This window comes from Shewanella abyssi, assembly GCF_023284025.1.
GTDB classification, from domain to species: Bacteria; Pseudomonadota; Gammaproteobacteria; order Enterobacterales; family Shewanellaceae; genus Shewanella; species Shewanella abyssi.
In genome coordinates this window covers 57672-115342 of record NZ_JAKIKR010000009.1, presented here as the reverse complement: position 1 = coordinate 115342, position 57671 = coordinate 57672, and the positions used below count along the sequence as shown (strand labels likewise).

The window sequence follows — 57671 nt, the reverse complement described above, 5'->3', positions numbered from 1 at the left end:
AGAAGATACTTTAACTTTGTCATAAAACTCATTTCCGTCCATTCAAACAGTAGTGCACCTAACGGAATAATTGAAAACCAAACAGTTCCCGTCCAAAATAGCACTCCTCCCAATTTATATATGTCACTATTAGATGGTTCAACCATAAATGGCAAAGTAGTCATCACCATTAACATCGACAGCCAAAAATAAAGAGAACACTTCCAAACCTTCATCATAAAAATAATCCCTTTACCATATTTTATTAAGATCAATTTCCAATTCTACTTGCACAGCAATGAAATCTCTACCAACTTTAACTTTATTCGAGTTACTGAAATCCTGAAATTAGTAATAGCCAGCCATTTATAATCAATAACATAACCAGTTTAAAAACCAATATCAACGATTGACGTCTACCAAACGTGTACTTGAATTACTTTCAACAAATAATTGACGAAAAGTTCTAATAAATTGCGGAGTTTGCTTGAATGTCTGAGTTTAAAAGCGCGGCTGATTAACTCAGCATTAACTATGGCTGGCACTATTTGTTACGAACAGCTGGCAATAAGCTGCTGGTACTGGCTAGCGCAATCGAGGTAGTTACTTGCCTGCTCACCAGAGGAAAGCTGTTGGCTGTTGTTGCCAGAGCTGCCAGAGTTGCCAGAGTTGCCAGTTAGCGCAATATTATCAAACGCCATTTGTAGCGCCCAACAGACGGCAAAAACCCAATAGAGATCGACGGCGGCAGGCACGGCATGAACTGCGTGACGGTTCAAATTACGTTGCTGCCGTATATAGTTTGCTATCAACCAGTGCCGTTGTTTTGATGACAACGAATGGCTGGCAATGACTGATGCGAGATCGCACAAAGGATGGGAGCTACAAGCGTATTCAAAATCAATACAGTTGAGCTTATCTTGTACGACTAAAATGTTATAGGGGTTTAGATCTCGATGGCTAAACTGCAGATTGACTAAGCACTTATCGAGAGAGTCGAGCATTACCGCTATTGCGCCTGTTTGGGCGAAAAGGTTATCAAACTGCTGTAACCAAGCCGCAATACTTGGGTGGCTATCGCTTGGTTGACTCAGTAGCTTCTGCTGCATTTGGATTAAACGTGCGTTATAGATCTGCCACTGTTTCTCCACCCCAATGACATTTTTAGGGGTGGGTAGCTGTTTTAAGCCATTGAGTAATTGCAGTAGCTGTTGCTCAGCCCCCGGCCAACACTCTTGGGTGTTGGTCATTGGATGAGCGCCATTGGCACTAATAAGCTCGTTCCAACTATGGTCGTTTTCTTGAGCGATAAATTCACTTAAATAAAATTGCTTATCGGCACTGACATAAACCATCCTTGGCGCGAGGCTGGCATCACTTGCTGAGCGCCAAGCATCTACCTCACTATCTCGATCACAGATCTGAGAACTTGCCCAACTGTTAACTCTGAGCACCCATTCAGACTCTTCAGCTTTACTCCCATGTAAGCCGCGTACATAGTAGTTTTGATTGCTTAGCCCTTGGGTCAGCGGGGCAATAACACTCACGCTACTCAAGCCTGACTGGGTTAAATAGCCCGCTAATTGTTGTTTAAGTGAGTCACTCACTTAAACCGCTCCTGCCGCGACAGCTATGCTGTCATTTGGCTGCTGTGCTTGCATTTTATTGCGCCACATAACGTAGCCAAACACCACCATGACCACATAGAATACAAACAGCACTGAAGTTAACATCAGGCCCTTACTGACATATAAGTAGATCGAGACAGCATCGATAACAAACCAATAGATCCAGTTTTCCAACACTTTTTTAGCGACTAAGAAGGTCGTCATCACTGCAAAACAGGTCGTTGCGGCGTCCAAGTAGGGAAATGAAGCTTGAGTCTGTGTCGCCATAAAATGGCCAATAATTAACGCCAATAATGTGGTGATAGCAATCAACTTAAGGTGAGTCGATAGCCGCCATGAGACAATGTTAACGCCATCATGTGCTTTGCCACCTTTGGTCCACAACCAATAGCCATATACGGCCATTGCCATATAGTAAACGTTAAGCACCGACTCCATCAGTAACGACACGTTCCAAAACAACACCGTATAGATCGCTGTGCTGGTTAATGCTGCGGGCCAGCACCACACACTCCCTTTCATCGCTAATATCAAATAGGCTAACGCTAGCAATACTGCTACCGCTTCCCAGGCTGTTAAGGCTTGTGCCTCTCCAAACGCTGAAGTAATACTATCCATTAAAGCTAACCAAAAATCTGCCATGAAACTCAATCTCTTTATTGACGCTAACAATCATCAGAAGTTAAAAGCAAATAGCCACAAAGTATCGATAATACTCCGCGGCTACTTGTCATTACAGCGGTAGATATCCGCAGTGACTTTAACTATATACAGTGACTATAGACAGTTACTCACTGTGGCTTAAGTCGAGTTCACCACCGATAAATTTAACAACAAATACCGCCTTGCCCCACTTCTCGTGCGCCGCTTCCATTTCGGTTGCCAACATTGCCATCACCTCAGCATATTCACCGCACACCTGTGTTGCCATGGCGTTAGTCACCCTCTGGATATTGTCATAACTATCGACTCGACCGATAAACCATCTAATGGGATCTAAATAGTTGTCTTGTAGTGGGTAGCAACTAATTTCTGCAGTTAACTTCATTTTCTGACCTCAAGCATTTATTGCTGATAACAATATTAAAATTAATAAGTCTTTTTTAACTATGATTTACATAAACTTAACGTTTAAAGTAAGTCCTAATTGGCGTGGGTCACCATAACGTACATATTGCTTATCTGCCCAGCCTAAATCAGGCTCATTGCCGAAATAGAAACCTCGAACGCCGTATTGTTCGTCAAACAGATTGCGTCCCCACAGGTATGCAGACCACATATCAGCTTCGTAACCTATCTTGGCATTAAAAATCTGGTAAGCATCAGATTTAGATTCATTACTGTCAGAGTAATAGAAGTCACTCTTACCGCTGGCGTTCACGTTCGCAAACCAGCCTGAATCGCTACGATAAGTGGCACCGACGCTAAAGGTAAAGTTCGGTGAGTGGGCGAGTTCGCGACCAGAAAGATCAACAATCCCACCATATTTATCTTCATACTGGTAATCACCGTATTCGGTTTCTAACCAACCTAGACTGGTGTAAAGCTTAAGATTGTCAGTGGCATACCAGTTGCCGTCTAGCTCTGCACCGTAGTTTTGAGAACTGCCCGCATTTTCGGTAAACAGAATGAAGTTACCCTCTTCGCCAGGCACTGTTGATTGTTGTGAAGCAGCGACTTGTTGATCTTGTCTGTCCATAAAGAACACTGATAGATTAGTGCTGGCTTGGCCATCAAACCAAACCGACTTTAAGCCCACTTCATAGTTATAAAGAATTTCGGTGTCGTACTCTTTTTTATCGGCAAGCTCTACTGGCAGTGACATATTAAAGCCACCCGCTTTATAGCCTCTGGCGACACGGATATACGACTCATGGTTTTCGCTAAGCGCTTTGCTTAAAGCAATATGGCCGCCCCACATAGTTTCACTTGGCTCAAACTCATCGCCAGCGGAATCGCTGTATTCGCTATCGCGGCGCTCAACACGCAGACCAACCGATAAAGCATAGTTAGCGCCTAGATCTGAGTCCAATTGGCCAAAGAGTGCATAGTTTTGCGCTTCGTACTCAGCGGCAAGCTGGTTATATGTATCGACGGTCTCATTGTCTTCTTGAAGATCCATCGCATACACGCCAACAAGCCAATCTGTACTCCCTGCAAAGATACGGCCAGATTCTGTTGAAGCTAATCTAAACTCTTGGGTTATGGTTTGCCTATCGCCTTTCTTGTCCCAGTTATACTCATATTCACATGGGCTGCCGTCGCAATCTCGACTTTCCCAATAGTCAGGATTGGCCCAGTCACCGTCGTAATTATGACGAGTATTTGAATTTGCAAGCGAGGTTAAGGACGTTAGTTCAACGTTTTCAGCACCAGTGTAGGTAAACTTCAGCGCGGTACCGTTGGTGGTTTGCTTATCAACACCTGGGGCGTCAGTTAACGTATCGAAGCCGTTATTATCTAATGTCCAAGCATCATAACCATTATCGTAGTCTGCAAATAAGAAGGTCAGATCTATCTCTAAGTCTTCAGTAGCGTACCAACGCAGTTTTGCGCGACCGGTAAATTCGTCACGGTTATTGGTGTCGCTCTCGCCAAGATAGAGATTATCTCGATAGCCATCTTGTTGATGCTGCTGCAGTGACACACGGTAAAGCAAGTTTCCAGAGTCGGTAAGTGGACCAGAGCTAAAACCACTGAAGGTCTGCAGGTTATCATCACCTAAGGACACCTCGGCGCCATGTTCAAATACATCGGTTGGGTCGTTACTCTTAAGATAGATAAGACCGGCTAATGCATTAGCACCGTAGCGGGTGCCTTGTGGTCCGCGCAAAACTTCAACTTGTTGTAGGTCGTACATGCTGGAAGCCATGCCTAAACCTGATAAATCAATATCATCAACAATAAAACCGACAGAGGAGTTAGGTGCGCCCTGATACTCCTCTTGTTCGCCAACACCACGAATTTGAAAGTATTTAGGTCTTGAGCTACCGCCAGACCAGTTGAAGTTTGCAATTGAGTTTAAGATATCTTCAAAGTGCTGCGCACCTTGATCTTCAATTTGCTGTTGATCAATGACAGTGACACTCGACGGTATCTTTTCTAACGATGAACCGCGAAAATCAGACGTCACAACCATGACTTCCATCTCATCAACAGGCGTCTCAGAATCTGTATTAGCAAAGGTTGGCGATGAAACTAGCGCTGCCATGACGGCAACCGCAACAGGGGAATAAACTTTTAGATTTAACATAGGACCTCAAATTATAATTTTGAGATCCGGCAACATAAAGAAGCGATCGGGAAATGAATTGTGGCCCATTCCTACGCCGGTATAAGCCGGATCAGGTTCAAAGGGTTTGTTTTTCAACATCTCAGTTAAAGTCTAAAATATCCAACTTTCGGTTTATAGACTTTAACACCCCTTGGCGCGGCCGATTATACATGAGTTTTACAAAACGATGACACTCTTCTTAATATTTATACCAATCCTTTTAAATATCTAATCAGTTCAGAACTGCTCAGGCTTTTTTTAAGGCACATTGATGAAGAAATCGACTTTCCCTTTTTAGGCAAGTGAAAGTCATGAGAAGCTCACTACGTGCGGCTGATGTTTAAGGCATAGGGAAATCACTTTATACAGCGCATGTGGTTTTCGATATAGAATAACTATTAGCTACAACCCACTTGCTTGCCTAAAGTGATTTAAATTCCCGCTGAATGACCACATATTTAATGAGATTGGTATGACTTAACGTAATGCATAAAAAAACGCCAACATTGCTGACGTTTTAATAACAAATACTGGATCTCACCCTCTACGGCTTAATTTGAAAACGCTTTTCTTACGTATAGCTCAAAACGCGTTGCATTTACATTAGGCGCTACGGCTGAGACTTGCAGTTGCTGCTTACCATGCAATTTTACTGACTTCCAGCTGACGCCTTCATCATCAATGGTCATCCCGCTGGGATCAAACCAAGTAAATTTATACTGTAAGCGCAAGTCAGTCGATACCTTACTGATAATCGTGCCCGTGCCCTGTAAAAAACCACCTTCAGGGCGTGCCATTACACGTTGAACCTCGACCTCTTTAGCAAAGCTATTGTTATCGATACGCACTTCACCTTTTGACCCCGTCATTAGGCCGGCGGTGTGTGGTGCACAAGCCGCTAAAATAAGCGCCGTAAATAAACCTAAAATCAATTTTTTCATTTTGTTCCCTAGAATAGAATCATTCAGTGTTACTACAAGGATAATCCAAATTAGTCGATTAAGAAATGAGCTCTGGCCGTGGCAATCAAGTGTTTACGATTAGTCTGCCAGCAATTAATGCTCACATTTGCCACTCGTCGACCTTGGCGGGTTATCTTACATTCTGCAAAGCTGTCTTTATGGTAGCCAGCTCTGAGGTAATCAATTGAGAAATCAACGATTTTTGGCACTTTAGTCGCCTGCATGAACACCATTAACTGCACAATGGCTGACATTTCCATAAAGCCAGCGATGACACCACCATGCAGCGCAGGCAGCACTGGATTACCGATATTGTCATCTTTTGCTGGTAATTTAAACACCAGTTCGTCACCAAAACGTTCGACACCCATGCCAATAAATTTGGCGTAAGGGACATGTTCTAGTAAGTGACCAAAATCATTAAGTTCCGTTGCTTTTCGAACAATACTTTTTACATCTAGCTTTTCAGCATCACACTCTAAAGGATTAGGGCTAGTCATGGCGCGGCTCTCCCATCAATGCTTGTCTAAACTCTTCACCCACCATCTCCGGACTAATTCGCATAAATGAGCCAACCGCATGGGCGATGGGATCGTCAATTGAATCTTGGTAGGCAATAGCGCGAGTAAACGCTACGCTTGATGACAACTTATAGCACTGAGCAAAACCATAAACAGGTTTAAAGGGTTCAGCGGGTTTCATATAATCAACACGCAAATCAAGTGTTGGTGAGAGTTCTAAAGCTTGAAACTTATCAAAAATAGAACATACCACCGCACAGCCACTGGCCGTATCCATTAATGTCGTTATGACGCCCCCATGAATGACACCGGTGTCTGGATAACCAACAAGTTGACTATCGTAAGGCAGTTCCATGAGAACGTGTTTAGCACTGCCCTCTAACACCTTTAGCTTTAGCCTTTGGCATTGAGTAAGTTGCGCAACAAATCGACTTGCCATTTCCGTTAATGGGAAAACATCGGCAGTTTTATTCATCGTTTTTGACTCAACATAGGACCTAAAGCATGGCCTCCCAGTAAATGCATATGAATATGAAACACCTCTTGGCCTGCATCTTCATTGCAGTTCATGATAAGACGATAGCCGCCTTCAGCTACCCCCTCTTCCTGAGCCAATTTGGCCGCAACAGACATCATTCTTCCCAATGCTTTCTCATCAGAGGCCTTAATATCGTTTACTGTCGGGATAAGATGATTGGGGATGATCAATATATGAGTCGGCGCTTTAGCACTGATATCTCTAAACGCGGTGACTAGCTCATCTTGAAATAAGATCTCAGCTGGAATTTCACGTCGAATAATTTTACTGAATATGGTTTCTTCGGCCATTCTATTGCCCTCATCATAATAAGTTAAGCCTAGTATACTCGAAAAACAGCATCAGGCGATTGGCGTTTTTATCAACCAAACACTGTCATTACCATGATTAGATTACAGATTGAACAGCTGTATACACAATGTGGTTGACTTTCGCTCCATATCCATTTTTAATAACTAAAAAATATTAGGACATATCATGCTCACCGTTAAAGAAACCGCACTGCTTAATGCTGCCGCCGAGCTTATACAGGAAAAAGGCATGATTGCGCTAAATATGTCTGATGTTCACAAGAGAGCAGGTTACTCTCGCGCAGCTCAATATCAGTCTTTTAGTGACAAAAATTCATTGCTCGCCGCACTTAGCATGCGCGAACTGGTATTAAATACCCACGCGCTGGAGGAGAAGCGATACTCAGATCTCAACGGAGATTTTTCGGTCGTTTTAAGGCCTGTGGTGTATCGCTACCTCAAATTATCAGACAGGCTTATGATAGATTCAGCCTTTAACAATATGCTTAAAGAGATCAGGCTACTGCCCGATGAGGAGCAATTTATATTTTGGAAAAGAGGCTTTGAGTTTTTAAACAGTGAGCGAGAACAAGACAAGTAATACTAACGTTAGCTTAATATGGCCAAAACAACACAGCTTCCCCCGTTGATTTGGCTTATCCGCAGTGCAGGAAATAGTATTAAAGCTCGATGCTAGTAATATCCCGCTTTAAACAACGCTTCTTTCGAAATGATTATTTAACATTCAATGCCGTAGGTGTTGACGGCTCTCTTACTTTTAGAAATATTTGATAGCAAGCGGTGCACACATGACGTCCAAGCAAAGTATTCTTAGTTTCATATTCGTTACAAAAAGTACACAATCCAAAACTACTCACTTTTCCTAAGCTCAGAGGCTTTATTTCAGCAGCGGTAACTTGTTGCTGGTTATCCAGTATGCTTAAAGTGCTATGGCTTAACCCGACGATAAGCAGCTTGACAATATACAGCGCTAACGCAAAAAAAAGAGTGACCACCATAGTTAAAATACTGGTTTCTGAGCCCTGGGATTTAATCATAAACATCAACCCAGAAAAACACATAAGCACTACGACCAACACCAAGGTATGATCTAGAAATTTTAACTGTTGTCTAAACTCGTCAACTTTGTTCATTTATAGAAGCTCTATTATCCCAGCAGAATTTAACTAACACCGGGTTAGCTTTATTCTTTAATAAGGTAAACAACACCATCCTTTTCATAAACGTTTTTAACCTCATTACCTTCCCCAAGTACCACCACTTTAGTGCCTTTGTTGGTGACCGCGTTGCCAGCAGCATCTAGCACAATCGCCAAACCTAATGCCGAAAGCAATGGTGATTGATACGCGTGATAATGATGATGACTCTTAGGAATGACAATGACTTTTGCGCGCTTGTAGGACTGATTCACTTTCTGGCATTTTATTCCACCCGCTCTTTCACATCCGATGGTAGCCGCTTGCACAGAAAATGTCGCCGATAATATAGTAATAGCCAATAGCATAACTTTAGTCATATGTACCTCTTTCGATTTCATAGTATAAACTGCAGCGATCATACCAAAGAGATACACAACAGTATAGTCATGAGTGTAAATTATTTAGCAGGCACAAAAAAGGCGCTACATGTAGCGCCTGAAGTCGGTTTATCTAGCTTAGTACCTCTACTGATCCTGTCTGGCTAATTATTGAATAACTTCATGCATATTCATTTGCGCCCACGCGATTGCTTGACCACGGCTAGAGACACCAATTTTTCTAAAAGCACGGTAGAGATGGGTTTTAATGGTACTTTCACTGACAAAAAGTTCATTGGCTATATCTATATTGGTACTCCCAGAACGCAGTACTTGCAGAACTTCGCGTTCTCGGATAGTTAAGCTATCAGGCTCCTCGTTCGTAGCAACGTTGTGCAAATACTGCTGATTAAACTCGTCAGGAATCGATGTTAGCCCCTTAACTATTTTGTCCATACCGCTACCGATAGTATCTAATGAAGCACCGGAATAGAAAACGCCGGCAGTGATATTACTTTGTACTAAAAAACCAGCATCTACCTGCTTGGGATAATGCAAAAAAACAACTCGGGCCCCACTACGCTCTTTCTCCAACTTTTTTTGTATTTGATAGGCTTTCTGAATATCCACACTCGAGAGATCGATAAGGACAAGATTGACTCTGTTTTCAGTAAAATTATCGATAATATTATCGGGTGTTACATTGTGAATTTTGACTAAAAACTGTTGTGGCCATCGAGTATTGAGCAAATCGACTAATATTTGCGAGCGGGTGACCATAACCCAATGCATAACTTTAAACATCTGACTCTCCATGTTTACCGTGTAATCTTCCCTGTATGTATCAGTGTAATACATATTTAAGATAATAAACTAACGAAAGTAATTCAATATTGAGAAATTCTAATGTTCATGAGATTTATTATTTGTAGACACTAATTACACTTAGATTACAGCGTTATAGATTGCCATCTAATACACTGTCGCTGCTGTTATACATAATTACTATAACTAATAACGAGTTTATTGATTAACGCTTCAACACACTCAACAAGCAAGCAAGAAGTCATTCAGTTTAGCCTAATGCTAATAACGCCAAGTTTGTCATTTAGACCAAACTAGCGTGATCTTAACCAAGCAAGTTTTGCTTGGTAACGCTGTTTATTTACCGGTTCTGCTGCATAGTCAAGCGCCTTTAGCAACGCACTCTTTGCTTGCTCAGTCTCGCCTAACTTAGTGTGAACTTTGGCGAGGTCAAAGTATGCTTTATGAAAATAATGCGTGTTATCAATGAATTTACTGAGATATATTTTTGCACTCTGGTAATCTTCTTTTGCTATAGAGTCCTTGGCGACCAAATACCATTTATAGGGACTACTGTCATCCAACTCTAGCAGTTGTTTCTTTACCATTAACGCATCAACGGTGCGGCCTTGACGCACTAGTAAGTAGTGATAATTACTCAGTAGCGTTACTTTATCGTCAGAGACTTCAAGTCCATATAGGTACAAGCGTTCTGCATCTTTGTCAAAACCTAATCGCCTCAACACTACTGCCATCATGTTAATCGACGGCGCATAGTATTGACTATAATCAAAGCTCTTCTTTAATAACAGATACGCTAACGGCAAGTTATTATTTATCAATTCATCCGCGGCCAAGTTTCGATAAAACATGGCAATAAACTCATCTTTACCGATGACTTTACCGCCTCTATCATATCGTTCTGGAAAATAATCAACTGTAATTCTTTTTTTACCAGAAAAAAATGTCCTTTCATTCCCTAAAGAAGGCTCATAGAGGAATGTTCTCACATGGTCAGAAGTCACAGCATAACGGTCTGTAACATCTAATAACATGGGCATAGTGTGCATAACTTGAAAGTTAACATCTACTTTAAGCTGTTCAGCAATAGCATAAGTTAATAATGCGAGCGACATACAATTGCCACGATTAAGTGTAAGCGCCGTGCTTGCGCTGTAATTCTGGCCTTCATAATTAAAGTTAACCAAGCGCTGTCCCACAAATCTGCCAACCTGATCATTAGCTGACAATGTGCTTATGTCACTTTGCTGTATAAAATGCTCAATTTTTTCAATCTGCGTGGCGGTCAAAGTCAACAAATCTTCGGGCTCTGGGATCTCGTATGCAGTAACATCAACTTGATAATCAGGAGTTGGCATTTTCGGTGCTTCAACCCGCTGCTTTTGTGTACTTTGGCAACCACTAACAATTAAACATACAACCAACAATAAGTACTGCATATATCTCCGTCCTTTGAGATCTCTATTTACTCAACAATATAATAACCTTGCCTCAACCACAACTCCTACTCCCCTCCTTAAAATAGCGCAAGCAGTAACGCCACTAGTGCAAAAAACACACTCACACATTGCCAAAAAAGCAGTGGTTGAGTATCAATTAGAGGGGCTTTAACCGCAGATTGTTGCCAAGATTTTAGCGGTTGTGTCATCTCAAATAGCCATTCACTGCTATCTGCTTGGCGCTGCTCAGGTGCCGTACTCAGCGCCTTTTTAAGGGCTTTATCCATCCAGATGGGTACCAGCGGGTTAATCTCATAACTGGGAATATATTGCAGCTTTAAAAAATCCCGCTTTGTTTTGCAGTGTTGCTGCTTTCCGCCAAAGGGAAGTTGTCCTGTTAGCATCTCAAACGCAATAACCGCAATCGAGTACAGATCCGCTTTTTGTGTCACTTGGTAGCCCAATATGCTCTCTGGCGCCGAATATTCAGCCGTACCCAATATTTTGTCCCGCTGCAAAGGCGTTGTTATTTCGGCAATACCCTTGATGTAACAAGATCCAAAATCGATGATCTTTAGCCTGCCATCATTAGTTATGATTAAATTGTCTGGCTTTAAGTCTTGGTGCAGTGTTTCTTTGCGATGAAATGCGCGTACTCCAGCCTCTAGCTGTTTTAATAGCCCTAAAACCTGTTGTACATCGGGGGTTGGATTGTGTTTTATCCACTGACTAATTGAATGTCCTGGAAGATATTCTGTTAAATAATAGAGTGCCGACTTTTCTCTGTCACGCTCGAGTATCGACACCACATAGGGGCTATTAATACGCCTGCCTATCCAGCTTTCTAACAAGAAACGTTCAATGTAGGCTGCATCATCTAGATAATTAACCGAAGGTGTTTTCATACACATCAAACTATCTTGTTCATTTTTGACTAAATAGACTTGGCTTCTCTGGCTTTGGTGTAACGTATCGACCACCTGGTATCCATCTAGCATCATGCCAGTATTGAGCGGTGGCGGAAATGGCAGGTTTGACAGGCTTTGATATACCTCATCAATATTCTTATGCGGCAGCGCCTCGATATGTAATAGCTGACAACTGGCGTTATCTTGGGAGCCACGCACCAGCGCCTGCTCTACCATTGCGGTACAAAACGCGTCGCACTCTTTGTCGGAAAAGCCATTGCTCGTTGTCTCGTAAGCATGATGTTGACAGAGTTGCTGCAACCTCGCCCTAATCTCCAGGTCGGTGATGACATCATGCACACCATCGGTGCTGAGAAAATACAGATCGCCCTTGGCAACCGCTAACATTCTGTAATCCACGTCGACATTGACATCTAGCCCCATAGCTCGAGCAAGGTATTGCTGGTTTTGCCCCACTAGGCTAGTGTGATCATGGCTAAGCTTATCCAGCATACCATTACGATAACGGTATACTCTTGAATCCCCAACATGAAACATGTGCAGATGGCAGGACTTAAAAACCAAGGCGCTAAAGGTACACACATAACCCCGCCTAGCATCGCGGTAGTCTTGTCCTAAGCCATAAAGCCATCGATTAAGGGCGGTTAATACTTGAGTGCTCGACTTCTCTACCGACCAAAGATCCGGCGTAGAGTAATAATCCGCTAGAAAATTACTCACACTAATCGCCGACGCTGCGGCGCCACTTTCGGCGCTACTCACGCCATCACTAATAGCTGCAACAGCGCCTTTGGTCGTTAGCATAAGTCCGCTTGGTATACGGATCCCAATGGCATCCTCGTTAGCCGTTTTAACGCCTTTATCGGAATGCTGACCCGCAGCAATCATTAACCCATTCACTGGTTTTAAAGACGCAATAGCGTCATCTATTGAACAGCCACCATTAGAAGTGCCGTCAGTTGAAAGCTTCAAGGGATTGTTGGGGTCAGTGTTAACTGCAACCGATTCAGCCATATTCGGTAAACTCCGTTAATTTACGCTGATCAAAGTAACTTCACCTTTCTCGTTCACTTCAGCCATATGCCCTTTGGGCTCCGTCATCAAGAACACGGTAAAAAAGCCAAACAGTGCACTTATCGCAATAACGTAAAAGAAAGTTTGCGTCGACACCATGGAGTAAACAGTTAAAAAGAACACTGCACCGACGTTACCGTAAGCCCCCGTCATACCCGCTATTTGTCCCGTTAAACGGCGTTTAATTAAGGGTACTGCGGCAAATACAGCCCCCTCACCACCTTGAACAAAAAACGAACACGCCATCACCACAACGATGGCTAAAGGTAATGCCCAAGTGCCATCAATTTGCGCGACAGCAAAGTAGCCAATCGCCAGCCCAGCGGTCAAAATCAATAATGTTGATTTACGGCCGAAACGATCACTGAGCCAGCCTCCTCCGGGACGAGACATTAAGTTCATAAAGGCATATGACGATGCAACCAGTCCCGCCTGCGCAAGGCCTAACTCAAATGTCTCAGCAAAGAACAATGGCAACATAGACACCACCGCCAATTCAGATCCAAACGTTGAAAAGTACAATACGTTGAGCACGGCAACTTGCTTAAACTCATAACGTTCAAACTGAGGAATTGTGCCAGTAAAGACCTGCTTATTGACTTGATAGGTCTGATACACGTCGATGATAAAGATGGCAATCAGTAATAAGTAAATGCCATTAACAACTTGTTCGGTAAACATCGACACACCCGCTGGTGACAGCTTCCATGCCAGCAATGCTAATGTGGCATACATAGGCACTTTCATAATAAGCAATAACGCAAAATCGCCTTTACTGGTGACTTCAAGGGCGCCCGCTTTTTTGGGCTTAAAATAGGTTGAACCTTTGGGCGTATCAGTCACATTGAAGTAGTAGATAAACGAAAAGCCGAAGCTCAATAGGCCTGTGAGGCCGATGGCATAACGCCATCCATCGGCACCACCAAATGCTAACGCAACTGCAGGCAACGTGAAGGCGGCGGCCGCGGAACCAAAATTACCCCAACCGCCGTATATGCCTTCAGCGGTGCCCAGCTCTTTTGCTGGAAACCATTCACTGACGATACGAATACCAACCACGAAACCAGCGCCAATAAACCCCAGCAGAAAACGCGCCAATGCCAGTTGCTCGAAGGTGGTTCCCAGGGCAAACATAAAGCAAGGGATTGAACAAAAACCAAGTAGCAAGGAGTAAACTAATCTTGGGCCATATTTATCGGTCACCATCCCTATCAATACCCGCGCTGGGATCGTTAATGCGACATTGAGAATCAGCAGTGTCTTAATTTGCGAATTCGTTAGCCCAATGCTCTCGGCAATCACGCTGAGCAAAGGCGCCGCATTAAACCACACCATAAAGGTAATAAAAAATGCCATCCAACTGAGGTGCATCACTTTCATTTTGCCTGAAAATGAAAATAGATTAAAACGATCCTGACTCATACTTTTATTATCCATCATCGAAGCACTCCTCCTTGAGCCAATGCACGAGCCAGAACCTTGCCTGACTGACATTTGACTTCAAAAACATCAACACTAAGCGATTCATTTTCCAAGCACTTCCCCGTCGTTAAGCTGTAGTGCTGTTTATGGATGGGTGATGCAACGTACAGCTCATTATTGAGTTCACACAATAATCCTCGAGAAAGCACGCTAACCCCAGTCGCGGGATCAATATTATCAATCGCGAATATTCCGGCCTCTCCTAAGTTAAATACCGCCACGGCCCTGCCAGCGACCCATGCTGCAACACCTCTTCTTGCTGGCAACAGCGATTCCTCACAAATATTGACCCAACTCATACCAACACCTCCTCTTCATCCAGCAGGGTGATAGCGATATCCCCGGCGCCTGATCCACTGCGATTTATCTCGGTAAACGTTTGCACATCAGACGCTATTGGAAACTTCTGTTCACGTTGATATTGATACTGTTTTTTAGTGCTAGCGGGGGCATTTTCTGGATTCACAAACTCACTAAAACGCTGTAGAAAGACCTTATCTTCTAAGCTGGTTTTCCATTCACACTGATAATTGGCGACGACTTTATCCATCTGCAGCTCTAACGCATGATTCACGCCTAATGCGTCATCAATAATCACCGACTGTAAATACTCAAGCCCACCCGCGAGTGACTCCATCCACACCGACGTTCGTTGTAAACGCGCTGCGGTTTTGCTGTAGAACATTAAGATACGGTCGATGTACAGGACTAACTGTTCTGTGGACAGATCTGTGGCAAATAGATCGCCATGCCTTGGGCGCATGCCGCCATTACCGCCCACAAACAGATTCCAGCCTTTTTCGGTCGCAATGACTCCTATATCTTTGCTTTGCGCTTCGGCGCACTCTCTGGTGCAACCCGACACAGCAAACTTGATCTTGTGCGGAGAACGCAGACCCTTATATCTATGCTCCAACGCAATCGCTAACCCCATAGAGTCTTGAACGCCATAGCGACACCACGTATTGCCGACACATGATTTGACCGTACGCAGCGACTTTCCATAGGCATGCCCAGTCTCAAAACCATGTGCTATCAGCTCTGACCAAATAGCCGGAAGATCTGCAAGCTGTGCACCAAACATATCGATGCGCTGACCTCCGGTTATCTTGGTATAAAGATCATATCGTTTGGCAACTTGCCCCATGGCAATTAACTTATCAGGGGTGATCTCTCCGGCGGCGATCCTTGGCACCACCGAATAACTACCATCTTTTTGTAGATTACCGAGGTAGGCGTCGTTACTGTCTTGCAGGGCGACATGCTTTTCATTAAGCACGTATTGGTTTTCTAGCGTGGCAAAAATAGACGCAGCAACGGGTTTGCAGATATCGCATCCTAGCCCCAGTGGCGAGGCATTCGCTTTGGCATGTTGCTGATATAAGTGTTCAAAATCATGTATATTTTCAACCTGACACAGGTGGAATAATGCCTGGCGATCATGCTCAAAGTGACAACAGATCCCAGATTCTGTGTCTAAGCCTTGGGCCTGCATGGTGTCATCGATGATCTGTTGTACAAGTGCCGAACACCCGCCACAACCTGAAGCCGCTTTGGTACAACTCTTTATCTCAGCAAGTTGATGATTACCGGCGATCACCTGCTCAACAATATCGGCTTTGGTCACCTGATGGCAGGAACACACTATGGCGTTATCTTTTAGTGTTAAAGGTGCTGACTCATCGGTCAGCAATAGGGTTACCGCTGGCTCCTCAAGCGCATCGCCTGACAAGTACTGACTCAATAAATGGCTGTACTCATCAACATTACCCACAAGGACGGCGCCGCGAAGATAAAGCCCTGTTTCATCAAGCCATAACTTTTTGTAAACCCCTGCCTGCAGGTCGCTCAACTCAACGTATTGTGCGCCTGCAAAACCTCGGCTCTCACCGATAGAGGCGACATCGACCCCAAGTAATTTTAACTTAGTGCTCATGTCTGCCCCGGTAAATGTCAAAGGAGCCTGCACTCGCTCTGGCATCTGCTGCGCAATTTGTGACAAGGCCACTTTTGCCATTTGGTATCCCGGCGCAACTAAGCCGAATATCTTTTGCTGCCATAAGGCACATTCGCCTATCGCATACACATCTTTGGCAGATGTCTGGCAGTTATCGTCAATCACGATCCCACCTCGCTCACCAACACTGATATCACTGCTTCTTGCCAATGTATCTTGCGGACGAATACCCGCCGAAAACACAATCATGTCAGTTTCTAAAAAGCTGCCATCACTGAAGTTAAGCCGATGCTGGGCACTCTCCCCATCGACGATCTCTTCAGTGGCTTTACTTAAATGCACACCCAGCCCTAGCGCCTGTATTTTTTGTTTTAGTAGCTCACCGCCTTTGTCATTTAGCTGCACGGACATCAGCTGCGGCGCAAATTCAACCACATGAGTCTCAAGACCTAAGGCACTCAATGCATTTGCCGCCTCAAGCCCGAGTAATCCTCCGCCTATCACCACCCCAGAGCTGGCATTGAGCGCTGCTTGCTCAATCGCCTCTAGATCCTCAATGGTGCGGTAGACCATACAGTCACGACGATCATTGCCTTTTATGGGCGGTACAAACGGATAGGAGCCGGTGGCCAGTACGAGTTTGTCATACTGGGTTTGCTGGCCATTAACCGTTAGCCGCTTATTAGCAGTATCAATATGGGAAACCTGCTGACCCAAATGCAGTTCGACACCTTTAGCTTCATAATCTGCTTGTGTGGTTAACATCAGTTCTTCAGCACTGCCGCTAGCAAAGTATTTCGACAGCTGCACTCTGTCGTATGCCGCTATTTTTTCGGCACCATAGACCGCTACATCATAGTGTTGGCTCAGCTGCTGTTCACATAACTGCTCTACAAAATGGTGGCCAACCATGCCGTTTCCCACAATGACCAACTTGGGTTTACTTGTTTTCATACATCGCCCCTCTCGCTATCCACACTGGCTTTTTGCCAACAAAAAGGCGCCAATCTCCTTTGCAGGAGATGGCGCCTTTGCCAAAAAATTCAAATTGTTAGCTATCTAAACTGATTGTTCTATTCTCTTCACTTCTCTTTCTATATTGCAGAGAGTATGCCAATTTACATTGAATCAAATATATCCAATAAGCCACTGTTAATAAACAATAAAGTCATTCGCAGCAAAACAATAAAAGCGAAATAAAAATAGCTTGAACGGTGCAATTGCACCAATGTGGTTAGCGGGTGGTTATTTGGGTGCAATGTGGCGAACTCATCTACTATGACAAAGATTGGCCGCAATGCTGGCCAAGCTCCTGCCACTGCTCATCGCTTGTTGTTGCAGCGCTGTATGTGCATCGCTTTCTGATAATCCCGATTGTTGCAGCTGCTGCTTGGCGACATTAACTAACTTTTGCTCATCAATACTTTGCTCAAGTTCCGTCAGTTTATTGAGCAGTTGAGTTGCCGTGGTAAACCGGATGCATGCCAGCTGTATAATCTTATCGAGACGTTCAAAATCAAATTGTTGCGGTATATAGGTCACTCGTCCACAGTGTAAAAGCGCAGCAATGTCTGAGAGTTCTGCACTCTTTGAGGTAATGATGAGTGGTAGCGGCGCAAACCGCATTAATCGCTCGATGAATTTGACGTGGGTTGCGGTAATAGACTCCACGCATAGCAGCACAATATCACTGTCTGTTTTTAGCGAAAAACGTTCAAACGCCGATAGTGAGTCAAGCTTTATGAGCTCAATATTGGACTTAGCAACGCGGTTTAATAACGGCTCTCGGTCAGTAAATTCAAACAGGGTCAATATGCGCATTGCTCACCTCCACATGAGTAACAAAACATGGATGCTGTAGTGTAGAATCAACAGCCTTCGCGTCGCTGAGAAAATGAGTGTCTTGACTTACAGAATAGGTTCTTCGGCTCATCCAATATTCAGCCGCCAACATCTTAGCGCGATCAATACTGAGGGAAGAGTCTGTTAACATCAGTAGTACCGCAGTATTGGTGAGTACAGCGCTGTATGCTCTAAGTGATTCCGTTGAGTGACCAGTACCGTTACCATTTCTCTGCTCACCATGCCAAAGCTCAGTTAACCACTGCGCTTGAAGTTCCTCCTTTTGCGCCTTGCTGCCGATTAATGCATTGAGTTGCGTTGGGATCTCAAGTTGGCTAACCCCTTCGCGCTTTACAACATTGATACTAGCGCTCGACCTCGGGTTTAACTCACACTCTCCTTGGTAGCCTTTAAATATCGCCACCGTCGTTTTACCTAACGTTGGCTCAATTTCAGCCATGAGTTTAGCAACATGTATATGGGTCTCATCTAAGCCTGGATGAAAATAACTTCTGAGACTAAGGTTGGCATTTGTCGGGTTTATACAGCGGATAGCACTTTGAAAAAGACTCCTTAGACCCATCTCTTGGTGAATATCAGTAAATGAGCTTACAAGAGATGAGAATACATCGCCATTGACATAACAGATCCCAGATGATGTTAACGCGACTTGCGCTTCAGCCGCAGAAGACACACTAACAATCCCTAGCGCTTCAATGAAGTGCGCAATATGTTGCCGATGAGGAAGTACCCGATTGTCGCCGTGCAGTAAGATCCGATAGCCATTTTCTGCCAACAGTTTGGCGCTAAGTAGCAAGTAGGGAAGCTGATCGCGCTTTGCGCCATAGCAAGGCCAGTCAATATCGACGTCCAGCTGTTGCCATTGGTTATCGATGGTTGAACGCAGCGCAAGTGCCGTGCCCGCGACTTCTGCTGCCACCTCTCCCTTTACCCGCATCAACATTACCGCCACACTGAGCTGTGTCACTGTGCCTATTTTGTCGTAAAAACCTCGTACTAACTGAAAGCTTTCAATTAAGGTCAATGACCGAGAACCTTTTTTACCTCGAGCCAGCACTTTAATAAGCTGTCGATATTCTGCAGGCTCAGACACCCCAATGAGCTGTTGGTTTTGCTCATCCATATGCACGCTCCGACACATCGCACTCGGCATCGGATTTACTATCAAATTTACTATCGCTTTTGATATCGCAAGCAAGCAACAACTGGCTGAGTTCTTGCCCAATACCAACCACCTCTCCAACAATCAACAATGTTGGGCCGTCGACGCTGATGGTCGTAGCAACGTCAGCCATATCTTGCACCGATGTGCTCACTATCGATTGATTCTCTCGTGCACCGTTACTAATGAAAGCGACGGGTAATGAGAGTTTTGCACCTGCTTGCAATAACCCATGTGCAATCTCGGCCGCCCTCTCTTTACCCATGTAAAACACCATGGTACTTCTGGCTGCCAGCAATCCCGCCCACTCAATTACCGTATCATCACAAAGGTGTCCGGTCACAAACGTTACCGACCGAGCCACCTTTCTATGGGTCAAGGGGATGCCCGCACTGGCTGCACAGCCTAATGCGGCGGTAACGCCTGCAACAAATGTACTTTTTACGCCGTTTTTAGCCAAAAATACCGCCTCTTCAGAGCCTCGACCAAACACATTAGGATCTCCCCCCTTAAGGCGAGTAACCGCCTTGCCTTGTTGGCTTAACTGCAGCAGCTTCTGGTTTATTTGCTCTTGAGTTGCACTGAGTTTTGCAAAACATTTCCCCATGTAATACATCTCACAACCATCAGAGGCTAACTGCAAAATATCTTTACTGACCAAATTGTCGTACACAATCGCTTCTGCGGTGGCAATCGCTCTCGCCGCCTTAATCGTTAGCATGTCGATATCGCCACAACCCGCACCGACAATGGTCACAAAATTAGCTTCATCAGCACAAATAGAGTCATTAATTCGCTGCAGCATCAGCAAAACACCTTCAGCCATTAATGGCGTTATACTGGCTATTTGATTGAGTTTCATTAAGCGACTTCCCTGTTAGATTTCTGTTTGTCAGCAATAACTGCATTGGCAAGATCTTTGACTTGGTTTAAACAACTGCCACACACAGCACTGCATTTTAGCTTTTGCTGCACTGCATCGACGATCGAAGGGATAGTGGTCGCGCCACCATCAAAATCTGCACACATCTGCTGCTCAATGTCTTTCTCTGTCACTCCAGTACAGGCGCAGACGACTTTACTGCTGCCCGCTCGTAATAGCTGATGTAAGTGTTTAATAAATTGTGGGTTAAATGGACTATTAATGAACAATTGAATTGCGTTAACATCAATATCTAGCGCGTGTTCAGCTGTGATAAGTAAGCTTTTGAGGTTACCTTGATTGATAGTGCAGTGGATCAGTTTGTCGTGTTCTCGCCACCGTAAAACACGCTGTGAGGGCAACTTATTATGAGGTTCAGCTGCCATCATCGATGCTGAAATATTGGACTCCGCCGCAATATGGCGACAAACGCCACCCCGCAGTTGCTGCTTTACATCCCAACATAGTCGGTCAGTATCGACTAAAGGCTGGCCCCACTCTATCCCTTGCTCCACCACCTGTTGATGTTGCAGTTCCACCCATTGGTTTTTAAAACCTGGTTGCTTCGAGAAAGGGTCAACCGTAGCTTTAACGACCTTATTTACGCCACCACTTTTGCTAAATTGCGTCGACCAATGCATTGAAAGAAATGCTGTATCTTTCAGTAGTGACTCATCGATAACAACGCGAGCGATAAGTGGTTGTGCTAAATTATCGGTTTTAATCGCCACCAAGCCATCAGGCTCCAACTCATGCTTTTTAAGCGTTCGAGTATTCAGCATCAATTCTGGTTGATAGTGCGATGCTGCTAGTTGCTCAATATGACCGGTTCTTGTCATTGTGTGCCATTGATCGCGGCTACGGCCACTGTTTAAGCGCACTTGATTTTGGCTCAAAGCGTCAGAGCCCATCGGGGTTTGACTGTTACCGTCCTTAGATAATCGAGTTTCGACAAAATGAGCTTTACCACTTGGAGTCGCAAACTGACCTTGGGAGAATAGACGCACATTTCGTTGGCCAACCGACTGAAAGTCAGTCACAGGCCATTGTGTGGGTAAAAGTTGCTCATATTGGCTAGCGCTTAGGTCAGATAAACCCGCTAGTGATAACTGTTTATGTGGAAATTGCTGCTGTACTTTTGCTGTTAACCTAGCATATTCATTAAAAATATCGGCACTGTCTTTAAATGCAAACGCCGCTGCAAACCCAAGTGCTTTTGCGACTTCACACAGCGCCCACCAATCTGCTTTTGACTCTCCTTGAGGCTGAATAAAGCCTCGCTGGCGGCTAATGGTTCGCTCACTGTTAGTGACGGTTCCCGACTTTTCTGACCAACCCTGGGCCGGTAAAAGCACATCGGCATATTTTGCGGTATCGGTGTCAGCGGTGATATCGGAAACCACTACATAATCACATTGTTGTAGTGCCCTTTTGACGAGTTGTGTATCAGGCATTGAAACTGCGGGGTTAGTCCCCAATATCCACACAGCCTTTATTTTTCCGTTTGCCATAGCGGCAAACATCTCAGTCGCTGTTAACCCTGTTGATGTTGGTAGCGCTGTTGTTTGCCAGAACGCTTCGACTAACTGCCGCTCAGGCTCTGAAAATCCAAGGTGGCAGGCTAACTGGGTTGCCAAGCCGCCCACTTCACGGCCTCCCATCGCATTGGGTTGACCTGTTAACGATAAAGGGCCACAGCCTGCTTGACCGATATCCCCGCGGGCTAAGTGACAATTAATGATTGCATTGGCGGTATTTGTGCCAGAAGTTGACTGATTAACCCCTTGGCTGCTAGCGGTAACCACTTTATTGCCTTGTTGGTAAAGCGCGTAAAAATAGTCAATTTGCTTGGCTTCAAGTCCAGTAAGATGAGCAATGTCGGCAAGGGTTTCACCGTCTTCACGGGCACTATTAAGCGCTTGTTCAAATCCTTCGGTATGACTATTTATATACTCAAGGTTCGATTGACCTTTATCTGCTATCGCACAGAGTAAACCGTTAAACAAGTGAAGATCCGAACCAGGAGAAAGCTGCAGATGCAGATCCGCTTGCGACGCCGTGGCGGTTAGACGTGGATCGATGACCACTATTTTAGTGCCATGCTCAGCGCGAGCAGCAAGTATTTTCTTAAACAGTACCGGATGCGTCCAAGCAGTATTCGCACCGACTAATACGACGACATCGCTAAGTTGCAGGTCTTCATAACAACCTGGAACAACATCCTCACCAAACGCTCGTATATGGGCGCTCACCGCAGACGACATACATAACCTGGAATTAGTGTCTACATTTGCGGTAGCCAAAAAACCTTTGGCCAATTTATTAGCGACATAATAATCTTCTGTGAGCAGCTGACCCGAAAGATAAAATGCAACAGAATCGGGGCCATGTTTAGCAATGGCGCTGCTAAATTTTTCCGCTATTTCGGCGACAGCGGCCGGCCAACTAATGTTTTGATAGCTGTCATCTATGCCAGCGTTAACCTGTCGACGTGGATACAAGAGTTTATTGGGAATATCTAAACTGTCGATTAACGCGAGGCCTTTACCGCATAAGTCACCCGAATTAGCCGTGTGCTCACTATCACCCGTAACCGTCAGAGTTTGATGCTGCGAAAAGCTAATAGTGTCATTTTCATTAAGGTTATTAACTGTAATTCCACAGCCAACCCCACAGTACGCACAGGTCGTTTTACAGCTTGGCATGATTCGCTTTCCTAGGTATTAACTCATGCCAATTGCATCGCAAAACCTATGCCACTATATAACCAATTGTTTTAATTAAATAAAAAACCACACTTCCCACATTCCCTGACAGAATGTTCAACATGAGTGCAGTACTGTGCACTACAATCACGCAAGTGTTTGATAAAGTTCACATTAAAGTACTCACTAAGAGGTAGGCGTTTTGATGGGTTTAGTAAAAAATCACCATTGGCTAAGAGGCTAAATCGTCTGAATTTGCCCAAAGCTGCAGCAATATTTGCCAAAATTCACATTTAGTTCAAATTATGGGTACAAAAAAACCAGCTTAAAGCTGGCTTTTATCGGTAACGGTTTAGGTTACTTAAGTGTTGATTCTGCAGTACGACCATCATCATGACAGCTGTCACATGCTGGCTTATCACCCACGTTCATTTCGTGAGGCGCATGGCAATCAGCGCACATTAGCATGCCATCGTGTGGCTGATGGACTGCGTCCATCTCTTCCAACGTACCGTGACAAGATTGGCACTGTTCGAACTCATATTCGCCATCTGCAGATGGAGAACCGTCAGCGTGACACGCTTCACAGCCGTCCATTTCAGAATGCATTTCAGCCAGCTCTTGGCCTTCAGCGAAAACAGAAGGAGATAATGCTAGTGCTGCGATAGCCGCACCAAAGATTGCACTTAATAGTTTTTTGCTCACAGTTGTATCCTCATTAGATGTTCGCATAGTGGAAACTTTATCAGTCAGGTATATTTCCATCTTGCGATCAATATTATTAGCACGACCTAGCTTAAGTTAGCTAAGGAATCACAAATTCGCAACTAATTTAGTTTGAAGATCATATCATTGTGGCCATTACCAAAATGTGCGCTCCATCAAATTCTACCGTTCATTCGCGCTATGAAAGACCACAAGTGTTCAATTATCATCTTGATTTTGACTGTTAAAAAGACGATTCGGAAGTTTTCCCTCCGAATCCGTTTCATTAGCTAAAGATGAATTAACTCACTCTCAGAGCGGCAATTCGTTTTTCGAGTGGTGGATGGCTCATCAATAACTCAGACATTGATCTCTTACCATTTATACCCAGCGCTGACATTTGAGCAGGCATAGATCCTGTCTCTGGCCCTTGACGAAGTCGGTCGAGCGCGGCGATCATTTTCTCTTTGCCGGCCAACTTAGCGCCACCTTCATCAGCTCTAAACTCACGGATACGAGAGAAGTACGCCACTATCATTGATGCCAAGATACCGAACAACATATCAAGCACAAAGACAACGCCCATGTAAGCGAACATACCTAAGCCTTCACCCTCTTCATCATTGCTCGCGACAAAATTATTGATAATGCCAGCAACCACACGTGCAGCAAAAATAACAAAAGTGTTCACCACGCCTTGGATAAGCGTCAGCGTTACCATGTCACCGTTAGCGACATGACTGATCTCATGAGCGAGTACCGCTTCTATCTCGTCATGGTTCATCCCATAAAGAAGACCACTACTCACGGCAACCAAGGAGTTATTCTTGCTTGGACCCGTTGCAAAAGCATTAAACTCTTGCGCCTGATAGATAGCCACTTCTGGCATTTTAATCCCAGCTTGCTCGGCTTGGCGAGCAACGGTCTCGACCAACCAACGTTCAGTATTATCTCGCGGCGTGGTGATAACCTCACAACCCATGGTTTTCTTTGCCATCCACTTAGAGATAGCCAAACTGATGAATGCGCCGCCAAAACCAAAAATGGCCGCGAACACTAACAAGCCGCCCATGGTTGAAGTATTGACACCCAAAATAGACATCACGATTGATGCCACTAATAAGATCGCCATATTGGTAGCAATCAGTAAAAATATACGCTTCATTTAAGCTCCTGTAGGATACATACGTTCCTGATAAATATTGTTAGAGACATAATATGTCCTAAATTTTCAATTTCAAGGGGTTCAAAGAAAAAACAGTGCAACTGCGTTTATCTTAGACGATCGCTTTATTTACCAGAGGCTGTGATTTTAGGGAGTTTTTATTAATCTAATCTTAAATAGTCCCAAAATAGAACGATATGCAGGTTAATCTTTTTTAACAGAGGGATAGCCCTTTAGACAATGATCATTATTGCATCATCTATACCCATCCTACTTGAAGATGGGGCTAAGGGGCTAAAATAGCGAGCAGTTGAATGCTTTAAGGATATATTAACTAAGCAAATTTACATCAAGGTATACTGCGGCTTCTGCTGCCGTTGCGTTCTCTAGATAGGGAATATGCCCAAGAAACGGTGCTGACATCATCTGCTGTAATGAGGCCAGGTTCTCTTGTTGGTTAGCCATGTCAGGGTCAACTTGGTTCGCCACCCAACCGGCAATGACAAGACCATCTCGCTCAATCGCTTCAGCAGTCAATAATGCATGATTCAAGCAGCCTAGTTTCATACCAACCACTAATATCACCGGCAGTTGCATTGCTTGCACCACTTCAGACATAAAATGCCCATCACCTAAGGGTAGACGCCAACCACCAGCACCTTCAACCAGGGCAAAGTCAGCCCCTAGATATTGCACCATATTAAGTTGCGCCTGAATTTTTTTAGGCGACAGCGAGATATTTTGCTCACTCGCTGCGATATGCGGTGCAATTGCCGCTAAAAAGGCAAATGGATTAATATCCTCATAGGGAAGCTTTATGCTTGATGCTGCCATCAGTGCTAGCGCGTCACTGTTTCGAAGGCCTTGTTCGGTTTGCTCACACCCCGACGCGACAGGTTTAAAGCCTACGGTTTCACCCTTTACTGCCGTTAGCAATGCTGAAGACACTAAGGTTTTACCGCAGTCAGTGTCGGTCCCGGTTACAAAATAAGTCATGCATACTCCAAGGTTTTTCAGCCTTTATTAACGCGTCTTTCTCGCTTTGATAAAACTGATATTATAAGTCAAGGGAAGCCCCTCTGGGGCGCGGCTTAACTCTGCCTTATTAAGCAATTTTTGCCAATCTCCTCGCCCTCTCAATGTGACGTGGCGTTGATTAAGCTGGCTTTTCACCTCGACTGTAGATGCACCAACACCTTTGATTGACTGCAGTAACGACTTAAAGTCAGCAAAATATACTGTAATCGCACGCGTCTCTACCTGTTCAATTTGCCAATCATCTTGATTAAAACAATTCAGTATCGCTGCTTCACTTTTAAAGCGGTTAACGTTTAATCTCAGATCTGACAGCTGATACAGACTATTTTCGGCAACAATGCTGGCATTAAACTCACCGCCGACTTTGAGGACTCTATTGGCCTCAGTTACCGCAAGCTCGAGGTTATTACACCACTGCAGTGCAACATTGGAATAAACCGTCGCTATTGAGGAGTCCAGCAAGGGTAAGTTTTGTGCATCACCGCAGAGCACCTTATGAGCTGGAAAATCTTTTTTAAGGCTGCGCAGCATTCCTTGTGCAATGTCGACACAAATAACATCGTCAATATGGTTGAAACATGTAAATGAAGTGCCGGGACCACAGCCGAGATCGAGTAAAGGCTGAGTAGGCGACATCAGCTCAAACAGATGCTTTGCCGCGATTCGCTGTAAAATGTCATGTGAATGGTATGAAGATGCAGCCGCTGAGAAACGATTAGCGACGTCAATATTTAACTGGTTTACCGCTGTTTTCACGACGTTGGATCCTAAGCGCTATGGAAGATTGAAATTATGTTGACAAACAAGCGCTTTAATCGTCTTGTAAAATATCAGCAAGTACGGCAACAAATGCATGAATATCTTCTGGGCAATGCTCTGCTGTTAATGTAATTCGCAGTCTGGCACTTCCCTGAGCGACAGTGGGCGGCCTTATTGCACCGACCCAGAAACCATGTTCTTTCAACCGTTTTGCAATCGCCAGGGTTCTGGTACTCTCACCGATAATAATAGGTTGAATAGCAGTGATAGAGCCTGTTAAGGCAATATTGTTTGTTTGACATGCCTCGATGAAACAATCGATATTTCGCTGCAGTTGTTGGTTTAGTGATGGCTGTTCAATAAGTATTTCAACCGCAGCGTTAACAGCCGCTGCATTGGCAGGAGACAAGGCTGTTGAGTAGATGTAATGACGCGCATTTGCAACTAGGTAGTCTATTAATTGATGACTTCCTAGGATGGCTGCGCCCTGGCCACCCAATGCTTTTCCAAAGGTGACGATCTGTGCATCGATATTAATATCACCAGCAAGTGCTGTGGCCCCAAGTCCTTTTTCGCCGACAACACCAAAACCATGTGCATCATCAACAATAAGCCAAGCATTATGTTGTTGACACAATGCTGATAACTCAGCTAAAGGTGCAATATCACCATCCATGCTAAATACACTTTCGGTGACTAAGGCGCAGGGAGAGTGGTGCTCAAACTGTGTATTTGCTGAGACTAAATCATTATGGATAAAACGTTTAAGCACAGCGCCACTATCTTGTAATCCATCAATGACCGAGGCGTGTACCAACTTATCGGCTAATACAGTATCGGTGTCATTAAACAGGCTTTTCATCAATGCATTATTGGCGCTAAAACCGGAACAAAACAGCAATGCGGCTTCGTGGCCAGTGGCTTGGCAGAGTGTTCGCTCAAGTTGTCGGTGTGACTGGTTATACCCTACAACTAAGGGTGACGATACACTGCCAACGCCATAAGCCTTTGCACCTTCATGCAAAGCGTCAATGACTCTGGTCGATCTGGACAAGCCCAAATAATCGTTACTGCTAAAATTGATATAGGGTAAATCATCCACTTCGAAGCAATTAGCATGTTCAGAATCAAGCATTACCTTAACTCGTTTTCTTAACAGGCCTTTCTCTTCAAGTGCTCGATTTGTGTCGATAACTCTTGCTTGAAGCAGTGGTGGTGTTGTTTTTTGTACAGCAGCGTCAGACATTAGCTCTACTCAATTGAGGGCTGGACCTAAGTATTCGAATAGTAAACTAAAAGCGACTCAGTATGTTAGCAAATAGAGCGTTTAGCATTGATGCTAAGCGCTCTATTTCAATATTGACCCAGCTTTCAGTCTTACTATTGACTGAAATTACAGCGCGCCTGCATCGTAAAATGCTGAGGCTTTCTTATCTTGTTGTGCAGCCGCTTTAGCCAGCATGGCTTTATCTTGTGCCTTGGTTGATGCAACGCCCTGCTCTGGGTGCAAACCTAGGCGTTTAAACAAGCTCATATCATCATTTTCTTCTGGGTTTGGCGTGGTCAATAACTTGCAACCGTAGAAGATAGAGTTAGCACCGGCAAAGAAGCACATCGCTTGCAGTTCATCAGACATGTTTTCGCGGCCCGCTGACAAACGCACTCGCGATTTAGGCATAATAATTCGAGCGACCGCAATGGTGCGTACAAACTCCAGCGGGTCTAAATCATCTATCTTTTCAAAAGGTGTGCCTTCAACTTTAACCAACATGTTAATTGGCACTGAATCTGGGTGCTGCTCAAGATTCGCTAATTGCTGCAATAAGCCCGCTCTGTCTGTCGCCTTCTCGCCCATACCGACAATACCGCCCGAGCACACTTTCATTCCCGAAGCTCGAACGTTTGATAGCGTGTCTAATCGACTCTGATAAGTACGAGTCGTAATCACCTCACCGTAATACTCAGGTGAGGTGTCTAAGTTGTGGTTGTAGTAATCAAGACCTGCATCCGCTAATTCATCCGCTTGACCGGCTGAAAGCATGCCTAAGGTCATGCATGTTTCCATGCCTAAGGATTTAACCTCTTCGACCATCGTTTTAAGATATGGCATATCGCGCTCTTTGGGGTTACGCCACGCGGCTCCCATACAAAAACGTGATGCGCCAGCCGCTTTTGCGCTGCGCGCTTCGGTTAAAACCGTTTCCATTGCCAGTAAACGCTCTTTCTCTAACCCGGTGTCATAACGGGCACTTTGCGGGCAATACTTGCAATCTTCTGGGCAAGCACCGGTCTTAATTGAGAGTAAACGACTGATTTGGACCTCATTGGGGTCAAACTCTTGGCGATGTACACTATGAGCTTGGAACAACAAATCATTCATAGGTAACGCAAACAAGGCTTCAATCTCTTGGCGTTGCCAATTATTTCTCACTACTACATCAGACATGCTTTATCCTTTTTCGACTCACGCTCATTGCTAAATCGTGCTTTTATATTAACGCTAATATTGTTTTTATAAATTCTGGGCTAATAATAGTGCTGCTCACTGTAAGGTTTATTTATTATATCCTTATTAAACAACAGTATAAACTACAGACATTGCGTGAACCATTTGACATTTATCTTGCCTAGGATACCTACAAGCCTTAACCTGTCAATGCCAATCAAACTAAAAGGTTTACTAGCGGCTATATTATGAACAACAAAAATCAACCTATAGAACAGTATATCGACTCGGATTTTGATCAGAAACATCTGTGGCATCCTTATACCTCGATGAAAAATGCACTTCCGACCTACGGTGTCGTCAGTGCAGAAGGTGTCGAATTACAACTAGACACCGGCGCAAAACTCATTGATGGGACAAGCTCTTGGTGGGCTTGCGTTCATGGTTATAGTCATCCCAAAATTGTGGCGGCAATGCAGCAACAAACCCAACAACTCAGTCATGTGATGTTCGGTGGCATAACCCATCGCCCAGCGATTGAGCTAGCAAGAATGTTGGTCGATATGACGAGCGAACGCCTAACCAAGGTGTTTCTGGCCGATTCTGGGTCTATCGCTGTTGAAGTGGCCATGAAAATGGCGCTGCAATATTGGCAAGGCAAAGACAAACCCAATAAACAAAAAATACTCACCGTTAAAAGCGGCTATCACGGCGACACTTTTGCGGCGATGAGTGTATGCGATCCAGAAGGTGGCATGCACACCATGTTCGGCGAACTGATCACTAAGCAGTTATTTGCGCCAGCACCAATGACCAAATACGCTGAAGAGTTTGATCCTGCGGAATTAGCAGCGATAAGCACCATCATTGAAGACAATCATCAACAGATTGCAGCAGTGCTTATCGAACCTATCATGCAAGGCGCCGGCGGAATGCGCTTTTATCATCCTGATTACTTAGCGGCCTTACGTCATCTTTGTGATAAGTATGATCTGCTGCTAATTCTAGACGAGATAGCCACAGGGTTTGGCCGCACAGGTAAATTGTTTGCCTATGAACATGCCAATATTGAAGCCGATATCTTGTGTCTAGGTAAAGCGCTCACCGGGGGCTATGTTTCTCTTGCTGCAACAATGTGCAGTGACGAAGTCGCCAAAGGCGTTAGTGAGTCTCCAGCAGGCGTGTTCATGCATGGACCTACATTTATGGGGAATCCATTGGCCTGCTCTGCTGCCATTGCCAGCCTTGAACTGATAAACCAGCAACAGTGGCAAGCTCAAGTAGCGAGTATCGAGTCACAGATGAAGTCCGAACTGGCTGACGCAAGGGCCTTTAGCAACGTTGTGGATGTCAGGGTGCTAGGTGCTGTGGGTGTATTGGAGATGAATTCAACATTGAATACCGCCGAACTTCAGCGGCAGTTTGTTGATTTGGGCGTTTGGATAAGACCATTTTCAAATCTCATCTACATCATGCCGCCTTATACAATATCAGCCCCACAGCTGTCACAATTGACCAGTGCTATGAAGACTGTCGCGGGGCAAATTTCATTGCCTGACAGTGACACTGCGTTTATCAGTCACGGCTAGTTTTTACAAGTATGATATCGGCGACAACTCAACATCAGTGCAACCGCTGCGTGAGCCTCTTAGGCATTGCACTTCAGCTTTGCATTGGCAAATGCCATAGGAATAACCATACTCTCGTCAATACGCCTTGAGTTGAAAATCAGCTACGGTTCTGTACTGAACAAGCAGTATTGGGATTGTATTAGAGGGTGTTGATGGCCGTTTATCTGCAACAGATAATGACTGGATTACGAGATGTTTTCCCTCTCTGATAAGTAAAATAGTTGTATTGTACAAGTGTACCGACGATTAGCATCGCTTTGTTTTGTGCTCAAAACGTGATTTTTTCACGATATTTAGCCTAATTTAGCCCTGAATGATAAAAATCGATAAAAAAAATGGAAAAGTATTGCTATACTTGCGCGGAATTTTAGAACGTAACTCCAATAGAGTAGAAAAATGACTGATTTATCAAAGTACAGAAACATTGGTATCTTTGCTCACGTTGACGCGGGTAAGACCACCACAACTGAGCGTATCCTTAAGCTTACCGGCAAAATCCATAAGATCGGTGAAGTTCATGATGGCGAATCAACAACTGACTTCATGGAACAGGAAGCTGAGCGTGGTATTACCATTCAGTCTGCTGCTGTAAGTTGTTTTTGGAACGACCACCGTTTCAACGTTATTGACACCCCTGGCCACGTTGACTTCACAGTAGAAGTTTATCGTTCTCTTAAAGTGCTTGATGGCGGTATCGGCGTATTCTGTGGTTCTGGTGGTGTTGAGCCTCAGTCAGAAACTAACTGGCGTTATGCGAACGAATCAGAAGTTTCACGTATCATCTTCGTCAACAAGTTAGACCGTATGGGTGCTGACTTCCTACGTGTTGTTAAGCAGACTAAAGATGTTCTGGGTGCTAACCCGATCATCATGGTACTTCCAATCGGTATCGAAGATGAGTTCACAGGTCTGGTTGACCTGCTGACTCGTAAGGCTTGGATATGGGACGAAACCGGACAAGCTGAAAACTACAAGATTGAAGAAATTCCTGCTGACATGGTTGAGCTTGTAGAAGAATACCGTGAAATGCTAATCGAGACTGCCCTAGAGCAGGATGATGATTTGCTAGAAGCCTACATGGAAGGCGTAGAGCCATCTATGGAAGATATTAAGCGTTGTATCCGTACTGGTACTCGTAAGATAGATTTCTTCCCAACATACTGTGGTTCTGCTTTCAAGAACAAAGGCATGCAGCTTCTGCTTGACGCCGTTGTTGATTACTTACCAGCGCCACAAGAAGTTGATCCACAGCCGCTTACCGACGAAGAAGGCGAGCCAAATGGTGAATTCGCTATCGTATCTGCCGATGAGCCATTTAAAGCGCTTGCATTCAAGATCATGGATGACCGTTTCGGTGCCCTGACCTTCGTACGTATTTACTCAGGTAAACTTAACAAGGGTGACACCATCCTTAACTCGTTTACAGGTAAGACTGAGCGTGTTGGCCGTATGGTAGAGATGCAAGCCGATGAGCGTAACGAATTATCTTCAGCACAAGCGGGTGACATCATCGCTATCGTGGGTATGAAGAACGTGCAAACGGGTCACACATTATGTGATCCTAAGCACCCTTGTACACTAGAAGCCATGGTATTCCCAGAGCCAGTTATCTCAATCTCTGTTAAACCGAAAGACAAAGGTGGCAGTGAGAAGATGGGTGTCGCTATCGGTAAGATGATTGCTGAAGATCCAACTTTCCGCGTTGAAACTGACGAAGATTCAGGCGAAACTATCCTTAGAGGCATGGGCGAACTTCACCTAGACATTAAGGTTGATATCCTTAGCCGTACCTACGGTGTTGATCTAATCGTCGGTGAGCCACAAGTGGCATACCGTGAGACTATCACTAAGGTAGTTGAAGATAGCTACACCCACAAGAAGCAGTCTGGTGGTTCTGGTCAGTTCGGTAAAATCGACTATGTAATCCGTCCAGGCGAAGCCAACACTGGTTTAACATTTACCTCTAAAGTTGTTGGTGGTAATGTTCCTAAGGAATTCTGGCCAGCCGTTGAGAAAGGCTTCAAGAGCTTAATGGATACTGGTACTATCGCTGGTTTCCCTGTACTTGACGTTGAGCTAGAACTTATAGATGGTGCTTTCCACGCAGTTGACTCTTCAGCTATCGCGTTCGAAATCGCTGCAAAAGGCGCATTCCGTCAGTCAATTCCAAAGGCTGATCCTAAGCTTCTTGAGCCAATCATGGCTGTAGACGTGTTCACTCCAGATGACCACGTTGGTGATGTTATTGGTGACCTTAACCGTCGCCGTGGCATGATCAAAGATCAGATGGCTGGCGTTACTGGTGTTCGCATCAAGGCTGACGTAGCGTTATCTGAAATGTTTGGTTACATCAGTACACTACGTACTATGACATCAGGCCGTGGTCAGTTCTCTATGGAGTTCTCTCACTACAGTCAGTGTCCAAACAACATCGCTGAGAAAGTTATCGCTGATGTTAAAGAAAGAAAAGCAGCTGAAGCTAAGAAGTAACTATTACTGAATAGTGAGCTCTCTTCGGAGTTTTACACTTTAATAAAAGCCTATAGACGAAAATCTATAGGCTTTTTTATTGGCTGACATTGGATGTCGTAGCATGAGTCACACACTTCTTAGCCACTTCTCAGAAAAAACCCTACTCAGCTCTCACAATGACAAAACCGACTTGTTTTGCCCACTAAAGACGTTACAGTGCGCTCTCGGTTTTTAATCTCAATACTATGTCTACTTACTCATACAAAGCACTCACCCTGATCTTAACTCTATTGACCTCGTTCAACGCTGTTGCAAGCGATGATTTAAATGCCAGCATCGAGCAACAAACCACCCCTAAACATTGGAGTGGTTTACCACTGCTAGCAGATAAAGCTGCTGAACGCGGCCATAAACTGCCGATTCCTGTCGGACTCACACTGTTCTACAACAGCATCGAAGCAGATTATGAAGCGGTTAACGATTTTCAAGTTCAAATTGACGGTGGATTGCTCGGTCTAAGAGGCCCAAATGACTATGTTATTCCAGCGGAAGATGTCAGCATCACAGGACGCGACAAAAGTGTGCAATTAAAACTTGACGCTTGGATCCTGCCTTTTTGGAATGTCTATGGGATCCTTGGCTATACCGAAGGCAATAAAGATATTAGAGCTAAGCTAGACAATGTTGAAGGTTTACCCTGTGGCGATAGTTGCAATGGTATTGTGCTGCCGATCCCCATTAGCTATACCGCGACTAACTATGGATTAGGCACAGTGTTGGCAGGTCAGATTGCCCCTATTATTGGCGATACTCCTTTCACTATAATGGCCATCGGCGCCATCATAAAAGCTAAAACAGACACTACCGATAGTTTAATAAAAACTAAACTCGCGTCTGTCCGTATTGGACAACGTTTTGATATTGGCTCTGATAAGCTGGCTTGGTTCTTGGCTTTTAGTCACCAAAGCGTCAATCAGAATGTCACCGGTGATTACTCTTTTAGCGGGACTCAACTCGCTCCATTAATGGAGGAAGTCAAGTTTGATATCGATCTCGCCAAGAAAGAAACTAAAAATATGTCATTCAGTTTGAACTATGACTTTGGCCATCGTAATGAATGGAATATCTACGCGGAGTACGGCTTCCTTAACTGGAAGCACCTCATTATCGGAATGGGCCGCCGATTTTAGAAAAGCTCATGACGGGTCAGCAGTCATTGTCACCATTAATGAGCTTCAAACAATAAAGCCATACGTTTTATGCTATTAAGTGGAACGCCATGGCTGTTGCGTTTTGCGCAGAGTCGTTGCTGTTCAACATCACTAGGAACGCCAATTTGTTGTATGTGAACCTCGTAGCCTAATGCCAGTGCTGCGGCTTGATATGCCTGATACTCCCAAAGTGCCACATTGGTATTATCACAAATAACAAACGGGACATTATCCGCCATCGCTTTGATAAACGCAGTGAGGTTCATTTGATGGTATTTAGACAGTAATTTGGCATTAAACTGATAAGTACCATTTTTAAAAAAGTATTGGTCAGTGGAAAAAACACCCACTGCAGCCGTTGTCCCGCGCTGCCCACTCCTCTGCGCTTTGCTGTCGATAAAGTGCGACACCCAGTAGCTTTTACCACTGCCTGGCAGTCCACGCATTATAATCGCCAGCCTTGGAGTCTCGTCTTGTTCAATCACTAGCGCTACCGAACTGCAATCGATCATTGAGCACCTTACCGTGCAGAATTTGTTCAACCAGTTTGGGTAAAACCTCACTGGCTTTTCCCTCAAAATGGTACTGAAATTGACTATGCCTGTCTGCAGGTAATAAATTAATATCGACAGTTTGAGCACCATGATGATTTGCTGTATCCACAAACCCGGCTGCAGGATAAACAGTGCCAGAAGTGCCAATGGCAATAAACAAGTCACAGCTATCTAATGCATGCTGAATTCTATCGAGGCCTATTGGCATCTCTCCAAACCAAACTACATGAGGCCTCAGCCTTTGCGCCGGAATACAACAGGTACAAGTATGTTCCGGACCGAATGGCTCTCTAAGAAGGAAGGTTTGTCTAGAACGCGGACAACGCCCTTTTGCAAGCTCGCCGTGCATATGCAATAAACGTTTTGAGCCAGCCCTTTCATGAAGATCATCAATATTTTGGGTTACGACTAATAGCTTACCATCGAATTCGCTTTCCAACTTGGCGAGGGCTAGGTGACCTGCGTTGGGCTCAATAGCGCCATTATGAAACTGTTGCCAGCGCTCGTTATAGAATTTTTCAACGAGCAGTGGGTTATTTTCATAACCTTCAGGTGTTGCGACCTCTTCAATCTTGTGCTCCTCCCATAAACCATCTTGGTCTCGAAAGGTACGTAATCCAGATTCAGCGGAGATCCCGGCTCCGGTGAGTATCACTATCTGCTGGTACATCTACAATCCTATTTGTCAGTTTTATTATTTTCATTTTGCCTAGTTAACAGCCCTTTTCACATTAGGCGTTAGTATAAACAGTAATAACAATACAAAAAGTATGCTTAAATTGCTTGTTTTATATCAGCTTTATCGCTTTTATTTACAATAGATGACTTATTGATAGATCAAAGGTTTAAGTTTTCTAATTGTGCACATATAATGGATTGCATACTCACATATGAACTGGCTGGTGTTAACAGGCCGTTCTGCAATCAAGAGACCAATAATGACAGATGGAAATCAAGCGCTAAAGAAAGCGGGTTTGAAAGTAACCTTACCACGAGTCAAAATTTTAGAATTGATGCAAGCGCCTGAGAATCAACACATCAGTGCTGAAGATCTCTATAAAAAACTGCTCGAGTTGGGTGAAGAGATTGGATTAGCGACCGTTTATCGAGTGCTCAATCAGTTTGACGATGCAGGCATTGTTACCCGCCACCACTTTGAAAGCGGCAAAGCGGTATTTGAACTTTCAAGCCAGCATCATCATGATCATCTTGTCTGTTTATCTTGTGGCAAAGTGTTCGAGTTCTCAGACAATATGATTGAACAGCGTCAAGATGAGATCGCGATGAAGCACAATATCAAACTGACAAACCACAGTTTATACCTTTATGGTGTTTGCACTAACGACAAATGCGAGCACGGCGAAGCATAAAAATTAAAATAATAAAAAACCAGCTCAGGCTGGTTTTTTGTTTTAGTGATTAAAAAATTCAGCTAGAGGTGTTTGTGAAAGACATTGACTTTATGCCCCATAAATTTATCTCTGCCACGTTCAGTCATGCCTAGCTTCTTAGCGACCCCTTCAGAGCCTTTATTACCGATCAAGATCAATGCAATCGCTTCTTTGATGCCGTAATCCATAAACTTAGATAGCGCTGCACTACCCGCCTCGAATCCAATACCTTGGCCCCAGTAAGCAGGCAAATAACGGTATCCCAGCTCGACTTCATCAAACTCTTCGATATATTTCGGCCCACAAAAACCGATGACCTTACCATCCGCTTTATGCTCTACAGCCCAACGGCCATAACCGAATTGCTCATAGTTTTTCAATATCATATTGTCTAAGATCTGTTTAGCCTGAGAAATATTCGTCATCGGCGCACCTGGGATATAGGTAAGGATTTCCGGAATGCTGTTGAGTAAGAAAATAGCTTTGGTATCTTTAGACTCAAACCTACGTAAGACTAGCCTTTCCGTTTCTGCGATTATCACGTTGAACTCCTTGGTATTGCGCTATCCATATGACTGCAACATACTGCTAATTGAGCTAAGTATGCCTATCTGTATTCACGACGCTATGACTACTATCAATACCAATATACCGAATTCAGGTCTAAATTAGAAAGTATTAAAACAAGTTTGCCTAAACAGCAAGAATGGCTTTCAATAGAACAGAGATTTGTCTGCTGCTATATAGTAAGGAACACTTATGACCATCATGCAAAAATTCTTTTGGATAATCGCTTCCTTAGGAAATTTGTTAGCCATCAATTTTGCCCTCAACCAAGTAGGCACTGGGACTATATTATTGCTGCTGTTTACCCTCAGTTATACCGTTGTCGGCTATTTTGATATGTACCACAGCAAGCATACGTTAAATCGCTTATACCCCGTTGTTGCCCATGTTCGATACTTCTTAGAATCTTATCGCGTCGAAATTCAGCAATATTTTATTGCCAATGACACTGAAGAAAAACCATTTAACCGCGAGCAGCGCTCACTGGTATATCAGAGAGCCAAGAATGTCCGTGACACCATTGCCTTTGGTACTCAGCGCGACCTTTTAGAGGATAATTATTTAAGCCTTTGGCAATCATTACACCCTCGACATGTGGTTGCAGATGCTAAACGTGTGCGCTTTGGTGGGCCTGACTGCTTAAAACCCTACGATGCCTCCTACTTAAACATATCAGCAATGAGCTTTGGCTCTCTGAGTGCCAATGCTATTGAAGCGTTAAACTTGGGCGCGCTCAAAGCGGGCTGTTACCACAATACCGGTGAAGGTGGTGCTAGCCCCTATCACCTAAAACATCATGGTGATGTCGTTTGGCAGATTGGCTCAGGCCTATTTGGCTGCCGTGATAATGAAGGCAACTTTAACCCTGAAACGTTTAGAGCGATGGCAACTCGACCTCAAATCAAGATGATAGAGATAAAGCTATCTCAAGGGGCTAAACCAGGGCATGGTGGCGTTTTACCCGCAGCAAAAATAACCGACGAAATTGCCGCTATACGCCATATATCCAAAGATAGAGACTGTTTATCACCTGCGGTGAATCCTGAATGTACAACACCAAAAGATCTGCTCAATTTTGTCGTTAAACTAAGGGAACTAAGTGAAGGAAAACCCATTGGCTTCAAGTTATGCATTGGTAATCCGGTCGAATTTCTCGGACTATGCAAAGCCATGCTTGAAACGGGGATCACACCAGACTTTATCACCGTCGATGGTGCCGAGGGTGGCACAGGTGCCGCACCCGTCGAATTTACTAATCGTTTAGGCATGATGTGTCTCGAAGGAGTATATTTCGTTCACAATGCGCTAATAGGCGCAGGATTAAGAGACAAGATTAATATTATTGCTTCGGGTAAAACCGCATCCAGTTTCGACTTGCTAGCAAAAGTTGCTATGGGAGCAGATACCGTTAATGCGGCGCGCACCATGATGATGGCTCTCGGCTGCATTCAATCTCGCCACTGTAATAGCAATATGTGTCCGACTGGCATTGCGACACAAGATCCCGCAAGAAGCAAAGCCGTAAATGTGGTTGAAAAAAGTGAGCGCGTTAAAAATTATCATCACAATACCATTGAAAGCTTCTTCGAACTGGTTGGAAGTATGGGCTTAGATAATCCAGCCAAATTAATGCCTCACATGCTTAAAAGGCGTACGCCATATGGCCTGTTAATGTCAGTAGGAAGTCTAATTGAACCACTAAAAGAAAACGACTTGATCGATGAAAAACCAATAGAGGGTCCTTGGATAGACTGGTGGAGCATGGCAAGCAGTGAGGACTTTTACAGTGAAGATAGCTATATACTATCGCCAGCTGAGTTTTCTCGCGCTAAACATGCAAGTCACAAAGTCAATCACTCACAATAAAATAGATAGCCACAAGCTCATTGTAAATACGCACAGTACAGTGGAAAGTACCACGGTACTGGCGATAACAGCCTGCTGTGCCTTTACTTGCACAGCGACAAGATAAGCATTAATACCCAGAGGAGAGGCACTTAAAAGTACCAATACCGCTAATAGTTGCTGCTCTAACATGAACAATGATCCGAGAGCATAAACAAAAGTTGGCAGCACTATCAACTTCACGAATGTAGCAAGTAATGCCAACTTCCAGTCTTTGGCCACTTTATAAAAGCTTAGGTTTGCACCCAGCACGAAAAGTGCACAAGCTAACGCAGGCTGACTGAGCAAATTAATACCATTAGCCAAATTATCAAACAGTGGAATGTGCAATATATTCAGTAGTAAACCTAAAGAGATGCTCATGACTATCGGGTTAAACATTATTCCTTTAACAAAAGGCCAATACTTAAAACCAGCCTCCTCTCCCCTTAATGCCAAAATGAATGTTAAAGAGAACAGCAATGCGCTATGAAAGGTAATGATGATAAATACAGTGCCCATCATCTCCTGGCCAAGCGCACCCACAATAATAGGCAGACCGACTAAGATGGTGTTCGAATAACTGCACGCTAAACCATAAGCTGAACCGTGTGCGAGTCGCTGGCTTTGCCCTTTACGGAGAAAGCAATATAGCCCCACACCGACACCATGTGCGGTCACTACAGGCAAGTAAAAGCATGCTAAAGCTGTTATATCAAAACTTTTGCTAAGATCTGCCTGAAACATGTTAATAAACAAAAAAGCAGGAATGCTGAGGTAGAAGGTAAACAAACTAATACCACTAATTTGCTCTTTAGAAAAAATTGACTTGTTTGTTAAAAAGTAACCTAATGTGGCCATAAAAATTAAGGGGAAAACAATTGAAATAATAGCCATTAGTGCTTCACTACGTCCTGTAATACCAGTTACATTAAAGATGTGTTCAATTCAGAGCTCTCTCAGGGCTCTTCAATGTAAGGCGCATCGTTGAAGAAATGGTTATTCCCTTTTGAGACAATGCAACACCACAGTGAAAGTCCTGAGAAGCTCACTAGGTGCGGGTTTCAAAGCCCTGTATGCTATGTTAGATGCTCTTGATATAGAATAACTATTAGCTTCAATCATCCGCCTTGCCTACAGGACTTTGAATTCCCGCTGAATGAACAACTACTTAATGTAATTGGTATAAAACCTTTAATTGAAACAAGTAAACTAACCTGAATCTTTAGGCCGCTATGATAACAGGTAAGCAATGAATCAAGATATTTATCAAAAGAAGATGAAGGAAACAATCAATGTTAGAGGTGGTTTAGTCAGTTCTAAGCGTCCGCTGCCGGAAATTCAAGAGATGGTTGCAAGTGCCTTGTAGCGTTAGCAACTATTTGTTGGAAATGTTCAGCGGTATAACATTACAAAATATCTCTTTCTCAAACTGCTGTTCAAGTTTATCCCGCCACGATTGCTTATTAATAGGGACTAGATAAAAATTCTCACGGGAAGTATCCGTTACAAAAGCCAAATCGTGACGCATGAGTTCAAAATGAATATCACTCACAAAATCTGATGAAAAATTTTGCCTACCCGTAAGTTGGTTGATATCTTTTCGACTTAAAGATACTCCTTCATTAAGCCCTTCAAACCTTAACCTTAACCAATCCGAAAACTCTTTTGCACTGACCATTGACATATAATCTACCTACAAGTTGCTCTATAGATAAATTAGGTATAACAGATAGTGCTTACAACGCCATATTTTGGCGTTAATTTGATAGCTTTATCACTATTAGTTCTAGTAGAACGGTAAATAATGTTATTAAACTCTAAAAACACTATGACGAAACGATTGAAATACACTAACGGTTATTAGCTAAATGACAATCGTGACGACCAAAATAAATTCGCAACTGTGTGTTTTCAACACTCTTTGTGGAACAATAACACTCGATAACTATGACTTAAATCGTGCCATTGATTTTATTAATTGTGAAGATTGAGATCCCGTCTGCTGTATCATTTCAGCTAGGGCTTGTGTTTGTACAACGGTGTTTGTCGCCATTTCGTCAATTTCAATTATCTCTAAATTCATCTGAATAGCGGTACTTGATTGCTGAGTAATCGTTGAAGATATATCAACCATATGTTGCTCAAGCTGTTCCATTGAGGCAAGTATACTTTCAAATTCTGGAATGATAGCCAAGGTCGCAGTTTGGTTGTTTTTTGTCTCATCTAAGCCTGAATTCATCACTGAAACTGCTTTTTTTGCGGTAGTTTGAAGCTGAGCAACAATATCGTGGATCTGCGTCGTCGATGTTTGTGTTCTTGACGCTAGATTTCGTACTTCATCTGCAACAACCGCAAAGCCTCGTCCCTGCTCCCCTGCTCTAGCAGCTTCAATGGCTGCATTTAACGCGAGCAGGTTCGTCTGCTCTGCTATCGCACCAATCACGTTGACGACTTCGCCAATTTTACTGGTGTCTTGCTCAAGTGCAGCCACCACATCTGTTGCTTGTTGGATCTGTTCAGCCAAATAGTTCATCTGCTGATTAACACTTTCAATATTAGCAACGCCGTTAACGACGCCTAATTTGGTTTCTGAAGCGATATTAGAGATATCGTGCACTCGAGATGCAACATGCTCACTGGTTTGTGCCATTTCAACCGAGGCACTTGCTACATTCGCTAACTGTGCTTTTTGCTGTCCGACAATGCTGTTGGTCTCATTGGTACTCACCAAACTCTGCTGTGAATTCTGATTAAATTTAATAGCCATTGAACTCGACTCATTGACCATCAACTGAATTTTACTCACAAAATCATTGAATGCATCAGATAACTTACCGAGTTCATCTTGTCGATTAATATTTATCCTGCGGGTAAGGTCGGCATCACCTTGACTGATGGAGTGCATCGCTTGCTGCAACTGTTGTAATGGTTTCAATTGCCAACGGATCAATAACCACATAAACAGTGCTAACACCATGCTAAAAGCGATTGAGTTGAGTATATTGTCAGTGATGGCTTTATGGACTGGTGCGGTGATGGCGTCTTCAGGTAACATCACTGCTACATTCCAATGAACCTCGGGGTTTTGCTTTTCATAAGTCTGGATGAAAACACGGTACTGCTGGCCTTGCCATTGGACCTCGTGCTCCTTGAGGTTTTGATCTCGATAATCTGACCACATTTTCTCGAATCCGCCGGCACCATCACCACGAAGCGCATCATCTATGGCAGCCATATCAAGCGTACTAAGATTATTAGCCACCATCAGCTCTACCATATTAGGAAAATTGATCAATAAACCCGTATCACTGACAACAAAAACATCCAGCCCGGGATAAATGCTCTGTAACTGCGCAAACTCACTATTAACCTCCTCTAGATCGAGATCCAAGCCTACGGTTCCAATTAAGTTGTTCTGCGCGTCGAAGGCTGGCGCTCTAAAAGTCAGTAAAATATCCCCCTCTGCATCAACATATGGATCGTTTACGTAATGATTCATTTGGCTAAGAAACTCCTGCCAAAATGGGCGTTTATTGATGTAATAATTCGGGTCTTCATTCTTACTATCGTGATCAAAGTATTCCCAGGTCGCAGTCGTTGTAAAAAAGAGACTCACAATCGCTGCATCGGCTTGCATCAGAGATTGAAAATACTCGCTTACGGGTTTAAGCACATGATGCTCTTCATAGCTTACCCCTCTTTCCTGAATTGAGTTAATAGCTGCTATGGTATTAGGATGGGTAAAAATGGCATCGACTTGGTTATTTCTTGAATACAACATATGATCGATTTTAGCGGTAAGCTGCGTGAGGATACGACTAACTTCACCTTTTAATGCCACAGATGAATCCTGTTGTACTTGATTGGTTTTGACAATTAAACTGCCTAGCGTAATCAAGGTTAAAGTGAGTAGTAAGCCTGCAATGAATTGTCTGACCATACTCTTTCTTAGAAAAATCATCGAACATGTGCCCCTAATTTATAATGATTTGAATGCATATCATCTCAATAGCGCTAAGCAAATATGGTGTAACTAGCTTTGCTTTAAATATAAATTGAATTTTTAGCGCCCATATTTGATCGACTCCTTACTGAAAGCCGTTTCCTGAAAGATACACAAGCTGCCCAACGAAAGTGCGCCACATGTTAAAAACAAAAATGCAACACAAAATACAATATACTGACTGCATTTTTTATTCTAGTGCCGAAAGGCTAATTGGGTTTTAGCTGAATTATTTTCAGCACTTAATCGCTCAAAGAGCTCATCTCGTCGCTGTTCTAACGTTATAAATACAATATAAGAGTCTTAAATTAATGTAGGGCAATGAAAAACAGAGGATAATAAATTTTCAAAGTAAAAAGAGAGAGGATAAGAAGTATTGGAGTGAAGATGCTTCAATAAAAAAGCCACCCTATTGCTAGAGTGGCTTCAGGCGAACTAAACCGCTGGTATTACCAACCTGTTCTAGTACGCAGTGCTTTACCGATATCAGCAAGAGAACGCACAGTCGTTACGCCTGCAGCTTCAAGAGCCGCAAACTTGTCTTCTGCAGTACCTTTACCGCCAGCGATAATGGCGCCAGCATGACCCATACGCTTGCCTTCAGGTGCAGTAACACCAGCAATGTATGAAACAACAGGCTTAGTAACGTTCGCTTTGATGTATTCAGCCGCTTCTTCTTCAGCAGTACCACCAATTTCACCAATCATTACGATGGCTTCAGTCTGTGGATCGTTTTGGAACATTTCCAATACGTCGATGAAGTTAGTCCCTGGAATAGGGTCGCCACCAATACCAACACATGTTGATTGGCCGAAACCTTCGTCAGTCGTTTGCTTAACGGCTTCGTACGTCAACGTACCAGAGCGAGAAACAATACCGACTTTACCCGGCTTGTGGATGTGACCAGGCATGATACCAATCTTACATTCACCCGGAGTGATAACACCTGGGCAGTTTGGACCGATCATGCGTACGCCAGTTGCTTCAAGCTTAACTTTAACTTGAAGCATGTCTAGCGTAGGAATACCTTCAGTAATACAAACGATAAGCTCAATGCCACCGTCGATCGCTTCAAGGATTGCATCTTTACAGAAAGGTGCTGGTACGTAGATAACCGATGCAGTAGCACCCGTTTCAGCGACTGCATCTTTAACAGTATTAAATACTGGCAGACCTAGGTGAACATTACCGCCCTTTCCAGGTGATACGCCGCCGACCATCTGAGTACCGTAATCGATAGCTTGCTCAGAGTGGAATGTACCTTGACCGCCAGTGAAACCTTGACAGATAACTTTGGTATCTTTATTAATTAATACAGACATTATTCGCCCTCCGCTGCTTTAACTACTTGCTCAGCTGCGTCAGTAAGACTTGAAGCTGCAATGATATCTAGATCTGAGTTCGCTAGAACTTCACGACCAAGTTCTGCGTTAGTACCTTCAAGACGTACAACAACAGGCACTTCAACACCAACTTCTTTAACTGCGCCAATGATGCCTTCAGCAATCATGTCACAACGAACGATGCCGCCAAAGATGTTCACTAGAACCGCTTTAACGTTTGAATCAGACAAGATGATCTTGAATGCTTCCGCAACACGTTCTTTAGTTGCTCCACCGCCTACATCGAGGAAGTTAGCTGGCTTGCCGCCATGAAGGTTTACGATATCCATCGTACCCATTGCTAGGCCTGCACCGTTAACCATGCAACCCACGTTTCCGTCTAGTGCAACATAGTTAAGTTCAAACTTAGCCGCGTGAGCTTCACGAGCATCATCTTGTGATGGATCGTGCATGTCACGGATTTTAGGCTGACGGAATAAAGCGTTACCGTCGATACCAATCTTGCCATCAAGACAGTGAATGTTGCCTTCGTCTGTAATAACAAGTGGGTTGATTTCAAGCAGTGCGAAATCATGATCTTCAAACATCTTCGCTAAGCCCATGAAGACTTTAGTGAACTGCTTCATTTGAGTTGGGTTTAGACCTAACTTGAAGCCAAGATCGCGAGCCTGAAAAGGTTGAGCGCCGGTAGTCGGATCGATGATCGCTTTATGAATTAGCTCTGGCGTTTCTTCTGCCACAGTTTCAATATCAACGCCGCCTTCAGTTGAAGCCATGAACACAACACGTCGTGTCGCACGGTCAACAACAGCACCTAAATACAGTTCATTTGCAATGTCAGTACAGCTTTCTACTAATATTTTAGCAACCGGCTGGCCTTTTTCATCAGTTTGATAAGTAACAAGATTCTTACCTAACCATTTTTCAGCAAATGCTCTGATCTCTTCTTTGTCGCCTGTGACTTTAACGCCACCTGCTTTACCACGGCCGCCAGCGTGTACTTGACACTTAACAACCCACATATCACCGCCAATATGTCCTGCAGCTTCAACAGCTTCTTGAGCTGTATCACATGCAAAACCTTCTGACACTGGTAAACCATATTCGGCAAATAAAGATTTTGCCTGATACTCATGCAAATTCATGATGATCTATCCATTATACTTCTTATCAATTTTTCAACAGGCCCTAATGGACCTGCAACGAGGGTATTGTCTGTCTTGATTTATAGGTCAAGTAGCAGACGGGTTGGGTCTTCTAGGAAGTCTTTAATGGCAACCAAATAACCAACCGACTCACGACCATCAACGATACGGTGATCGTAAGAAAGTGCGAGGTACATCATAGGCAGGATTTCAACCTGTCCATTAACTGCCATAGGGCGATCTTTGATGGCATGCATGCCCAAAATCGCGCTTTGTGGCAGGTTCAAAATTGGCGTCGACATCAATGAACCGAATACACCACCATTAGTGATGGTGAAGTTACCGCCAGTCATGTCAGCAACAGTTAATTTACCGTCACGTCCTTTTAGCGCTAACTCACGCACGTTACGTTCGATATCTGCAAGACTCATTTTGTCAGTATCGCGAAGCACTGGAGTCACCAGGCCACGGGGTGTTGATACTGCTATGCTGATGTCGAAATAGTTATGATAAACAAGTTCGTCACCATCGATAGACGCGTTAACTTCTGGGAAGCGCTTCAGTGCTTCAGTCACAGCTTTAACGTAGAAAGACATAAAGCCTAAACGAATGCCGTGGCGCTTCTCAAAAATTTCTTGATACTGCTTACGGATATCCATAATTGGCTTCATGTTAACTTCGTTGAACGTGGTTAACATGGCAGTAGAGTTTTTAGCTTCTAGTAGGCGATTAGCAATCGTCTTACGTAAGCGACTCATAGGAACACGCTTTTCGCTACGCTCAGCTAGCGGCGCGGCAACGGGTGCAGGAGCGCTAGTTGCAGCTGGAGCTGCTTTAGCTTTTTTAACAAATGCTTCAACATCTTCCTTAGTAATACGCCCACCCACACCGGTGCCTTTAACTGCACTTGCACTAATATTATGCTCAGCAATTAAACGTCGAACCGATGGGCTTAACGCGTCACTTGTCTCTTCAGCTTCTGCTGCAGGAGCTGCTGCTTCGGCTTCAGCTTTAGTGACTTCTTGACCTGCGACTGCGCCAGCGACGAAGTTAGCAATCACGGCTTCGCCTAAAACTGTATCGCCCTCTTCCGCAAGGAATTTAGCAATCTGGCCATCTTCTGGTGCTACAACTTCAAGTACGACTTTATCAGTTTCAATATCAACAAGGATTTGATCACGAGAAACTTGCTCGCCAGCTTGAACATGCCAAGTAGCAATAGTTGCATCAGCTACAGATTCTGGCAGTACGGGTACCTTAATTTCGATACTCATGGATAACGATCCTTTTATATAGTGTCTATTACTACAGATTTAATGCACTGTTAATTAACGATTTTTGTTGCTGAGCATGCAATGCAGGGTATCCACATGCTGGCGCAGCAGAAGCTTCACGACCGGCATAACTCAATTGAGCTCCTGCGGGTATAACGCTCCAAAAATGATGTTGGCTACAATACCAAGCCCCTTGGTTCTGCGGCTCTTCTTGGCACCAAACGAAATCTTTAACATGAGCATAATCAGCAAGAATCCTAGCGGCTTCTTCATGTGGGAACGGATATAACTGTTCTACACGAATAAGCGCGACATTATTCTTGCCTTCTTTACGACGACACTCTAATAACTCAAAGTAAACTTTGCCGCTACAGAAAACGACTCTGTCCACTTCACTAGTATCTAACTCATCGATTTCGCCAATCAGATTCTGGAATGTACCTTGCGCTAACTCCTCCAAGCTTGAAACCGCTAATGGATGACGTAGCAGTGATTTCGGTGACATAACCACAAGTGGGCGACGCATAGGACGTACCACTTGACGACGCAGCATGTGGTAAACCTGAGCTGGCGTAGATGGCACACACACTTGCATGTTGTGGTTAGCACAAAGCTGTAGAAAACGCTCGAGACGTGCACTTGAATGTTCAGGGCCCTGACCTTCATAGCCATGTGGCAATAGCATCGTTAGACCACATAAACGGCCCCACTTTTGCTCACCAGATGACAAGAATTGGTCAATGACGACCTGTGCACAGTTAGCAAAATCACCAAACTGAGCTTCCCAAAGTGTCAGTCCACCGGGTTCTGCTGTTGCATAGCCATACTCAAACGCCAGCACTGATGCCTCTGACAATACAGAATCAATTAGATCGATTGGACCTTGGTCTTCAGCGATATTACGCAGTGGCATGTAAGCCGTTGCATCATTTTGATTATGCAGCACAGCATGACGATGGAAGAAGGTTCCACGACCGGAATCTTGACCGGTAATGCGGATACGCTTCTTATCTTCAACAATAGAGGCGTAGGCTAACGTTTCAGCAAAGCCCCAATCGAGAAGCTTTTCGCCTGCGGCCATTAAAACACGGTCTTTGTAGATTTTAGCTACGCGAGATTGAAGCTTATGACTTTCAGGAACATAGCTTATTTTATCCGCTAAGTTTCTAATTCTATCCATCGACATCTGCGCAGGATAGTCATCATTCCATTCAGCACCTATGTAGGGTGTCCAGTCCACAGAGTGCAACGTCATCGGACGCCACTCTTTAACCACACAATCACCGTCATCTAATGCATCACGATAGGCATTCACCATTGACGTGACGTCATCGCTGCCCAATGTGTTTTCTGCGATTAGTTTATCGGCGTAGATTTTCCTAGGTGTTGGATGTTTTTTAATTTGAGCATACATCAGTGGCTGTGTCGCACTCGGCTCATCAGCTTCGTTATGGCCATGACGACGATAACAAACTAGATCAATCACCACATCACGCTTAAATTCGTTACGATAATCAACCGCCAGTTGCGATACAAATGCCACCGCTTCTGGGTCGTCAGCATTTACGTGGAAAATAGGCGCCTGTACCATCTTAGCGATGTCAGTACAGTATTCTGTTGAACGAACATCTTCAGTCAGGTTGGTAGTAAAACCGACTTGGTTGTTAACAACGATACGGATTGAACCGCCCACTTTAAAGCCGCGAGTCTGAGACATATTAAATGTCTCTTGCACAATGCCCTGACCAGTAATTGCTGAATCACCGTGAATGGTGATCGGCATCACTTGCAGACCGGTGTCGCATTTGCGTCGGTCAAGTCGTGCACGGACAGAACCGATAACCACTGGATTTACGATCTCTAAGTGAGACGGGTTAAAGGCGAGCGCTAGATGGACATTGCCACCGGGTGTTTCAAAGTCCGACGAAAAACCTTGGTGATATTTAACATCACCAGAGCCGTTAAGCTCATCGCTATGCTTGCCGGCAAATTCATCAAACAACTCTGATGGCTTTTTACCAAGCACATTAACGAGCAGGTTCAAACGACCACGGTGAGCCATGCCGATGACGACTTCTTTAGTACCAGCATCACCCGCACGATAAATTATTTCACGCATCATAGGAACAAGTGCGTCACCACCTTCGAGTGAGAAACGTTTGGCACCTGGGAATTTAGCGCCTAGGTATTTTTCGATACCTTCGGCGGCATTTAACCCTTCGAGAATGCGAGTTTTATCGGCTTTCGAATATTGTGCGGCACCAAGAGACGGTTCGAGACGTTGCTGGAGCCAGCGTTTCTCGTCCGTGTCAGTAATATGCATATATTCTGCGCCAATTGAGCCACAATATGTCGCTTTCAAGGCTTTAACGAGATCAACCAGCTTCATAGTGTCACCACCATGAGCAAACGAACCGGTATTGAATTCGCGCTGCATATCGTCGCTATCTAGACCGTGAAAAGCGGGATCTAGCTCAGAGACTTTATCGCGCTTCCAAATATTTAGCGGATCCAAATTCGCGTTCTGGTGACCACGAAAACGGTGTGCGTTAATCATCTGTAGGACTTTAACTTGTTTTGCATCGACTTCATGATCGGTCACCTTAGGTGAACCTTTCTGACGTCCATCTAATGCAAGACTACGAAAATAGTCGCGTACTTTAGAGTGGGCAGCTTCAGGCACGTCACTAGATGTACCATTCACTAGAGGGAGGTTATCAAACACGACACGCCAGTCTTCGGTTATTGACTGAGGGTCTTCTTGATAGGCTTCATACATCTCTTCTACATAGGTCGAATTCGCGCCATTAAGATGAGACGATTCAAGCCAGGCTTTCATGATGCCTTGGTGCATTTCTATTCCTTTCAAACTGTATACACGTGCTTAGCCAAAGTCATAAATACAGACCCTTGTTGTAACCAAGGGTTCTGCAATCTCTGTAGCCCCGAGAGTTCCAGATTTACTATTATTGTCTTCCATGACACAAAAAGAGTCACTCTCACGAGTGAAAGTGACTCCCATAGAGCTATATCAATATCGGCTCTTTAATTTGCATCTAAATGGCTCTCTTCAGAAGCATAGACTTAATGTGTCCAATTGCTTTTGTCGGATTAAGCCCTTTAGGACAAACGTCAACACAGTTCATAATACCGTGACAGCGGAATACACTATAGGCATCATCAAGCTCTGATAGACGCTCTTCAGTCGCAGTATCACGGCTGTCGATCAAGAAGCGATATGCATGAAGCAAACCACTCGGACCGATGAACTTATCAGGGTTCCACCAGAACGAAGGACAAGCGGTAGAACAACATGCACACATGATGCACTCATAGAGTCCATCTAGATGCGCACGCTCTTCAGGTGACTGCAGATGTTCACGCGCAGGCGTTTTCTCATCGTTAATCAAGTAAGGCTTAATCTTTTCGTACTGGGTGTAGAACTGGGTTAAGTCTACAATTAAGTCACGCACTACCGGCATGCCTGGTAGTGGGCGGATCTCAATTTTCTTGTTCTTGAAGGTCGAAATAGGCGTGATACACGCTAAACCATTTTTACCATTCATGTTAACACCATCACTACCACAAACACCTTCACGGCATGAGCGTCTAAATGACAATGTTGAATCTAACTCTTTCAGCTTTATCAGTGCATCTAGTACCATCATATCAGTACCTTCGTCTACTTCTAAGCTGTAATCCTTCATGTAAGGCTTAGTATCTACATCAGGATTGTAGCGATAAACTGCAAATTCCAATTTCATCGGGGCTTCTCCTAGTAGGTGCGCTTAACAGGCGGGAACGCGGCACGAAGCTTAGGCTTCATGTTCACATCACGCTTAGTCATAAGCTCGGTGATCGGGTCGTAAATGCTGTGGCATAACCAGTTTTCATCATCACGCTCTAAATAATCTTCACGTGAGTGCGCACCACGACTTTCGGTACGGAAATTCGCTGCTGTTGCAGTCGCAATTGCTGTCGCCATCAAGTTATCAAGCTCTAAACACTCTATGCGCTGAGTGTTAAACTCAGATGAATTGTCAGAAAGCTTGGCGTTAGCTAGACGTACTCGAATCGCTTTAAGCTCTTCAAGGCCTTCAGCCATTGCATCACCACTTCTAAATACTGAGAAGTTAAGCTGCATACAAAGCTGTAGATCTTTACGGATAGTCTCTGGATCTTCACCGTCTTTGTTGCTTTCCCAACGATTCAAGCGTGTAAGAGAAGTGTCAATCTCCGCTTCAGTTGCATCTTTCGGATTAGGCGTTGCATCGAGTGCTTTACCCAAATGCTGACCTGCTGCGCGTCCAAAGACAACTAAATCGAGTAGTGAGTTACCGCCTAGACGGTTAGCTCCGTGTACGGATACACAAGCAATCTCGCCGACGGCAAACAAACCGACGATATCTTCTTCAGTGCCATCGGCATTTTGGCGTAGAACCTGACCGCTAACTTTAGCCGGCAAGCCACCCATCATATAGTGGCACGTTGGCAATACTGGAATGGGACCATCTGCTGGATCAATATGGGCGAATGTACGCGACAGTTCACAAACACCAGGAAGACGTGCTTCCAGTGTTTCTTTACCTAGGTGATCCAACTTGAGTAGCAAGTGCGGACCTAAAGGGCCATCTAGACCACGGCCTTCACGAATTTCAGTCATCATCGAACGTGCTACCACGTCACGAGATGCTAAATCTTTCGCGTTAGGCGCATAACGTTCCATGAAACGTTCACCGTCTTTGTTGAGTAGATATCCACCTTCACCACGACAACCTTCTGTCACAAGCACACCAGCGCCCGCGATACCCGTTGGGTGGAACTGCCACATTTCCATGTCTTGCATCTGAACGCCAGCGCGTATTGCCATACCGACGCCGTCACCAGTGTTAATATGCGCATTGGTAGTCGATGCGTATATACGCCCTGCTCCACCAGTCGCTAGAATTGTTGCCTTAGCTTTAAAATAAACGATTTCACCAGTTTCAATTTCGATTGCAGTACAACCAACAATGACACCGTCTTCGTTTTTAACTAAATCGAGCGCGTACCACTCAGAAAAGACTTGAGTTTTGTGTTTAACATTTTGTTGATAAAGACAGTGAAGTAGAGCGTGACCGGTACGGTCAGCTGCTGCAGCAGTACGAGCCGCCTGTTCGCCACCAAAGTTCTTTGATTGGCCGCCGAACGGACGTTGGTAAATAGTCCCGTTTTCAAAACGAGAGAATGGTAAACCCATCTGCTCTAATTCGATAACGGCTTCTGGACCTGTCTTACACATAAACTCAATCGCTTCTTGGTCACCGATAAAATCGGAACCTTTCACGGTATCGTACATGTGCTGTTCCCAGTGATCTTCGTGGGCATTACCCAGTGCTACGGTAATACCGCCCTGAGCGGATACAGTGTGAGAACGTGTAGGAAAAACTTTAGATAACAGCGCACAGCTCTTACCTTCTTTTGAAATCTGTAATGCCGCGCGCATACCCGCGCCGCCAGCGCCGATAACAACAACGTCAAATTCGCGAACTGGAATACTCAATTAAACACCCCACACAATTAAAATGCCTGCAGCCATATAAGAGAAGGCGGCTACGACAAAAACAAACTGAAGCACACCACGTAATGACACACACTTAACGTAATCGGTAAGTACCTGCCAAACTCCTATCCATGCATGGACTAGAATCGCAACCAGTGCGAGAAGTGTGAAGACTTTCATCGGCAATGCACTAAATAATCCGTGCCATGCGTCAAACGTCAATGGAGAGCTACATGCGATAAAACCAACCATGAAAATGGTGTAACAGGCTAGAATTACTGCACTTGCACGTATAAGAATAAAGTCATGGACACCACTGCGTCCAAGGCTTGCTGCATTAGTTACCATACCCAAATCCCCGCGATGATAGAAAACACTACTGATAATGCTATAGCGACTTTAGCTGAAGTTAATCCTGAAGAAAATTCTTCCCAGTAGCCGGCATCCATCACTAAGTGGCGTAAACCCACTATCAAGTGATAACCCAACGCGGTAAGAATTCCCCAGACGATAAACTTAACGATAAAGTTATCAAAAAGAGATTGGACGCCAGCAAAACTTTCAGCGGATGCTAATGATTCATTAAGCAACCAGATAAGAATACCGACAGCAAACAACATAATAACGCCCGATACACGGTGTAGGATGGACGCGATCGCAGTTGCAGGGAACTGCATAGTCTGAAGATCTAAATGGACAGGTCTTTGCTTTTTCACGTTCTGCTCACTCTGCTCAATTGAGCTAATTTTTGTTATATGAACCGCTTTTGTTCAGATCCCCATCTGCGAACTAGGTCACAGTTTAAGCTCTTCACAAAAGAAAACTTGAAACAAACATTTAACAGTTTAGCGAACACTAATTAAGGTTGTAAAAAAGTGATAACTATTCGCTAATGTCTGCAGCTCATCTGAGCCGCAGCAAGTATACGTGGGTGAAATGTCAAATACAAACATCACATTATGCAAATTTTGTTTTTTTGGTAAAAAAATATGCCAAGCCCCTGTTGCAACAGGTGGTTATTGACAATTAAGACCATGGTCTAACAAATTAAAACGCTTATTTAAATTGAAATGTGATCTGGATTCGCTGTAAGGTATTGGGGTTTGATAAGCCGCACTCAATAAGAATGAAGTAAGGAGAATGGGGTATGGCTGAAAATATAGCCAAGTTAGAACTACCAGGGAACGATTCAATCGATTTGCCGATCAAGAAAGGAACGGCAGGATTTGATGTAATAGACATCAGTAAACTAGGTAGCAAAGGTTACTTTACTTTCGATCCAGGATTTCTCGCGACAGCCTCCTGTGAATCAGCTATTACTTACATAGACGGCGCACAAGGGATCCTGCTTCATCGCGGATACCCTATCGGCGAGTTGGCAATAGACTCTGATTATTTAGATTTATGCTACTTGTTGCTTTACGGAGAGCTTCCGAATAAAGCACAGTACGACACTTTCGTACACACAGTTAAAAACCACACCATGGTGAACGAGCAACTTGCAGCCTTCTTTAGAGGTTTCAGACGTGATGCTCACCCAATGGCAATGCTATGTGGCGTTACCGGCGCCCTTTCTGCATTCTACCAAGACTCTTTGGATGTGAATGACGAGCGTCATCGTGAAATTGCTGCTTACCGTTTGGTGTCAAAAATGCCAACCATTGCAGCAATGTGCTACAAGTATTCAATTGGTCAGCCTTTTGTCTACCCACGTAACGATTTAAGTTACGCTGGTAACTTCCTCAGCATGATGTTTGCAGTGCCATGTGAAGATTACAAAGTTAACCCAATCGTCGAACGTGCTATGGATCGTATCTTCATACTTCACGCTGATCACGAGCAAAATGCATCGACTTCTACTGTTCGTTTAGCAGGTTCTTCAGGCGCTAACCCGTTTGCTTGTATCGCTGCGGGTATCGCGTCTCTTTGGGGACCGGCTCATGGTGGTGCAAACGAAGCGTGCTTAAACATGCTTGAAGAGATTGGCAGTGTTGACCGTATTCCAGAGTTTATTGCACGCGCTAAGGATAAAGAAGATCCTTTCCGTCTAATGGGCTTTGGTCACCGTGTTTACAAGAACTTTGACCCGCGCGCTAAAGTTATGCGCGAAACGTGTCATGAAGTTCTAGCTGAGCTAAACGTCAATGATCCACTGTTAGATGTAGCAATGGAACTTGAGCGTATCGCATTAGAAGACGATTATTTCGTGTCTAAGAAGCTGTACCCGAACGTTGATTTCTACTCAGGGATCATCATGAAGGCTATCGGTATTCCAACAAGCATGTTCACTGTACTGTTCGCCCTAGCGCGCACTGTCGGTTGGATTGCACATTGGAAAGAGATGTTAGATCAGCCTGGTCATAAGATCAGTCGTCCTCGCCAGCTTTATACTGGTGCTGAAGAGCGCAGTTTTGTTGCTAAAGACAAACGCGACTAATTACCCTCGTTAGTAATTAACAGCTAAAAGGCACTCATTGAGTGCCTTTTTTATTGCCTGCGTCAAACATTTACCTTGATTGACATCGGCAGCCAATAATAACTTCATTAATGGTGCGCATGGTGAGTTAATTTGCTGCTATCGGAGCAGATTAAGAAAGTCATCCGGTGCGGGTGTCTCGAAGGTGAGTCGCTTGCCAGTCTTTGGTCGCGTAATACTCAGGCGTAATGCATGCAGCCCCATGCGCGGGCCTTCAGTTCCATAACGGGGATCGCCAATCAGCGGATGCCCTAGCCAAGCCATGTGGGCACGGATTTGATGTTGTCGACCCGTCTCCAGTTGAACTTCAAGCAATGACCGCTCCCTCACTGTTCGCTGGGTGTTAAAATGCGTAATGGCTTTTTTAGCTTCTGGATGTGGACCAACTATCATTTGATACTTCTCAGGATCTATTCTCAAGGGTTGGTCAATGGTGCCTTGACTCGGATTAGGGCAACCCTCAACCACCGCAAGGTAGGTTTTTTCAGCCTCAGCCCAACCATCCATAACGGCTTCGCGCATCTCGCGAGAAGTTGCAAACATCAAAACACCCGATGTATCACGGTCAAGCCGATGTACAGGCCAAAGATTAACAGTACGCTTAGGACGCGTGAGCTGCTTGCGAAGAATGGCAAGCGCATGGTCTTTGTTTTCATTGGCTGTTGCCACTGACAACAAGCCAGCAGGTTTGTTGATGACGATAAGATCGTTGTCCGAATACAAGATTTCAAGCCGGGAGACTTTAAGTTGCACGTTCTTCCCCGTTGCCCGAACTTCCACGTCATCGCCGACGTTGATCTCATGATCATGGCGCATGATAGGCTGACCGTTGACGATTATGCATCCTGTTGTCAGCCGTTGTTTTATTTTGCTGCGACTCCAGCCTTTTAGCTCGGTGGTGAGGAAAGAGAGTAGAGGCGATGCCTGTTTCACTCGTAATCTTTCAGACATAGTAAGTTGTTCTCCAGCTTGGTGTTTCCAGTAATTCAATAGACATAATGATCATACCAACGGCCACATAACAGGCAAATAATACTTGGCTAAAATTGGCGAAAAATGAGCATTTAAAGTGCATCCGATGCGTTTATTAAGTGTCGCGGCACTAATTTTCAGTAATAAAATAAATGAATTCAGTTATCGAATTTGAAGCATGATACCGATAATGCTCTCATTATGTCCAATGAACGGCCACATAAACAAACATAGCCAGCCATTGAAATAAAAATAACAAACATAGCCAGCCATTGAAATAAAAATGCCGCGTTCAACATGCAAGTGCACCATTACCACTAACTCATTGAAGAGACAGTCATCCTGAAGCTTCTGCTACTGTTTATGTGCGACCATAACACAGCAGAGGAGCTCCAAGATGACCTACAACCACCTTAGCATGTATGAAAGAAAAGCGATCTATTACCGCTTTAACTCAGGTGAGAGTTTAAGATCCATCGGACGGTTTATAGGGCGTCACCATACGACGATTAGTCGAGAGATAAGTCGAAATAAGCCTCTGACATACACTTATTTCGATAATGCCGCTCAAGAAAAAGCACTGGCTAGAAGGCAAATTCCCAGGCATCAAAAAAAATACTCAAATATAAAGCTTCGCACTACAGTTATTACGCTTTTAAAGCGGGGTTGGTCTCCAGCGACTATCTCGGGTCGACTAAAGTTAGAACACCCTGACGATCCTCTTTTTCATGTTAGCCATGAGGCCATTTATCAATGGGTTATTAAAGACTTTAAGCACTCTGGAAACCTATATTGCTACTTAGCAAAAAGGCATAAAAACAGAAGAAAGCAAAGGAAATACGGTGACTTACGTGGTCAAATAAAAGGCAGGATCAGCATTCATGATAGGCCTCAGGTCGTAGATACCCGCAGTCGTATCGGTGATTGGGAAGGAGATCTAGTTGAAGGGAAAAAGGGCTCTGGTTACTTTGTAACGCATCTAGAGAGGAAGAGTCGATACTTAATAGCAAAGAAAATCGATGACAAAAAAGCGGCATCATTTAACCGTGTATCAATTGAAGCTTTTCAAGCATTACCTGAGGCGAAAAGGCTTACGCTAACACTCGATAATGGCAAGGAGTTTAGTGCGTTTAAAGAGCTTGAGAGCGCTGTAGGTATCGATATTTACTTTGCAGATCCCTATAGCTCATGGCAAAGGGGAGCTAACGAACATGCCAACGGCCTTTTAGGGAGATACTTCCCTAAAGGAACTGACTTTTCAGCGGTCACAAGCGAACAATTAGAAACCATTGTAAACTTAATTAATAACAGGCCAAGAAAGATACTAAATTACCAAACACCAGCAGAAGTATTTAGATGATTTGATGTGGTGCACTTAGATCTTGAATTCGGCTAACATTAACATTAAAAAACACGAACTTTCCACATGGTGAAGGTTTCGTTCACCACTTCATGCTGAATCAATAATGATAAGTAACCATGCTATCTAAATTTTCTATCATTTTTCTATAACCGAAAATTTATTGAATATATTCAGGACTTTTTGTAGCACTACTTGCTTCAATCAACTTTTATTGGCGGTTTGGATTCAAACCACAGTATAAGCAAAAAAGGAATTGAATATGGGTTACAAAAGAGTTTCGCTAGTATTGGCTTTGGTATTTTCAAATGGTTCGGCTCATGGTGCTTTCATTGAGCCGCCTATAGTAACCATTCCAAATGGACAATTTTTAATGGGTCGTAACGAAGGAAAAGACAATGAACAGCCAGTACATCAAGTAACCATCGACTCCTTTCGCTTCGGCAAATATGAAGTAACAGTTAAAGAGTTCAGCCTATTTATAGACGATACTGGATATCAAACACCTAAAGAATGTTACCACCAACCAACTGAGAACTGGATAGCCCATATGAGCAAAGGCTCATGGGATAATAACGCACTAACCATCAATGAGTATCAACCAGTGGTTTGTATTAATGCTACAACTGCTTCTGCCTACGCT

At 44.1% G+C, this 57671-nt stretch carries 51 protein-coding genes and 1 riboswitch (2 of these 52 cut by a window edge); of the genes, 9 read left to right on the top strand and 42 right to left on the bottom strand.

From position 1 onward, the window contains the following. The 9 genes from L2755_RS06415 to hinT form a co-directional block, all read right to left on the bottom strand. Positions 1–218 carry the 5' portion of a hypothetical protein gene (locus L2755_RS06415; protein WP_248979905.1) on the bottom strand. The gene continues 88 nt to the left of window position 1, outside the view, so 218 of the gene's 306 nt are visible here — the first part of the coding sequence; it begins with the start codon at positions 216–218; its stop codon lies beyond the left edge, outside the window. Positions 219–530: 312 nt separating this feature from the next. After that, positions 531–1586 carry a phosphotransferase gene (locus L2755_RS06410; protein WP_248979904.1) on the bottom strand — a complete coding sequence of 352 codons (1056 nt, stop codon included), beginning with the start codon at positions 1584–1586 and terminating at the stop codon, positions 531–533. Beyond that, the gene (gene pnuC, locus L2755_RS06405) at positions 1587–2249 is read right to left on the bottom strand and encodes a nicotinamide riboside transporter PnuC (protein WP_248979903.1); all 663 of its coding nucleotides are present in this window, start codon (positions 2247–2249) and stop codon (positions 1587–1589) included. Positions 2250–2394: 145 nt separating this feature from the next. Continuing rightward, a complete protein-coding gene (locus tag L2755_RS06400) occupies positions 2395–2655 on the bottom strand; it encodes a hypothetical protein (RefSeq protein WP_202289327.1) in 261 nt (86 codons plus the stop codon). Positions 2656–2721: 66 nt separating this feature from the next. After that, the gene (locus L2755_RS06395; RefSeq protein ID WP_248979902.1) at positions 2722–4860 is read right to left on the bottom strand and encodes a TonB-dependent receptor; all 2139 of its coding nucleotides are present in this window, start codon (positions 4858–4860) and stop codon (positions 2722–2724) included. A 51-nt stretch (positions 4861–4911) separates the two neighbouring features. Beyond that, a riboswitch (TPP riboswitch) is annotated at positions 4912–5043 on the bottom strand. Between the two features lie 389 nt (positions 5044–5432). Next, a complete protein-coding gene (locus L2755_RS06390) occupies positions 5433–5822 on the bottom strand; it encodes a YcfL family putative periplasmic lipoprotein (RefSeq protein ID WP_248979901.1) in 390 nt (129 codons plus the stop codon). A 50-nt stretch (positions 5823–5872) separates the two neighbouring features. Next, a complete protein-coding gene (locus L2755_RS06385) occupies positions 5873–6343 on the bottom strand; it encodes a PaaI family thioesterase (protein ID WP_248979900.1) in 471 nt (156 codons plus the stop codon). After that, positions 6336–6839 carry a PaaI family thioesterase gene (locus tag L2755_RS06380; RefSeq protein ID WP_248979899.1) on the bottom strand — a complete coding sequence of 168 codons (504 nt, stop codon included), beginning with the start codon at positions 6837–6839 and terminating at the stop codon, positions 6336–6338. The genes L2755_RS06385 and L2755_RS06380 overlap by 8 nt, the downstream gene beginning before the upstream one ends. Then, positions 6836–7192 (bottom strand): purine nucleoside phosphoramidase, encoded by a 357-nt coding sequence (gene hinT, locus L2755_RS06375; RefSeq protein ID WP_248979898.1) that lies wholly within the window; start codon positions 7190–7192, stop codon positions 6836–6838. The genes L2755_RS06380 and hinT overlap by 4 nt, the downstream gene beginning before the upstream one ends. Positions 7193–7379: 187 nt before the next feature. Here hinT and L2755_RS06370 point away from each other — a divergent pair, with 187 nt between their 5' ends. Continuing rightward, entirely contained in the window at positions 7380–7793 is a 414-nt protein-coding gene (locus L2755_RS06370) for a helix-turn-helix domain-containing protein (protein WP_248979897.1), read from the top strand. Between the two features lie 133 nt (positions 7794–7926). On the opposite strand, the gene L2755_RS06365 is transcribed toward L2755_RS06370, so the two are convergent. From L2755_RS06365 to bioB, 18 genes are all read right to left on the bottom strand, one after another. Then, the gene (locus L2755_RS06365) at positions 7927–8346 is read right to left on the bottom strand and encodes a hypothetical protein (protein WP_248979896.1); all 420 of its coding nucleotides are present in this window, start codon (positions 8344–8346) and stop codon (positions 7927–7929) included. 50 nt (positions 8347–8396) lie between these two features. Further along, complete coding sequence (locus L2755_RS06360; protein ID WP_248979895.1) at positions 8397–8729, bottom strand: hypothetical protein; 333 nt, start codon at positions 8727–8729, stop codon at positions 8397–8399. Between the two features lie 168 nt (positions 8730–8897). Next, complete coding sequence (locus tag L2755_RS06355) at positions 8898–9533, bottom strand: response regulator transcription factor (protein ID WP_248979894.1); 636 nt, start codon at positions 9531–9533, stop codon at positions 8898–8900. A 314-nt stretch (positions 9534–9847) separates the two neighbouring features. Further along, positions 9848–10993 (bottom strand): tetratricopeptide repeat protein, encoded by a 1146-nt coding sequence (locus tag L2755_RS06350; protein WP_248979893.1) that lies wholly within the window; start codon positions 10991–10993, stop codon positions 9848–9850. Positions 10994–11070: 77 nt separating this feature from the next. Continuing rightward, a complete protein-coding gene (locus tag L2755_RS06345) occupies positions 11071–12810 on the bottom strand; it encodes a bifunctional protein-serine/threonine kinase/phosphatase (RefSeq protein ID WP_248979913.1) in 1740 nt (579 codons plus the stop codon). A gap of 141 nt (positions 12811–12951) precedes the next feature. Next, positions 12952–14418, bottom strand: coding sequence for a NarK family nitrate/nitrite MFS transporter (locus L2755_RS06340; RefSeq protein ID WP_248979912.1), 1467 nt, complete (start codon positions 14416–14418; stop codon positions 12952–12954). 14 nt (positions 14419–14432) lie between these two features. Further along, a complete protein-coding gene (gene nirD, locus L2755_RS06335) occupies positions 14433–14777 on the bottom strand; it encodes a nitrite reductase small subunit NirD (protein WP_248979892.1) in 345 nt (114 codons plus the stop codon). After that, entirely contained in the window at positions 14774–17389 is a 2616-nt protein-coding gene (gene nirB / locus L2755_RS06330) for a nitrite reductase large subunit NirB (protein WP_248979891.1), read from the bottom strand. Before nirB ends, nirD begins: the two co-directional genes overlap by 4 nt. A gap of 315 nt (positions 17390–17704) precedes the next feature. Beyond that, positions 17705–18256 (bottom strand): ANTAR domain-containing response regulator, encoded by a 552-nt coding sequence (locus tag L2755_RS06325; protein ID WP_248979890.1) that lies wholly within the window; start codon positions 18254–18256, stop codon positions 17705–17707. Further along, entirely contained in the window at positions 18234–19421 is a 1188-nt protein-coding gene (locus tag L2755_RS06320; protein ID WP_248979889.1) for a glycosyl transferase, read from the bottom strand. Before L2755_RS06320 ends, L2755_RS06325 begins: the two co-directional genes overlap by 23 nt. Next, on the bottom strand, positions 19414–20322 hold the full coding sequence (gene cobA / locus L2755_RS06315; RefSeq protein WP_248979888.1) for a uroporphyrinogen-III C-methyltransferase: 909 nt from the start codon (positions 20320–20322) through the stop codon (positions 19414–19416). Before cobA ends, L2755_RS06320 begins: the two co-directional genes overlap by 8 nt. Beyond that, complete coding sequence (locus L2755_RS06310; RefSeq protein WP_248979887.1) at positions 20322–23087, bottom strand: nitrate reductase; 2766 nt, start codon at positions 23085–23087, stop codon at positions 20322–20324. The genes cobA and L2755_RS06310 overlap by 1 nt, the downstream gene beginning before the upstream one ends. 357 nt (positions 23088–23444) lie before the next feature. Continuing rightward, entirely contained in the window at positions 23445–23792 is a 348-nt protein-coding gene (gene cctA, locus L2755_RS06305; RefSeq protein ID WP_248979886.1) for a tetraheme c-type cytochrome CctA, read from the bottom strand. Positions 23793–24093: 301 nt separating this feature from the next. Beyond that, a complete protein-coding gene (gene htpX, locus L2755_RS06300) occupies positions 24094–24957 on the bottom strand; it encodes a protease HtpX (protein ID WP_248979885.1) in 864 nt (287 codons plus the stop codon). Between the two features lie 330 nt (positions 24958–25287). Then, positions 25288–25953, bottom strand: coding sequence for a dethiobiotin synthase (gene bioD / locus L2755_RS06295; protein ID WP_248979884.1), 666 nt, complete (start codon positions 25951–25953; stop codon positions 25288–25290). Between the two features lie 27 nt (positions 25954–25980). Beyond that, complete coding sequence (locus tag L2755_RS06290) at positions 25981–26751, bottom strand: methyltransferase domain-containing protein (protein WP_248979883.1); 771 nt, start codon at positions 26749–26751, stop codon at positions 25981–25983. A 55-nt stretch (positions 26752–26806) separates the two neighbouring features. After that, on the bottom strand, positions 26807–28000 hold the full coding sequence (locus L2755_RS06285) for an 8-amino-7-oxononanoate synthase (RefSeq protein ID WP_248979882.1): 1194 nt from the start codon (positions 27998–28000) through the stop codon (positions 26807–26809). Between the two features lie 147 nt (positions 28001–28147). Beyond that, complete coding sequence (gene bioB / locus L2755_RS06280) at positions 28148–29200, bottom strand: biotin synthase BioB (RefSeq protein WP_248979881.1); 1053 nt, start codon at positions 29198–29200, stop codon at positions 28148–28150. A gap of 248 nt (positions 29201–29448) precedes the next feature. Between bioB and bioA the strand changes: the two genes are divergently transcribed. The 3 genes from bioA to L2755_RS06265 all read left to right on the top strand — a co-directional run bounded on the left by bioA (position 29449) and on the right by L2755_RS06265 (position 34493). Then, positions 29449–30789, top strand: coding sequence for an adenosylmethionine--8-amino-7-oxononanoate transaminase (gene bioA / locus L2755_RS06275; protein WP_283102735.1), 1341 nt, complete (start codon positions 29449–29451; stop codon positions 30787–30789). A 438-nt stretch (positions 30790–31227) separates the two neighbouring features. Continuing rightward, a complete protein-coding gene (fusA, locus tag L2755_RS06270; RefSeq protein WP_248979880.1) occupies positions 31228–33321 on the top strand; it encodes an elongation factor G in 2094 nt (697 codons plus the stop codon). 227 nt (positions 33322–33548) lie between these two features. After that, positions 33549–34493: a hypothetical protein gene (locus L2755_RS06265; protein WP_248979879.1), complete on the top strand. Its 945-nt coding sequence runs from the start codon at positions 33549–33551 to the stop codon at positions 34491–34493. A gap of 35 nt (positions 34494–34528) precedes the next feature. Here the strand turns inward: L2755_RS06265 and L2755_RS06260 are convergent, their stop codons facing one another. Next, positions 34529–35026, bottom strand: a complete 498-nt coding sequence (locus L2755_RS06260; RefSeq protein ID WP_248979878.1) for an AAA family ATPase — start codon at positions 35024–35026, stop codon at positions 34529–34531. Beyond that, positions 34992–35738 carry a Sir2 family NAD+-dependent deacetylase gene (gene cobB / locus L2755_RS06255; RefSeq protein WP_248979877.1) on the bottom strand — a complete coding sequence of 249 codons (747 nt, stop codon included), beginning with the start codon at positions 35736–35738 and terminating at the stop codon, positions 34992–34994. The genes L2755_RS06260 and cobB overlap by 35 nt, the downstream gene beginning before the upstream one ends. Positions 35739–36006: 268 nt before the next feature. Here cobB and fur point away from each other — a divergent pair, with 268 nt between their 5' ends. After that, positions 36007–36438, top strand: coding sequence for a ferric iron uptake transcriptional regulator (gene fur / locus L2755_RS06250; RefSeq protein ID WP_248979876.1), 432 nt, complete (start codon positions 36007–36009; stop codon positions 36436–36438). 62 nt (positions 36439–36500) lie between these two features. Here the strand turns inward: fur and L2755_RS06245 are convergent, their stop codons facing one another. Beyond that, positions 36501–37001 (bottom strand): GNAT family N-acetyltransferase, encoded by a 501-nt coding sequence (locus L2755_RS06245; protein WP_248979875.1) that lies wholly within the window; start codon positions 36999–37001, stop codon positions 36501–36503. A 217-nt stretch (positions 37002–37218) separates the two neighbouring features. On the opposite strand from L2755_RS06245, the gene L2755_RS06240 reads away from it, so the two are divergent. After that, positions 37219–38892, top strand: a complete 1674-nt coding sequence (locus L2755_RS06240; RefSeq protein WP_248979874.1) for an FMN-binding glutamate synthase family protein — start codon at positions 37219–37221, stop codon at positions 38890–38892. On the opposite strand, the gene L2755_RS06235 is transcribed toward L2755_RS06240, so the two are convergent. From L2755_RS06235 to sdhC, 11 genes are all read right to left on the bottom strand, one after another. Further along, positions 38884–39807: an AEC family transporter gene (locus L2755_RS06235; protein ID WP_248979873.1), complete on the bottom strand. Its 924-nt coding sequence runs from the start codon at positions 39805–39807 to the stop codon at positions 38884–38886. The genes L2755_RS06240 and L2755_RS06235 overlap by 9 nt on opposite strands. Positions 39808–40288: 481 nt before the next feature. Next, positions 40289–40597 carry a hypothetical protein gene (locus L2755_RS06230; protein ID WP_202289294.1) on the bottom strand — a complete coding sequence of 103 codons (309 nt, stop codon included), beginning with the start codon at positions 40595–40597 and terminating at the stop codon, positions 40289–40291. Positions 40598–40858: 261 nt separating this feature from the next. Then, positions 40859–42853, bottom strand: a complete 1995-nt coding sequence (locus L2755_RS06225; RefSeq protein WP_248979872.1) for a methyl-accepting chemotaxis protein — start codon at positions 42851–42853, stop codon at positions 40859–40861. 512 nt (positions 42854–43365) lie between these two features. Continuing rightward, the gene (gene sucD / locus L2755_RS06220) at positions 43366–44238 is read right to left on the bottom strand and encodes a succinate--CoA ligase subunit alpha (protein ID WP_248979871.1); all 873 of its coding nucleotides are present in this window, start codon (positions 44236–44238) and stop codon (positions 43366–43368) included. Beyond that, positions 44238–45404 carry an ADP-forming succinate--CoA ligase subunit beta gene (gene sucC / locus L2755_RS06215; RefSeq protein ID WP_248979870.1) on the bottom strand — a complete coding sequence of 389 codons (1167 nt, stop codon included), beginning with the start codon at positions 45402–45404 and terminating at the stop codon, positions 44238–44240. The genes sucD and sucC overlap by 1 nt, the downstream gene beginning before the upstream one ends. Positions 45405–45484: 80 nt before the next feature. Next, positions 45485–46678, bottom strand: coding sequence for a 2-oxoglutarate dehydrogenase complex dihydrolipoyllysine-residue succinyltransferase (gene odhB / locus L2755_RS06210; RefSeq protein WP_248979869.1), 1194 nt, complete (start codon positions 46676–46678; stop codon positions 45485–45487). Between the two features lie 31 nt (positions 46679–46709). After that, entirely contained in the window at positions 46710–49532 is a 2823-nt protein-coding gene (gene sucA, locus L2755_RS06205) for a 2-oxoglutarate dehydrogenase E1 component (RefSeq protein ID WP_248979868.1), read from the bottom strand. Positions 49533–49734: 202 nt separating this feature from the next. Continuing rightward, positions 49735–50442 (bottom strand): succinate dehydrogenase iron-sulfur subunit, encoded by a 708-nt coding sequence (locus L2755_RS06200; RefSeq protein ID WP_248979867.1) that lies wholly within the window; start codon positions 50440–50442, stop codon positions 49735–49737. Positions 50443–50453: 11 nt separating this feature from the next. Beyond that, a complete protein-coding gene (gene sdhA / locus L2755_RS06195; RefSeq protein ID WP_248979866.1) occupies positions 50454–52220 on the bottom strand; it encodes a succinate dehydrogenase flavoprotein subunit in 1767 nt (588 codons plus the stop codon). Then, complete coding sequence (gene sdhD / locus L2755_RS06190) at positions 52221–52568, bottom strand: succinate dehydrogenase, hydrophobic membrane anchor protein (protein WP_248979865.1); 348 nt, start codon at positions 52566–52568, stop codon at positions 52221–52223. Then, on the bottom strand, positions 52562–52957 hold the full coding sequence (gene sdhC / locus L2755_RS06185; RefSeq protein ID WP_248979910.1) for a succinate dehydrogenase cytochrome b556 subunit: 396 nt from the start codon (positions 52955–52957) through the stop codon (positions 52562–52564). The genes sdhD and sdhC overlap by 7 nt, the downstream gene beginning before the upstream one ends. Positions 52958–53367: 410 nt before the next feature. On the opposite strand from sdhC, the gene L2755_RS06180 reads away from it, so the two are divergent. Further along, positions 53368–54657 (top strand): citrate synthase, encoded by a 1290-nt coding sequence (locus L2755_RS06180; RefSeq protein WP_248979864.1) that lies wholly within the window; start codon positions 53368–53370, stop codon positions 54655–54657. Positions 54658–54795: 138 nt separating this feature from the next. Here L2755_RS06180 and L2755_RS06175 read toward each other — a convergent pair whose 3' ends face one another. Then, positions 54796–55647, bottom strand: a complete 852-nt coding sequence (locus tag L2755_RS06175; RefSeq protein ID WP_248979863.1) for an RluA family pseudouridine synthase — start codon at positions 55645–55647, stop codon at positions 54796–54798. A 418-nt stretch (positions 55648–56065) separates the two neighbouring features. On the opposite strand from L2755_RS06175, the gene L2755_RS06170 reads away from it, so the two are divergent. Together L2755_RS06170 and L2755_RS06165 are read left to right on the top strand one after the other, a co-directional pair. Further along, positions 56066–57028: an IS30 family transposase gene (locus tag L2755_RS06170; protein WP_248979862.1), complete on the top strand. Its 963-nt coding sequence runs from the start codon at positions 56066–56068 to the stop codon at positions 57026–57028. A gap of 262 nt (positions 57029–57290) precedes the next feature. Beyond that, positions 57291–57671: the beginning of an SUMF1/EgtB/PvdO family nonheme iron enzyme gene (locus L2755_RS06165; RefSeq protein WP_248979861.1), read on the top strand. Its footprint extends 1275 nt past the window's final position; only the first 381 of its 1656 coding nucleotides appear in the window; it begins with the start codon at positions 57291–57293; the stop codon falls past the right edge of the window.

Bases quoted from the DNA above. Each gene is read 5' to 3' on its own strand.
- pnuC (WP_248979903.1), bottom strand. From the start codon at position 2,249: ATGGCAGATTTTTGGTTAGCTTTAATGGATAGTATTACTTCAGCGTTT.
- L2755_RS06400 (WP_202289327.1), bottom strand. From the start codon at position 2,655: ATGAAGTTAACTGCAGAAATTAGTTGCTACCCACTACAAGACAACTAT.
- L2755_RS06395 (WP_248979902.1), bottom strand. From the start codon at position 4,860: ATGTTAAATCTAAAAGTTTATTCCCCTGTTGCGGTTGCCGTCATGGCA.
- L2755_RS06390 (WP_248979901.1), bottom strand. From the start codon at position 5,822: ATGAAAAAATTGATTTTAGGTTTATTTACGGCGCTTATTTTAGCGGCT.
- L2755_RS06385 (WP_248979900.1), bottom strand. From the start codon at position 6,343: ATGACTAGCCCTAATCCTTTAGAGTGTGATGCTGAAAAGCTAGATGTA.
- L2755_RS06380 (WP_248979899.1), bottom strand. From the start codon at position 6,839: ATGAATAAAACTGCCGATGTTTTCCCATTAACGGAAATGGCAAGTCGA.
- hinT (WP_248979898.1), bottom strand. From the start codon at position 7,192: ATGGCCGAAGAAACCATATTCAGTAAAATTATTCGACGTGAAATTCCA.
- L2755_RS06370 (WP_248979897.1), top strand. From the start codon at position 7,380: ATGCTCACCGTTAAAGAAACCGCACTGCTTAATGCTGCCGCCGAGCTT.
- L2755_RS06365 (WP_248979896.1), bottom strand. From the start codon at position 8,346: ATGAACAAAGTTGACGAGTTTAGACAACAGTTAAAATTTCTAGATCAT.
- L2755_RS06360 (WP_248979895.1), bottom strand. From the start codon at position 8,729: ATGACTAAAGTTATGCTATTGGCTATTACTATATTATCGGCGACATTT.
- L2755_RS06355 (WP_248979894.1), bottom strand. From the start codon at position 9,533: ATGTTTAAAGTTATGCATTGGGTTATGGTCACCCGCTCGCAAATATTA.
- L2755_RS06350 (WP_248979893.1), bottom strand. From the start codon at position 10,993: ATGCAGTACTTATTGTTGGTTGTATGTTTAATTGTTAGTGGTTGCCAA.
- L2755_RS06345 (WP_248979913.1), bottom strand. From the start codon at position 12,810: ATGATTGCTGCGGGTCAGCATTCCGATAAAGGCGTTAAAACGGCTAAC.
- L2755_RS06340 (WP_248979912.1), bottom strand. From the start codon at position 14,418: ATGAGTCAGGATCGTTTTAATCTATTTTCATTTTCAGGCAAAATGAAA.
- nirD (WP_248979892.1), bottom strand. From the start codon at position 14,777: ATGAGTTGGGTCAATATTTGTGAGGAATCGCTGTTGCCAGCAAGAAGA.
- nirB (WP_248979891.1), bottom strand. From the start codon at position 17,389: ATGAAAACAAGTAAACCCAAGTTGGTCATTGTGGGAAACGGCATGGTT.
- L2755_RS06325 (WP_248979890.1), bottom strand. From the start codon at position 18,256: ATGCGCATATTGACCCTGTTTGAATTTACTGACCGAGAGCCGTTATTA.
- L2755_RS06320 (WP_248979889.1), bottom strand. From the start codon at position 19,421: ATGGATGAGCAAAACCAACAGCTCATTGGGGTGTCTGAGCCTGCAGAA.
- cobA (WP_248979888.1), bottom strand. From the start codon at position 20,322: ATGAAACTCAATCAAATAGCCAGTATAACGCCATTAATGGCTGAAGGT.
- L2755_RS06310 (WP_248979887.1), bottom strand. From the start codon at position 23,087: ATGCCAAGCTGTAAAACGACCTGTGCGTACTGTGGGGTTGGCTGTGGA.
- htpX (WP_248979885.1), bottom strand. From the start codon at position 24,957: ATGAAGCGTATATTTTTACTGATTGCTACCAATATGGCGATCTTATTA.
- bioD (WP_248979884.1), bottom strand. From the start codon at position 25,953: ATGACTTATTTTGTAACCGGGACCGACACTGACTGCGGTAAAACCTTA.
- L2755_RS06285 (WP_248979882.1), bottom strand. From the start codon at position 28,000: ATGTCTGACGCTGCTGTACAAAAAACAACACCACCACTGCTTCAAGCA.
- bioB (WP_248979881.1), bottom strand. From the start codon at position 29,200: ATGTCTGATGTAGTAGTGAGAAATAATTGGCAACGCCAAGAGATTGAA.
- bioA (WP_283102735.1), top strand. From the start codon at position 29,449: ATGAACAACAAAAATCAACCTATAGAACAGTATATCGACTCGGATTTT.
- fusA (WP_248979880.1), top strand. From the start codon at position 31,228: ATGACTGATTTATCAAAGTACAGAAACATTGGTATCTTTGCTCACGTT.
- L2755_RS06265 (WP_248979879.1), top strand. From the start codon at position 33,549: ATGTCTACTTACTCATACAAAGCACTCACCCTGATCTTAACTCTATTG.
- L2755_RS06260 (WP_248979878.1), bottom strand. From the start codon at position 35,026: ATGATCGATTGCAGTTCGGTAGCGCTAGTGATTGAACAAGACGAGACT.
- cobB (WP_248979877.1), bottom strand. From the start codon at position 35,738: ATGTACCAGCAGATAGTGATACTCACCGGAGCCGGGATCTCCGCTGAA.
- fur (WP_248979876.1), top strand. From the start codon at position 36,007: ATGACAGATGGAAATCAAGCGCTAAAGAAAGCGGGTTTGAAAGTAACC.
- L2755_RS06240 (WP_248979874.1), top strand. From the start codon at position 37,219: ATGACCATCATGCAAAAATTCTTTTGGATAATCGCTTCCTTAGGAAAT.
- L2755_RS06235 (WP_248979873.1), bottom strand. From the start codon at position 39,807: ATGGCTATTATTTCAATTGTTTTCCCCTTAATTTTTATGGCCACATTA.
- L2755_RS06230 (WP_202289294.1), bottom strand. From the start codon at position 40,597: ATGTCAATGGTCAGTGCAAAAGAGTTTTCGGATTGGTTAAGGTTAAGG.
- L2755_RS06225 (WP_248979872.1), bottom strand. From the start codon at position 42,853: ATGGTCAGACAATTCATTGCAGGCTTACTACTCACTTTAACCTTGATT.
- sucD (WP_248979871.1), bottom strand. From the start codon at position 44,238: ATGTCTGTATTAATTAATAAAGATACCAAAGTTATCTGTCAAGGTTTC.
- sucC (WP_248979870.1), bottom strand. From the start codon at position 45,404: ATGAATTTGCATGAGTATCAGGCAAAATCTTTATTTGCCGAATATGGT.
- odhB (WP_248979869.1), bottom strand. From the start codon at position 46,678: ATGAGTATCGAAATTAAGGTACCCGTACTGCCAGAATCTGTAGCTGAT.
- sucA (WP_248979868.1), bottom strand. From the start codon at position 49,532: ATGCACCAAGGCATCATGAAAGCCTGGCTTGAATCGTCTCATCTTAAT.
- L2755_RS06200 (WP_248979867.1), bottom strand. From the start codon at position 50,442: ATGAAATTGGAATTTGCAGTTTATCGCTACAATCCTGATGTAGATACT.
- sdhD (WP_248979865.1), bottom strand. From the start codon at position 52,568: ATGGTAACTAATGCAGCAAGCCTTGGACGCAGTGGTGTCCATGACTTT.
- L2755_RS06180 (WP_248979864.1), top strand. From the start codon at position 53,368: ATGGCTGAAAATATAGCCAAGTTAGAACTACCAGGGAACGATTCAATC.
- L2755_RS06175 (WP_248979863.1), bottom strand. From the start codon at position 55,647: ATGTCTGAAAGATTACGAGTGAAACAGGCATCGCCTCTACTCTCTTTC.
- L2755_RS06170 (WP_248979862.1), top strand. From the start codon at position 56,066: ATGACCTACAACCACCTTAGCATGTATGAAAGAAAAGCGATCTATTAC.